At 57.7% G+C, this 57,671-nt stretch carries 43 protein-coding genes and 1 CRISPR repeat array (2 of these 44 cut by a window edge); of the genes, 22 read left to right on the forward strand and 21 right to left on the reverse strand.

Annotation, left to right across the window (positions count from 1 at the left end):
* On the forward strand, window positions 1–224 hold the end of the coding sequence (gene prpD / locus HY298_07685) for a 2-methylcitrate dehydratase (GenBank protein ID MBI3850155.1). 1,366 nt of this gene lie to the left of the window's left edge; only the last 224 of its 1,590 coding nucleotides appear in the window; the start codon falls outside the window, past its left edge; the stop codon is at window positions 222–224.
* Here prpD and HY298_07690 read toward each other — a convergent pair.
* Together HY298_07690 and HY298_07695 are read right to left on the reverse strand one after the other, a co-directional pair.
* Window positions 214–549, reverse strand: a complete 336-nt coding sequence (locus HY298_07690; protein MBI3850156.1) for a type II toxin-antitoxin system RelE/ParE family toxin — start codon at window positions 547–549, stop codon at window positions 214–216. The two genes, prpD and HY298_07690, sit on opposite strands and share 11 nt — an antisense overlap.
* The gene (locus tag HY298_07695; GenBank protein MBI3850157.1) at window positions 546–776 is read right to left on the reverse strand and encodes a hypothetical protein; all 231 of its coding nucleotides are present in this window, start codon (window positions 774–776) and stop codon (window positions 546–548) included. The genes HY298_07690 and HY298_07695 overlap by 4 nt, the downstream gene beginning before the upstream one ends.
* Window positions 777–972: 196 nt before the next feature.
* On the opposite strand from HY298_07695, the gene HY298_07700 reads away from it, so the two are divergent.
* Complete coding sequence (locus HY298_07700) at window positions 973–1,740, forward strand: SDR family oxidoreductase (GenBank protein MBI3850158.1); 768 nt, start codon at window positions 973–975, stop codon at window positions 1,738–1,740.
* Between the two features lie 229 nt (window positions 1,741–1,969).
* Here HY298_07700 and HY298_07705 read toward each other — a convergent pair whose 3' ends face one another.
* From HY298_07705 to HY298_07715, 3 genes are all read right to left on the reverse strand, one after another.
* Complete coding sequence (locus tag HY298_07705; protein ID MBI3850159.1) at window positions 1,970–3,736, reverse strand: hypothetical protein; 1,767 nt, start codon at window positions 3,734–3,736, stop codon at window positions 1,970–1,972.
* A complete protein-coding gene (locus tag HY298_07710) occupies window positions 3,733–4,908 on the reverse strand; it encodes a cobalamin B12-binding domain-containing protein (GenBank protein ID MBI3850160.1) in 1,176 nt (391 codons plus the stop codon). The genes HY298_07705 and HY298_07710 overlap by 4 nt, the downstream gene beginning before the upstream one ends.
* A 139-nt stretch (window positions 4,909–5,047) precedes the next feature.
* The gene (locus HY298_07715) at window positions 5,048–5,851 is read right to left on the reverse strand and encodes a DUF1559 domain-containing protein (GenBank protein MBI3850161.1); all 804 of its coding nucleotides are present in this window, start codon (window positions 5,849–5,851) and stop codon (window positions 5,048–5,050) included.
* A gap of 283 nt (window positions 5,852–6,134) precedes the next feature.
* Here HY298_07715 and HY298_07720 point away from each other — a divergent pair, with 283 nt between their 5' ends.
* Window positions 6,135–6,986: an SDR family NAD(P)-dependent oxidoreductase gene (locus HY298_07720; GenBank protein MBI3850162.1), complete on the forward strand. Its 852-nt coding sequence runs from the start codon at window positions 6,135–6,137 to the stop codon at window positions 6,984–6,986.
* Between the two features lie 95 nt (window positions 6,987–7,081).
* Here HY298_07720 and HY298_07725 read toward each other — a convergent pair whose 3' ends face one another.
* From HY298_07725 to cas12b, 7 genes are all read right to left on the reverse strand, one after another.
* Window positions 7,082–8,500 carry an amino acid permease gene (locus HY298_07725; GenBank protein MBI3850163.1) on the reverse strand — a complete coding sequence of 473 codons (1,419 nt, stop codon included), beginning with the start codon at window positions 8,498–8,500 and terminating at the stop codon, window positions 7,082–7,084.
* Between the two features lie 25 nt (window positions 8,501–8,525).
* Window positions 8,526–10,625: a right-handed parallel beta-helix repeat-containing protein gene (locus HY298_07730; protein ID MBI3850164.1), complete on the reverse strand. Its 2,100-nt coding sequence runs from the start codon at window positions 10,623–10,625 to the stop codon at window positions 8,526–8,528.
* 175 nt (window positions 10,626–10,800) lie between these two features.
* Window positions 10,801–11,313: a hypothetical protein gene (locus HY298_07735; GenBank protein ID MBI3850165.1), complete on the reverse strand. Its 513-nt coding sequence runs from the start codon at window positions 11,311–11,313 to the stop codon at window positions 10,801–10,803.
* A 224-nt stretch (window positions 11,314–11,537) separates the two neighbouring features.
* Window positions 11,538–11,852 carry a DUF3303 family protein gene (locus HY298_07740; GenBank protein MBI3850166.1) on the reverse strand — a complete coding sequence of 105 codons (315 nt, stop codon included), beginning with the start codon at window positions 11,850–11,852 and terminating at the stop codon, window positions 11,538–11,540.
* A gap of 263 nt (window positions 11,853–12,115) precedes the next feature.
* Window positions 12,116–12,431: direct repeats of the CRISPR family, unit length 37 nt; unit sequence CCGCCTCACGATTCCTGAAGTCGCGGTGACTGCGCGT.
* Window positions 12,432–12,739: 308 nt separating this feature from the next.
* On the reverse strand, window positions 12,740–13,030 hold the full coding sequence (gene cas2, locus HY298_07745) for a CRISPR-associated endonuclease Cas2 (GenBank protein ID MBI3850167.1): 291 nt from the start codon (window positions 13,028–13,030) through the stop codon (window positions 12,740–12,742).
* A 35-nt stretch (window positions 13,031–13,065) separates the two neighbouring features.
* On the reverse strand, window positions 13,066–14,868 hold the full coding sequence (gene cas1, locus HY298_07750; protein ID MBI3850168.1) for a CRISPR-associated endonuclease Cas1: 1,803 nt from the start codon (window positions 14,866–14,868) through the stop codon (window positions 13,066–13,068).
* A complete protein-coding gene (gene cas12b / locus HY298_07755; protein ID MBI3850169.1) occupies window positions 14,865–19,100 on the reverse strand; it encodes a type V CRISPR-associated protein Cas12b in 4,236 nt (1,411 codons plus the stop codon). Before cas12b ends, cas1 begins: the two co-directional genes overlap by 4 nt.
* A gap of 581 nt (window positions 19,101–19,681) precedes the next feature.
* Here cas12b and HY298_07760 point away from each other — a divergent pair.
* The 3 genes from HY298_07760 (at window position 19,682) to HY298_07770 (ending at window position 23,801) form a co-directional block, all read left to right on the forward strand.
* Window positions 19,682–21,382, forward strand: a complete 1,701-nt coding sequence (locus HY298_07760; protein MBI3850170.1) for a hypothetical protein — start codon at window positions 19,682–19,684, stop codon at window positions 21,380–21,382.
* 899 nt (window positions 21,383–22,281) lie between these two features.
* Window positions 22,282–23,094: a prepilin-type N-terminal cleavage/methylation domain-containing protein gene (locus tag HY298_07765; protein MBI3850171.1), complete on the forward strand. Its 813-nt coding sequence runs from the start codon at window positions 22,282–22,284 to the stop codon at window positions 23,092–23,094.
* Between the two features lie 56 nt (window positions 23,095–23,150).
* Window positions 23,151–23,801: a hypothetical protein gene (locus HY298_07770; GenBank protein MBI3850172.1), complete on the forward strand. Its 651-nt coding sequence runs from the start codon at window positions 23,151–23,153 to the stop codon at window positions 23,799–23,801.
* Between the two features lie 396 nt (window positions 23,802–24,197).
* Here HY298_07770 and HY298_07775 read toward each other — a convergent pair whose 3' ends face one another.
* Together HY298_07775 and HY298_07780 are read right to left on the reverse strand one after the other, a co-directional pair.
* Window positions 24,198–24,617 (reverse strand): VOC family protein, encoded by a 420-nt coding sequence (locus HY298_07775; protein ID MBI3850173.1) that lies wholly within the window; start codon window positions 24,615–24,617, stop codon window positions 24,198–24,200.
* A 166-nt stretch (window positions 24,618–24,783) separates the two neighbouring features.
* The gene (locus HY298_07780) at window positions 24,784–25,494 is read right to left on the reverse strand and encodes a class I SAM-dependent methyltransferase (GenBank protein ID MBI3850174.1); all 711 of its coding nucleotides are present in this window, start codon (window positions 25,492–25,494) and stop codon (window positions 24,784–24,786) included.
* Window positions 25,495–25,820: 326 nt separating this feature from the next.
* Here HY298_07780 and HY298_07785 point away from each other — a divergent pair, with 326 nt between their 5' ends.
* A complete protein-coding gene (locus HY298_07785) occupies window positions 25,821–27,497 on the forward strand; it encodes an AMP-binding protein (GenBank protein ID MBI3850175.1) in 1,677 nt (558 codons plus the stop codon).
* A 135-nt stretch (window positions 27,498–27,632) separates the two neighbouring features.
* Here the strand turns inward: HY298_07785 and HY298_07790 are convergent, their stop codons facing one another.
* The 3 genes from HY298_07790 to HY298_07800 form a co-directional block, all read right to left on the reverse strand.
* Window positions 27,633–28,574, reverse strand: coding sequence for a prepilin-type N-terminal cleavage/methylation domain-containing protein (locus HY298_07790; protein ID MBI3850176.1), 942 nt, complete (start codon window positions 28,572–28,574; stop codon window positions 27,633–27,635).
* A gap of 39 nt (window positions 28,575–28,613) precedes the next feature.
* Window positions 28,614–29,066: a D-tyrosyl-tRNA(Tyr) deacylase gene (locus HY298_07795; GenBank protein MBI3850177.1), complete on the reverse strand. Its 453-nt coding sequence runs from the start codon at window positions 29,064–29,066 to the stop codon at window positions 28,614–28,616.
* 225 nt (window positions 29,067–29,291) lie between these two features.
* Window positions 29,292–30,524, reverse strand: coding sequence for a hypothetical protein (locus HY298_07800; GenBank protein ID MBI3850178.1), 1,233 nt, complete (start codon window positions 30,522–30,524; stop codon window positions 29,292–29,294).
* A gap of 385 nt (window positions 30,525–30,909) precedes the next feature.
* Here HY298_07800 and HY298_07805 point away from each other — a divergent pair, with 385 nt between their 5' ends.
* From HY298_07805 to HY298_07840, 8 genes are all read left to right on the forward strand, one after another.
* Window positions 30,910–33,432 (forward strand): metallophosphoesterase, encoded by a 2,523-nt coding sequence (locus HY298_07805; protein MBI3850179.1) that lies wholly within the window; start codon window positions 30,910–30,912, stop codon window positions 33,430–33,432.
* A 160-nt stretch (window positions 33,433–33,592) separates the two neighbouring features.
* Window positions 33,593–35,209, forward strand: coding sequence for an acyl-CoA carboxylase subunit beta (locus tag HY298_07810; GenBank protein MBI3850180.1), 1,617 nt, complete (start codon window positions 33,593–33,595; stop codon window positions 35,207–35,209).
* A gap of 155 nt (window positions 35,210–35,364) precedes the next feature.
* Window positions 35,365–36,753, forward strand: coding sequence for a DUF1446 domain-containing protein (locus HY298_07815; GenBank protein ID MBI3850181.1), 1,389 nt, complete (start codon window positions 35,365–35,367; stop codon window positions 36,751–36,753).
* Between the two features lie 10 nt (window positions 36,754–36,763).
* Window positions 36,764–37,129, forward strand: a complete 366-nt coding sequence (locus HY298_07820; GenBank protein MBI3850182.1) for a hypothetical protein — start codon at window positions 36,764–36,766, stop codon at window positions 37,127–37,129.
* Window positions 37,130–37,140: 11 nt separating this feature from the next.
* Window positions 37,141–37,926, forward strand: a complete 786-nt coding sequence (locus tag HY298_07825) for an enoyl-CoA hydratase/isomerase family protein (protein ID MBI3850183.1) — start codon at window positions 37,141–37,143, stop codon at window positions 37,924–37,926.
* 48 nt (window positions 37,927–37,974) lie between these two features.
* Complete coding sequence (locus HY298_07830; protein ID MBI3850184.1) at window positions 37,975–38,979, forward strand: amidohydrolase family protein; 1,005 nt, start codon at window positions 37,975–37,977, stop codon at window positions 38,977–38,979.
* 325 nt (window positions 38,980–39,304) lie between these two features.
* On the forward strand, window positions 39,305–42,067 hold the full coding sequence (locus tag HY298_07835) for a hypothetical protein (GenBank protein ID MBI3850185.1): 2,763 nt from the start codon (window positions 39,305–39,307) through the stop codon (window positions 42,065–42,067).
* A 108-nt stretch (window positions 42,068–42,175) separates the two neighbouring features.
* Window positions 42,176–43,366 (forward strand): alpha/beta fold hydrolase, encoded by a 1,191-nt coding sequence (locus HY298_07840; GenBank protein ID MBI3850186.1) that lies wholly within the window; start codon window positions 42,176–42,178, stop codon window positions 43,364–43,366.
* A gap of 210 nt (window positions 43,367–43,576) precedes the next feature.
* Here the strand turns inward: HY298_07840 and HY298_07845 are convergent, their stop codons facing one another.
* Together HY298_07845 and HY298_07850 are read right to left on the reverse strand one after the other, a co-directional pair.
* A complete protein-coding gene (locus HY298_07845; protein MBI3850187.1) occupies window positions 43,577–44,821 on the reverse strand; it encodes an MFS transporter in 1,245 nt (414 codons plus the stop codon).
* Between the two features lie 59 nt (window positions 44,822–44,880).
* On the reverse strand, window positions 44,881–46,155 hold the full coding sequence (locus HY298_07850) for a DegT/DnrJ/EryC1/StrS family aminotransferase (GenBank protein MBI3850188.1): 1,275 nt from the start codon (window positions 46,153–46,155) through the stop codon (window positions 44,881–44,883).
* Window positions 46,156–46,451: 296 nt separating this feature from the next.
* On the opposite strand from HY298_07850, the gene HY298_07855 reads away from it, so the two are divergent.
* The 4 genes from HY298_07855 (at window position 46,452) to HY298_07870 (ending at window position 50,949) form a co-directional block, all read left to right on the forward strand.
* The gene (locus tag HY298_07855) at window positions 46,452–47,768 is read left to right on the forward strand and encodes a DUF3748 domain-containing protein (protein MBI3850189.1); all 1,317 of its coding nucleotides are present in this window, start codon (window positions 46,452–46,454) and stop codon (window positions 47,766–47,768) included.
* A gap of 124 nt (window positions 47,769–47,892) precedes the next feature.
* Window positions 47,893–48,579, forward strand: coding sequence for a DUF1080 domain-containing protein (locus tag HY298_07860; protein MBI3850190.1), 687 nt, complete (start codon window positions 47,893–47,895; stop codon window positions 48,577–48,579).
* A gap of 194 nt (window positions 48,580–48,773) precedes the next feature.
* Entirely contained in the window at window positions 48,774–49,856 is a 1,083-nt protein-coding gene (locus HY298_07865) for a Gfo/Idh/MocA family oxidoreductase (GenBank protein ID MBI3850191.1), read from the forward strand.
* Between the two features lie 181 nt (window positions 49,857–50,037).
* Entirely contained in the window at window positions 50,038–50,949 is a 912-nt protein-coding gene (locus tag HY298_07870) for an ROK family protein (GenBank protein MBI3850192.1), read from the forward strand.
* Window positions 50,950–51,193: 244 nt separating this feature from the next.
* On the opposite strand, the gene HY298_07875 is transcribed toward HY298_07870, so the two are convergent.
* A complete protein-coding gene (locus HY298_07875; GenBank protein MBI3850193.1) occupies window positions 51,194–51,376 on the reverse strand; it encodes a hypothetical protein in 183 nt (60 codons plus the stop codon).
* 45 nt (window positions 51,377–51,421) lie between these two features.
* On the opposite strand from HY298_07875, the gene HY298_07880 reads away from it, so the two are divergent.
* The 3 genes from HY298_07880 (at window position 51,422) to HY298_07890 (ending at window position 56,945) form a co-directional block, all read left to right on the forward strand.
* Window positions 51,422–54,820 (forward strand): serine/threonine protein kinase, encoded by a 3,399-nt coding sequence (locus HY298_07880; GenBank protein MBI3850194.1) that lies wholly within the window; start codon window positions 51,422–51,424, stop codon window positions 54,818–54,820.
* A gap of 106 nt (window positions 54,821–54,926) precedes the next feature.
* Complete coding sequence (locus HY298_07885) at window positions 54,927–55,676, forward strand: sigma-70 family RNA polymerase sigma factor (GenBank protein ID MBI3850195.1); 750 nt, start codon at window positions 54,927–54,929, stop codon at window positions 55,674–55,676.
* A 54-nt stretch (window positions 55,677–55,730) separates the two neighbouring features.
* Window positions 55,731–56,945, forward strand: coding sequence for a beta-lactamase family protein (locus HY298_07890; protein MBI3850196.1), 1,215 nt, complete (start codon window positions 55,731–55,733; stop codon window positions 56,943–56,945).
* A gap of 150 nt (window positions 56,946–57,095) precedes the next feature.
* Here HY298_07890 and HY298_07895 read toward each other — a convergent pair whose 3' ends face one another.
* Window positions 57,096–57,671 carry the 3' portion of an SMP-30/gluconolactonase/LRE family protein gene (locus HY298_07895; protein ID MBI3850197.1) on the reverse strand. Its footprint extends 318 nt past the window's final position, so 576 of the gene's 894 nt are visible here — the last part of the coding sequence; its start codon lies beyond the right edge, outside the window; it ends in the stop codon at window positions 57,096–57,098.

Here is a 57,671-nt window from a genome sequence, read left to right on the forward strand (position 1 = left end):
TCTTCCGCGACGGCAGCGCGAGTGAGAAGGTGGAAGTGGAATATCCCGTGGGCCACCGCCGCCGCCGCGCCGAAGGCATTCCGCTGCTCGTGAAAAAATTCCAAGCCAACGCGGAAACATGTTTCCCGCCTGAGCGCGTCAAACAAATCGTTGCGCTGTTTGAAGATGTGAAAGGGCTGGAACTGATGGCGGTGAATGAGTTCGCCGAGAACTTCATTCCGTAGCCGGTGGTTCGGCCAATCGCCTCGGCAAATCCCGCGCGCCGTGCATCAACCGCACTGCCTGCAAAACTTCGTCGCCCACGCGGTAAGATACGATCAGGCGATTGAAAGGCTTCTGAACTGGAAACGATCGCAAGCCTTGGAGTTTGGGATGCCGGAAACGGCGCTTCCGACCGAGTTCTGGTTGGATGCAGAGCAATCGAAGCGCGGAATCCACTGCCTCCTCATAGTGGCGAGCAACTTCGCCACCGGCCTCACGCACATACCATAAAGCCCGCAAGGCAAAGTCTATCTGGAAATCCGCCGCGCGCTCGAGCGCCAAGCTCATTTCCGTTCTTCCTCGCGGATGATGCGCTCGACGATAGATTGCATTTCCTCGCGAGAATACGGCGTGTACGGGCCGTCAATGGCCTTCAACAACTCCGCCTCCAGTTCCGGGCTGTCCACTTCTGGATCGAGCGGAGGATGGGGTTCCCGCAGCAACTGCTCCAGTTCCGCGCGTTCGGCGGGTGAAAGCGTGTCAATGGCAGCTTTGATTTCCTGCACCGTGCTCATGCCCGGAAATTAGCATTGCGGAGCGCCTCAAACAAGCCTATTTACCGCTCGTGAAACATCGCCGTCGCGCCGAAGGACATGGAAGCGTTCGTTGAACTTTTTGTTTGCTGAACGGTTTGTCTTTGCGGATAAGTGTCGCGTTCAAAACGCAAAACGCGCAAGGAACTGAAACAATTTTACCAAATCACAATAAACTATGAGCCCAAGCATCAGTCTGAAAGACAAAGTGGCCATCGTCACGGGTGGAGGACGCGGCATCGGCAAAGCCATCACGCGCCGTTTCGCCGAGGCGGGCGCAAACGTCGTCATCGCCAGTCGCACATTGGAAAATCTGGAAGCGACGGCGAAGGAGTTCGCGTCGCTGCCGGGCAAGGTCGTACCCATTGCCTGTCACGTCGGGCGCAGCGAACAGATCGAAAACCTAGTCAAGGAAACCGAGCAGCGATTTGGTCCGGTGGACATTCTGGTGAACAACAGCGCAACCAACATCGGCCAAGGCCCTGCGCTCAAGGTTGATGACGCGATGCTCGACAAAATGGTGGAGATCAACATCAAGTCGGCGCTGCGGCTGATCCGGTTGATTGTTCCCAAGATGATCGAGCGCAAAAGCGGCGGGTCGATCATCAACATCGCGTCGGTCGCCGGCTTGCGACCGCAACCGGGCGGGTTGCTCTACAGTTTCACCAAGGCCGGGCTGATCATGATGACCCGCTCTTGGGCGCAGGAGTTTGGCCAGCACAACATCCGCGTCAATGCCATCGCGCCTGGACTGATTCAAACTGATTTCAGCGCGTTCTTCTGGAAGGACGAATCGCGCCGCCATCAATACGAATCGTCGCAACCGATCCATCGTATCGGACAACCCGAGGAAATTGGCGGCATGGCGTTGTATCTTGCGTCCGATGAAGCATCATTCGTCACGGGACAAGTGATGGTGGTCGATGGCGGCATGACGGCGGTGTGAGGAAGCGGCGCGACAGGGGTTGAGCCGCGATGCAAAATAAATCGCAGTTATTGCTGCCCATCACCCGTCCTCTGCCCATGAATCTCTCTCCGGCCCACCCACCCCCTGACCCCTCCCAGGAGGGGAACAAACCACCGTGCGCGGCTCCCCTCCTGGGAGGGGCAAGGGGTGGGTTCGGTGGGCTCCATGCGCGCACTCTGCTTCCTGGTTTTTTTAAACTTACATGTTGCTACACCATCGGACGGAAACGGCCGACACAACCTTGCAGCGCAGTGGTGATCTGGCCAAGGGAACAAACCTCGACGGCGTTCAATAATTCGGCAAAAACATTTCCGCCGCTTCGGCAAACATTTTCCAACCGTTGCAAAGCAACCGCAGCTTTCTTGGCGTGTTTCTTTTTGAAGGCGTGCAACCGGGCAACCTGCGCTTTCTGTTTCACTGGCAGTGTGCGTTCAAGTTTCGGCGACGGCATTGTTTCTTCGCTGGCGTATTTATTCAGGCCGATGACGGGACGATGGCCGGAGTTGATTTGTTTTTCGTAAGTGTGCGCGGCTTGTTGGATCTGGCTGCGTTGATACCGTTGCTCCATTGCCGGCAGCACGCCGCCAAGTTGTTCGATCTCCGTGAACACATCGAGAATCTGCTGTTCCACCTGTCGCTCCAGGATTTGCAAACCGGGCGAGCCGCCAAACACATTCATCATCTGTTTGAAAAGTCCCGTCTCTTCCAAAATGATTGATTGCGCGTGCGACGCGAGCCGGACGTATTCCTCGGTGGGCGTGGTGAATGGTTCGTCGGCGCTGTTGCTGTGGCAGGAGTTAGTGGAATTGATGTAAGCCATCATCAACTCGACCGCCGTGCGGGTGAGATTATTTTTGAACTCAGCAGCAATCAACGAACGCCCGCTGGTTTGCGTGTGCAGCTTCAGCAGTTGCGCGCGCGGGTCGGCCTTGAAAACGTCGCGCATCCCGATGGCCCAGATGCGCCGGCACACGCGGCCGAGGACGAGATATTCGATGTCCAATCCGCTATCGAGGAAGAACGAAAGTCGCGGGCCGAACTGGTTCACGTCCATGCCGCGCGTCTTGAACATGTCCACGTAGGCAAAGCCGTTGGACAGCGTGAAGGCGGCTTGCTGGACGGGTGTCGCGCCCGCTTCGGCGATGTGATAGCCGCTGATGCTGATCGGATACCAGCGCGGCATGTGCTGCGTCGTGTATTCCGCCATGTCGGTGAGAAATCGCAGCGCGGCTTCAACCGGGAAGATCATTTCGTTTTGCGCCTGCACTTCCTTGAGGATGTCCGCCTGAATCGTGCCGCGCAGTTGTTCGACGACACGCGGCCCAAAGCGTCGTTTGGCGGCGGCGACATACATAGCCAGAATTGCAGGCGCGGGAGCATTGATGGTCATTGAGACGCTGGAATTCTTGTCCGTCAAATCGAACCCTGCATACAACCGCTCCATGTCCTCGACCGTGTCCACGGCCACGCCGCCTTCGCCCACTTTACCGAGGACGCCTTCGTAATCGCTGTCGAGGCCGTAAAGCGTAGGCCCGTCGAACGCGGTGCTCAACCGAACGCTTTTCTGATGTTTCGAGAGATAATGAAACCGCGCATTCGTGTCCTCCGCCAGGCCGAGTCCGGCGAACAACCGTGTTGGTTCCTCGATTTCGGATTTCGGATTTCGAATTTCAGATTTGTCCGAGGATAGATACATCTCGCGATAGGCGGCGTTGGCAAAAGGAAACTCGCCGGGCAACCCCTCGCCAAAAAGATACCGCGCCACTTCGCCCGGCTCGTCGGTTTGCGGCAATGCCAGCCGCGGCAAAGCGGTGCCAGTGGGCGATTCAGTGGTTTCAATTTGGGCTTTGATCTTGTGCCAGCGCTGGACGAGTGACCGGGCGAATTTCCTTTGGGTCCGCGCCCGCGTCATCTGCTGGCTCACAAACCGATTGTAGTTCCCGACTGATTCAACGACTTGACTGAGACTGCTCATTGTCGGTTTGCCTTTTCTTCAATCGCGGCGTAAAGCGCATCCACGCCGGGATCACCGTGTCGCGCGGCGATGGTGCCAAACAGTTTCTGCCCGCGCTGGTTTGCCTCAAGGCGCTCCGCGATTTCCGCCTTTGCGGTTTTTGCCGCGGGTTGATCGCATTTATTTATCGCCACAAAATCAGCGCCGTTCAACAGCCCGATTTTCTGCAGTTGAATCCGCCCGCCATAATAAGGCGACATCACCAGCAGGCTGGCGTCCACCAGTCGGCGACGCCGGCCGAACAACTGAAACGGGTCGCTCTCCTGGCCAATACCGACGGACTCAACAAAGATAAAATCAACCTCGCCGCTGGATTTCAGAATCTCAAGCGCTGCTCGTGTTGCTGACGAAAGCCCGCTCAAATGCCCACGCGTGGCCAGCGAACGCATGAACACCCGGTCGTGTTGTGCGTAGATCATGCTCGCGCGGTCGCCGAGAATCGCGCCGCCGGAGTCGGGATGCGATGGGTCATTGGCCAGGACGGCCACGCGCCCTTGCGGATGTTGTTGGAGGTAGCGACGCACCAACTCATCGATCAAAGTGCTCTTGCCCGCGCCGCCCGGCCCGGTGACGCCCGCCACGAAGGATTTACGATTTACGATTTGTAATTTGCGATTTGGAGCCTGTTTCGGACTTCGGAGTTCGGATTTCGAGCTTTCAGCTACCGTGATAGCACGCGCCATTTTTCGGTCGCCGTGCAAGCCTCGTTGGCGGTTTAGCGGACGGCTGTAATGTTTGATGACTGTGCTGACAATTTCCTGAAGCGGCGTACCGGCGAAAAAAATGCGGTCCACCCCGCGACGCTTCATCACTGCTTCATCCTGCGGTGTGATTGTGCCGCCGCCGCCACCGAACAATGGGATGCGTTGACCGCCGTATTTGTGCAGACATCCGACAACCTCGTCGAAGAACGCAATGTGCCCTCCGTTGTAGGAACTGATGCCGATGGCGTGAACATCCTCTTGCACGGCGGCGCGCGCAATGGCACTGGCCGGGCAATTGTAGCCGAGATAAATCACCTCGACGCCATGCCGCGCGAGTTCGAGGTTGATTGTGATGATGGGACTGTCGTGACCGTCGCAGATTGGCACGGCGGTCAGAATCCGAAGCGGAGGTTTTCGTCGAGCGTTCATCGTCCTGTCGTGAAGAATGCTGAACGTTCTCGGGCCGGAGCGCAAGTCACCGGTTAAATCCATCAACGCGAAGGACGAAGTTGTGCACGCGCCATGCGACTGGGCGGCGAACCACTTCCAACCGCCGCAGCCGCTTCGTTTACTTATCGATGGTGGTCCGTTCCTGCAACCAAGCCAGATCACGAGCGATGGGCGGCGGGCCGTTATGCCGGACTTTGTTCGAGTCGTACGTCCCGGTTTCCACCCAGCGATGCGCTTCGACGTGGCTGTCCGCAAATGCCAGGACGCCACCACGACTGTGATGGCTCGCCGGGTAGTGATAAAAAGGACCGCTGTTGCGATAAATTATAAACGCCGGCGTGCAAAGAGTGACCGGATTCACATCCACAAAAGTATAGAGTTTGGCGGGTGAAGGTGGCGACATATCCGGACCCTTCAGGAATTTCTTATACTTCGGATTGGCCGGCGTGGCGAATCCCATGTATTCGTTCAACGAGTAACTCCGAATCTTCGGAACGGTTTTCGCGCCGTTTCGAATCGTGCTCAGGTCGGAAGGGCATTTGTACAGGCGCGGAGTCTTGAGATACGAACCAAAAAGAGCATAACGCGGATCGACGAGCAGATTCTCATCAATGAAGCCCTGAAGGTAATTGTGAAAATCTCCGGAAATCCAAAGTTGTCGGCCCACGCCGTAACCATTCGGCACGAGGACATCGCGATTGTCATCGGCGTACATCTGCCAGGTCAGCGCCAACTGTTTCAAGTTGTTGACACATTGGATGCGCCGCGCGTGTGCCTTCGCCGCGGCGAGCGCGGGCAGCAACAGTCCGGCGAGGATCGCGATGATCGCAATGACCACCAGCAGTTCAATCAAAGTGAAGCCAGCCCGCGGCAACCGCCGATGCGCCAAGTCGCCGGCACCTTTCGATTTCAAGTTCGGCATACATTTGTCCTCTGAGTAGGGCAGACTTTCTCCGGGGCTGGGAGATCTATAGACCAGAAAGCTGGGCTGCGCAACGTCCAAGTTTGGAAAGTTGAATGAACGAATTGCCTGGTTGGTCGCACGCCCCATCTCCAACCGGAATCGTGAGATACAAATTGACAGTCCCGATACCCCCGCCAAAATCCTGCCGTGCACTTTCCAAACCTGATGCCAACAGCCGGGGGGCGCGACGGCAATGGAAAATGCTGTCAGTGGGAAACAAAACTAAACAGAGGATGAAATCATGGGTTGTATGAATGGAAAAGTGGCGGTGATCACGGGCGCGGGCAACGGCATCGGACGGGAGCACGCCCGTTTATTTGCCAAGGAAGGCGCCAAAGTAGTGGTCAATGACCTCGGCTGCAATCGCGACGGCACGGGGCAAAGCAATGCGGCGGAACTCGTCGTCAAAGAAATCAAGGCGATGGGTGGCGAGGCGGTTGCCAACGGCGAAGCCGTTGGAACGATGGAAGCGGGCGAGCGGATCATCAAGTCCGCGCTCGATGCATTTGGGCGAATCGATGTGCTGGTGAACAACGCCGGCATCCTGCGCGACCGCACCATCCTCAACATGACCGAAGCCGAGTGGGACAGCGTGATCCAGGTGCATCTGAAGGGAACGTTTGCCTGCTTGAAAGCGGCAGCAGCGGCGATGAAGAACCAGGGCACGGGCGGTCGCATCATCAACACTTCATCCACCACGGGCCTGCTGGGTAATTTTGGCCAGGCCAACTACGGAGCGGCCAAGGTGGGCATTCATGCGTTGACTCGCATTGCGGCGCTGGAACTGGCGAAACACAAGATCACCGTCAATGCCATTGCCCCGATGGCACTGACGCGCATGATGGCAGATTTGCCGCAAGTCAAGGCGACTTACACCGTCGAAACCATGGGGCCGCAATTCATCTCGCCGCTCGTGGTCTGGCTGGCTTCCGATGCGGCGGCACAAGTGACCGGACAGACGTTTGGTGTCGAAGGCAGCCATATCTTCGCCTACCGAATGATGACCAGTCACGGCGCGACGAAGGTGGGAACAACCGAGCCGTGGAAAGTGGAGGAGATCGGTCCGGCGATGCAGCAGATTTTGAATTGGTGATCCGTCGATTCGCGAATCCTGATGGCGCTTGAAAACTCGCGAAGCGTTTGGAGTGCGCCCGATTTATCGGCGCTGTTTCATTGGTCGCTCCAAGCTCAAGTTTCAGCGGAGCTTTCCTCCGTCGTCTCATCCTTGAACGGCCAGCGACGCGTCCATTTTGACCAGATCAGAAAAAAGATTACTCCCAACAGCAAAGTTCCCAGCCCGAACAGAATCACTTTCCAATCTGCTGTTCCGAACACAAACAGCCAGCCGACCAGCGCCACGAAGCAGGGCAGGGGATAGAGCCAGATGCGATACGGACGCTCCATCGCCGGTGCGCGACGACGCAACAACATTACCGCAACAATCTGTCCCATGAACTGAACGATGATCCGCGTGATGAGCAGCGCGTCGATCACCGTCATCAGCGGCAGGAAACTGCACACGATGGAAACCAGCCCGATTACCAGCAGCGAGACGTGTGGAAAATCTTTCTTCGGGTGCAACCGGCCAAAGACCTTGAAGAAGTCGCCGTTCTGCGCCGCCGCATACGGAATGCGCGAGTAACCGAGCATCAACGCAAACACCGAGCCGACCGCCGTCCAAAGCACCATGACGGTGAAGACGGCGGCGACCTTCGAACCATAGAGCTTTTCCATGAACATCGAGGCGACGGCATCCGGCGGATCTTTCGCGGGCACGAACTCGCGCCACGGCACCACGCCGATGAGCGAGAGATTGATGGCGAAATAAATCAACGCCACCACCACCAAGCTGATCATGATCGAGCGCGGGATGACGCGCCCCGGCGACTTCACTTCTTCGCCGATGTAGCAAACGTCGTAGTAACCGAGGTAATCGTAGATGCCGACCCTTGAGGCAGCGCCCAAGCCCAGCAAAAAACCCCACGAGAACTTGAAAGCGCCCGGAGGAAAATCGAAGGCGATCTTGTGATCGAAGTTCAGCGCACCGCTGACGATGACCGCGCCAACCGTCAGCATGGTACCGATCCACAAGCTGACCGTGATCTTGCCGATGGTCGTGATCCGACGGTAGAGCAGCACGACCGTCAATGCCGCGACGCCCGCCGCAACGAGTTGGGCTAGGCGGACGTTCTCCGGTTTATTGAGCGCAGGGAATAGATACGCCATGTATTGCGCGAAGCCGATGCAGCCCGACGCGATTTCTAACGGCCCACTCAAAATGAACTGCCAGATGAACAGGAACGCCATCATGCGTCCCACCGTGGCGCGCCCGAACGCCTCGCGCAGATAAAGATACGAGCCGCCGGAACCGGGCATCGCCGCGCCGAGTTCGCTCCAGACCATTCCGTCCGGCACGGCGATGATCAGCGCGACGAACCAACCCAACATCGATTGCGGCCCGCCGAGAGCCGACATCAACGCCGGTATGGTGATGAACGGCCCGATGCCGATCATGTTCGACATGTTCAACGCCGTCGCTTGCAGCAAACCGAAACGGCGGAGCAGGTGCGGCGGTTGCGCTGGTTCGGCGGCGGTTTCGGAATTCATGACGTTCCCGCAATAATTCGACGTTTTACTTTTCCCGAAGTTGATTCACGACCGGCCAAGAAGCGCGCTCGTCATTCTTGTAAACACCAATTGACTGAATGGGGATCGGTTTGAAACCCAGCTTCCACGCCGGCGAATCCTTTCGTAATTGGAAGTTCAAACGCGCGGCATCGACAAAACGCGGGTCGTCATTGACCAGGTTATCTTCAAATCTGACCAGCGGCTCAGCGGCTTTCTCGATCTCCAGCCACTTGCCGCCCACCGAAACATTGCGCGCCACGGTGTTGCCCTTCGGTGCGCCGGGTTCATCGTTCAGAATGTTCGGCAGTTGCGGATAACGCGCGCGCCACAACGCGTCCTGGTACGGCACGTCCTTCAATCGTTGCGGCATGACGCCGTTGCCTTCGACGGTGTCGCGCATCCAGTTCAAGCCGCGCGCATCCACATGCACCGACGGCTGGCATTCGACAAAAATGTTGTTCTCAACAAGGTTGTCGCGCCCGCCGCCGATGAAGGCCGCCCGGCCCGCGCGATAAAAAACGTTCCCATAAACGGTAATGCCGCTCGTGGCGTCGTCGAGATAGACCGCCATCGCGCCGTACAAACCCGGCCCGCGGATGTCGTGAAAATAATTATTTCGAATCACCGTGCCGCGCATCGTCCAGTCGCGCCCCATGTAAAACGCGCCTACGTCGCCCGTCTCGTAGCAGACGCTGTGGATTTCGTTGAACTCGATGAAATGATCGTTGCCGCTCAATTGGATGGCTTCATGCGGGGCGTCGTGCATCAGGTTGTGGACGACACGATTCCCGACCCCGCTGATGTTCACAGCAGGGCGATAGGTCCGATAAATCCGGCCAAAGTTGTGAATGTGATTGTTCTCTGCGCTGTGGCCTGCTGGCGTCAGCGTTTTCCGATCTCCGCCGTCCAGTGAAATACCGCTCCCAGCCGTCTGATAAATGTCGCAACCCACCACGCTGTTCGATGTGCCGCCCGCGATTGATACGGCATCACCGCCCGTGTTGCGGATGGTGCAACCGACGATGCGATTCTCCGTTCCGCCAGAAATCGTCACCGCCGTTCCGCGCGTCGCTTCGAGCGTCAGCCCACGAAACGTCACCCACGATGCGTCCTTGAGCGTGAGCAACGTCGGCGTGACCGAAACGACGGCGCGACTCTTTTCCAACGGCGACGGCGGCCAGAAGTAAAGAATTCCCGTCTGCCGGTCCAGATACCATTCGCCGGGCGCGTCCAGCTCGGCCAGGAGATTCAACGCGTAATATCGCTGGCCTTTGCGATAGCCGTAACCGTGGTAAGGCGGCGTGAGGTTGAAGGTGCGCTTGTCGGCGTCGATGGACTCGACCTTCTCATAACTGTCCGACCAATCCCAAAACCAATAGCCATGAAGCCAGAAGTCTTTCTCCGCCGCCCACCGTTTGGGGCGATCTCCGTCGTAAGTGAACTTGCCGATCTTGTCGCCCACGATGCCGTGACTGGTGTACGGCTCTCCCCCAACGACACCAACGATGCGGACAAAGCCGTCGTTCGGCCAACGCGCCAGGGTCATCGGCTGATCGGCGAAGAACAGTTCCAACCGCTTACCATCGGTCACCGCTTCGCCAAGATCGCTGATGCCAATGGCCTTCAGGTCCGCCTGGAGAACTTTACCGCGTGCTGATTCTTCCAGCCGATTGAGAACGACTGTATCGGTGACGGGCTTGAAGCCGGTGATTACTTTGCCACCGACCAACCTGACTTCCTCGCGGCGATAAGCGCGATACACCACGGGAGATTTTTCCGTCCCCGAATCTTCCTGGCTCAGAGCGAACGATTTTTCGAGCGGGTAGAAACCACTGCGCAGATGAACGGTGACGGCGACTTTGAGTTTGCCGGCGACTTTGAGTTTTCGCAGTTCATCGCGCGCGCGTTCGAGAGTGGCAAACGGCCCATCCGTCTTTCTTCCGTTGGGCGCTGCGAGTGTTCCTGACCAGGTATCGTTGCCATTGGTGGCGACGTAAAAATCCACTGCTGGCGATGGGAATGGATTTGCCGCAAGACAGCAGACGAACGCGAGCAGCAGCGAAAGTCGCTGCAACCGGATTTTGGACGGCAGGAAATTCGTCATTGAATTGACTGAGGGCTACCATGACTGATTCCTTTTCTCAAACTTTTTTAACGGTGGTGCGCAACTGATTTCCTTCAGGTTTACGTAATGGCACTTGGACCCAAACTCAGCGACCCGGCCCGCGGGACGCGTGGAGTGCAACCGGAACGCGATGGCCTGGGGTGTTGCAGCGTGGTCAGGCTGCAGGACGCCTCCACGTGGATGTGACCGACACGAGAAAGAAAAGCACGAGGGTCAGACTCTCAAAGCCATTGAAAAGCGCCGCACCAAGCGGTGCGGGAACCCGATCCGCCACAGGTGCCAGCAGCAAAAGAAGACCGAAATTCGCCAGCGCCGTCCACCGTGGATAGGAACTCTTGCCCGATAGAACGAGTATCAGAAGGAGGATCGCTCCCAGGTAAGCCGGTCCCTTCGCTAGATCGTAGGTAAGACCGTAGTAGTTATGCAGCGCTTCTATTAAGTCCTGCGCAGTCCCGCCGTGAGCCGCCGAATACCTGATGGCCAGAGCCAGGGGAACCACCAGTGCATGAACCACGCTCACAGCGACCATCGCTGCACCCAACGCGAAGAACACAACACGCCCAAGGAACGGACTGCGATCTACAAGGTTTTGCCGCACATGCCAGAATCCCAGCAGACACAGACAACCGGCGATTGGCCCCAGCAAGCCCCCCATGAAGAGGCGCATCTGAGAACTTTCTTGCAGCATCCTGCGCGTTCCCTCGCGGGCGGTGCCTCCGGCCCCCCAATGGCCGGTCAAGAGCATATCACCAATGAAGAACAAGAGCGCTCCAGCGAGTCCAGCCACTCCCGCCCAGCGCGTATATCTGAGTTCATTTTGCATGGTAAGAGTAGCTGCGGCCTGACGACCCAATATGGTTTATCCGAAGCTATTCGTGGCTGGCGAGGACGTCACTTGCGTTTGAGTCCATCGCGCCAGGCAATCGTTTCCAGTTCGACGCGGACGGCGTCCGCGACGGGAATCACGGGGCGCGCCTCGAATACAAAAGCCGGCCAGGTCGAGCAGACCTTGTGAACGGTCGCCGGATCGTCGCAGTCCACCAGCATGTGGCCGCCCCACTCGCCTACGCGCACGACAAACACCTCGATCTTGAAATTGGCGGGCGCCTGCCACTGGGTGAAAACCTCCAGTATCCGCTTCTGGGCATTCTCGTATTCCATGGGCGAACCTTGCGGACGTTCGAACCAACTGATCATGTATTTCATATTCTCCTTTATTGGGTTGAGGTCATCGGAACGGTGACCGGTTAAACGGGAATTTCGTCATTGAATTGGCTGAGGACTACCACGACGGATTCGTTTTCTCAATCTCTTTTGAATGGCTTCTAACAGTCATCATTGAGCGGAATTTGAGATCTTCAAGAATCGGAGAAGTTTTAACCTGCGGCGGCAACCGCTGGCCGCTTGCCGAGAAGTCTAAGCGATTCAGAGCGCGCAGAAAGGCCAGCGGTTGCCGCCGCAGGTTAGTTCCGCCTCACGATTCCTGAAGTCGCGGTGACTGCGCGTTGATCCGCGCCTCGGCTTCAGTAGCGTCGTCTTCCGCCTCACGATTCCTGAAGTCGCGGTGACTGCGCGTTTCCTTCGGTGGACGGATACCAGAATCCCCCAGCCGCCTCACGATTCCTGAAGTCGCGGTGACTGCGCGTCAGAATCACCAATGAAATCAAGCCAATGATGACCGCCTCACGATTCCTGAAGTCGCGGTGACTGCGCGTCATCGGCGTCGCGGCGGCGCTGTTGCTCGGGCTCCGCCTCACGATTCCTGAAGTCGCGGTGACTGCGCGCCGTTCGTTTTAACTTCCTCTGCCGCATCGGTCGGCTCGCGTGTTTACGAGCGCGGTCGTTTTTGGGGAAGCAGTCTTCGGTAATTTCAATTCGGAGTGCACATTCCCTTTCAAAGTCAGCGCAATTCTTATTGCGAGCGCTGTTGCGGCCGAGCGCCAGCACTGCCGCGCTCGCGCCGCGCCGCCGCGTTCAGGCGCAGTCATTCGCGATTTCAAGGATCATGTCAACCCAATGGCGGAAGGTTGATGGTCGGTGGCCATGGCCGGAATTCATTCAATGCTTTCGAGCGCGACTTGCAAGCCCGAAAATCAAATAATCGTCACGCGCGTCCGGACGGTATAGGGCAGTCCCATCGCTTCAATGATCAAGCTGGCGTCGTTGGCACTCGGACCAAGCGAGACGAACAACACCTGATCTTCGTCATGTTTCACAATGGGTTGAAGCGCGGCCTTGAGCATGGCCATTCGCATATCGTCGAGCGGGCACTCGAAGACCGAATACTGCAGCCGCACGCCGAAGCCTTCGAGCGCGCGTGCCACACGCCGAAGCCGCTTTGGCTCGCAAATATCGTAGCTGACGAGGTAGCGGATTCGAGACACAGGAGGTTGATGGTTGATGGTTGAAAGTTGAGTGTTCAGCGGGTTGTAAAACCGTGATACGCCGCCGCCTCGCCGCGCACAAACCGCCACAACTGTCGCGCCTGGACTTCCAGCATTCGGCGATACGCCATCTTGTATTCAAACTCCGGATGGCTGACTTCCGTGTCGCAGCGGCGAAACCACGCTTCCCAAAACGCCTTTCGCCCGCGGTCACTTAGAAACGTGCCGTTCGCGCCCCGCATGAAATCCTCCGGGCCAAGCTCGCCACGATTCACGAGCGAGATGGCGACGCTGTCCGCAACGAGTGGGCGAAACTCCTCCATCAAATCCAGCGCGAGGGCAGGGCGGCCATAGCGCGGTTGGTGCATGAAGCCGAGAAACGGATCCAGCCCGACTGCGTGGCAAACTCCGGTGAGTTCCTTCGCCAGCATCGAGTAGCCGAGCGACAGCAGCGCGTTCACCGGATCGCGCGGCGGACGCCGATTGCGCCCGCGCCAGTCGAACTTCCAATCCTCCCGCTGCTTGAGCATGGATTCGAATTGCTCGAAATAAATCGCTGCCGCGTTGCCTTCGATGCCGAGCAGTTCCGTCATCTCGCGCGCGGATTCGGTGGCGTCGCGGAAATTCACCATCAACTTCAACACGCGCTCCGGCACGTCGCCGTTGCGCATGAGCATCACGCGCTGGTTGTGAATTTTGGCGCGGATGACTTCTCTCGCAAGTTGCAGCCGCACGCCGGGCAATTCAAACAGCCGGTATTGCCCGCGCCGCGCGTCCACGCCGCTGGCCGGCAGCGCCCGCAGCAAACCGAGAAACCGCCCCGCCGGACTGAAGTAGGAAACATCAATACCCAGGTCCAAACACGTCTCCACCGCCTGCGCCGTGATTTGCACCGCGCCGTAGCAATAGATCGCGCGCACCTGCTGGCCGGGAATCTTCCGCACGTCCTCGCCCTTCACGCTCACAAGCAACTGGTCGCCGCGCTGCCCGATCTGCGCGCCGGGCGTTTGCACCACCAGCACCTCACCGTCGTCGTGCTCCGGGCGTGGTGGTTCGAGCGTCGGTGGTCCTTTGCCCGACTCGGCGGCAAAATCCAACGCTTCGAGAATCCGGTCGCGGACGGCATCTTCGGTTTGGCCGATGAAACCGAATTGAGTTTGCCCGTCCGTTTCCGCTGGTTTACGTCGCTTCGACCACCACAGCGTTTCGTTGGGCAGACAAATCGGATACGCGGAGCAGTAGAGACACCGCGCATCGTTCTTCAACGGTGGCGGGCAGCGACCGCTCGCGGCCACGCCCCGCGCCTCCTCAATCGTGCGGCGGACTTTGGCAAACAACTCCTCGCTCAACTCCACCGGCACGCGACGTTTGTCCGCCGCGTAATAAATCGCGCCGCGAACCGCGTTGACGCCATGCTCGCGCAACAACAGCGCGTGCGCGGCCACCTGCATGGCGTCCGGCTCTTTCGCCACGCGCTCGCCCTCCGCGTTGCGCCGGGCCGAGCCTTTCTTGTAATCAATGATCTCCGCGCCGTCCGGCCCGCCCTCGACGATGTCCACCACGCCGATGAGGCCGAGCGCTTCGCTTTCCAGCCGCAGACTGCGAATCTTCGCGCCCTCCGGCAGGCCGAGTTCCTTGGCATCCTCCAGTTTGGACGGCGCGTCCACGTTGCGATGGACATGGCTGCCGGCCACCGTATCCGCGTTCTCCTGAAAAATGTTCTCGACCCACTGGAAATAAAACAGCCGCGGGCAATAGATGAAGTTGTGCAGCCGACGCACCGGCATCGGCGGCTGCGCCTCAAGTCCGGCCTGGGTCTGAACCGGGGCGTCGCTCATGTGTACTGCATCGGAACATCGTCCTCTTGGTCCGGAGTTGCGACTACCTGCGGCGTGTGATCCCCGGGTTGAAATCCCCATTGCCGCATCCGCTCACTATTGATCTCGCGGCAGCGGGTCCATTCCCGGTCCCGAACTGATTTCCATAGGCCGCGCCCGCTGGCTAAGGGAAGCGGTAAGTCCCCAATGGCCGCTTTGTCAAACATCGCCAACTTCCCAAGATCCACAAAGAAATTTGGCTTTCCACCCTCGCGAGCCAGGGCCGCTTGTTGCGTTTCATTGACCATCTTGATGTCGGGCGGTTTGCTTCCCCAGCGTGCCTTCTCGCGTTTGCTTTCCGCACGAACCTGGAACTTCCCGTCTGTCGTTTCTGAGCGAATGCGGACGTGTACCGCGTGCGCGTCCGGCGCGGCGATGGCGCGCAGGCCAAGATTGATGGCGGCATTGATGTCCGCTTGCATGACGGGGAGCTTTGAAGCGGCCGGCACGAAGAGAGGACCGAGCGGCATGGGCACGAGCAATGTCCGCGGAACCTTGTTCGCCCGGCCTTCGTTTGCTTTTGCCAGCCAGTCAAACAACTCGCGGGTGGATTCATCGCCATCAGCCAAACGCTTCTTCCACGGGAATGTATTACGGTCTTCGTTCCGAATCTCCCGTGCGCGAAAGCCCGCCACGCCCGTCCGCGAGCAGAACTTGGAGGAGTAGGCGGCGGGAGTTTCCAGCACGGGGATACCGAACGCCTGACAAAGTTCCTTCACCTTGTCCGTTACCTGGCGGTGGCACCACTTCATCAATCGCAGGTTTTCCTTTCGCTCGCGTGTCTGTGAACTCAGGTAAGCCGACAGATCTTCGAGGACGACGAAGTCCACAGGCTTACGCCCCGGGATCGGCTCATACTCGCCATGCAAATCCTTCGCTGCTCGCTCCTCCACAGAAGCCTGATGCGGACGCAAGCGCACCCCGAGCGCCTGCGCGACAATCATGTGTGCTGTCTGGTTCACGCGCTGCTCCTTGGTGCGGTCGAGCTTGTCCAAAATATCCGGGCAGCAATCCGGCAGCGGATCGTTGCGCATCTCGCGCCCGCTCTTGGGCGCGGTTCCTGGTTCGCGTTGGAGCGCGCGATTGAGCGATTGAAAGCGGCGGCGCAATTCCTCCAGTTGTTCGATACGTTCAAGCGAAAGTCCGCGTTGCCCCGCAATCAGCGGTTTGTGATCGGCGGCTTCCACCATTTCCACCAGATGGCAGCCCTTCTTCCCGAATTCCTGGTCCGGATGGTTGTTCCACGCCCATTTGCGTCCGCGTAGGGGCACGCAGCGATTGGCGATGCGAACGAGTTGTTCGGGCAGGAATGAGTTAAGTCGTTCGATCTCCGCTTTGATGAGCGTTAGGAGCGGGCCAACCTCCTTGGCTTCCGCACGCGGTCGCAAATCGGTTCGTCGTTCCTGTTCCAGCAATTCCGCGAGAGCACGGTCGCGTTTACTTTCATCACCCAGCATCCAGAGCCAGCGATGGCAGCGTGCCAGCCAGCCTTGCGCCCGCCCAAACACGCGGAGCAACTTGCCGTTCAACTCGGGGAACGACCATGTCTTGGGGTCGTCGCCTATCCAAGACGTGACAACTTCCTCTGCGTTCAGCTTTCCCTCCTTTGCATCGGCTACGAAATCGGCAAGCCGGCGAATAAGGTCTCGCGTCTCTTTCCATTCGTCATCCGTCGCAAGGCGTCCCTTTTCTCCGGAAAGTTCCTCCTGCCATTTGCCATCGCGCCACACCCGCGCATCTTCGCCCGGCAGGCGCAAGACTCCGGCGGCGGCGAGGCCGGCGCTCCAAGTCTTGCCATTCGTGTTGCCCAATTCTCGCGCCGGTTTCTTGCCCCAGCCCGCATTTGCTCGGACATCCAGCAACGCATAGGCGCCCGCGTCTCGTTGTCCGAGGTCAACCGGCAAACAAGTAAAGGCATCCAACGCCTCCCACCACGGACCCGCCTTGCGCAACGCGGGTGTTTCCTCTTGCGGCCAGCGCAGGAAAAACTTTTGTTCGTCGTCACCTTTGCCGAAAGCGACGAACTGGCTAACCCACCGTGCTTGTGAGCCGACAGCTTTGTGCAAGGCACTCGGGTCGAGCGACACCGGAAAGTTGAGCAAATGCCGGAACTCCTCGCCCTGCCGGTTGGGCATCAGAGAAACCGCGCATTTGGAAAAATCTTGCGATGTGGGTTCGGGAAGATTCAAGGCCGCCATCATCGGTTGCAACCACGCCGCACGTTCGAGGTCTTCGCCACTCGCTTTGCGCAGTCCATCTCGGCTCAAACGCGGCGCGGAGTAATGCAACCGCACCCGCGTTTCTTTCCAGATGCCATTGGTGTTCACGGCCAACGATACATCCACGCCAAACCCGTGAGGTGTTGCGTTCGGCACATGCTCCGACTTCGCTCGGCCCATGAGGTCAGAAAACATGAACAGCCGGCGCGAGTGTTCCGCGTCTGCCGGTGTAAACCTGATGGGTTCCTTGAGGCGCGCAATGTCCGTCTGCAATTCCAGGTAGTGCTGGTAATCCTCGACGATGCGCTCTGAGAACCCGGCCTTTTGCTGCGCAGCGGCTGTCGCTTCGTCCGGCGTCGCCCACAAGCACCAGTAATCTTTTTCGAGCAGCTTCTTGAACAATGTCACGCTGCCGATGCGCTCCTTGTTCTCCGCCTGGAACTCGTCGGTAGCAGCAATCAGTTTTCCATAAACTTCGTCCGAGAACGGTTGGCCTGGCTTCACCTTCTTGTTCCACAGCGCGACGAGGTCGCGATAGCAGCGCAGCGTGCGGGGGTGCAGCCCATACGCCACGCTCTCACCCTCAGCCAGATAATGTTCCTCTGCCAGTTCCACTTCGATCAGATGCTTCACTTTCTCAAAACGAGGGTCGCCCTTGAGGACGGCTGGCAGCTCTTCCTCGACGTGCTCCGCGCGCTTGAGCTTGGTGGCCTTGCCATCCATCCAATCCAGTTCTGCCTGTAACCCGGCGGCTTTCTGCAAACGTTCCTGCGTTTTCAGACGAAACTGGTTTGCTGTCTTCAACGCCTCCTTGAAGGCGGCGATGTCGAACTCGCTCCACAGCAGATCGACCGGGCCTTTGCCACCCCAACAGGGCAGGCTGGTAAAAGCAGGAAACACATAACCGCGATTGCCGCGCGCAAGTTTGATCGGGTCGTCACCCATGCTAACAAGTCGGTCCGCTGTGCCCGCTGCGACTTTGGCTGTCTGCCGAGCCGGAGACTTCGGAGCAGGGAATGAGTCGCGAAGGACTTCAAACGTAACGAGTGAGCGTTCGACGTACGCGAACAAGAGGTAGGCGAAAAACCGGCGCTTCAGCGCTTCCTTGTTGATACTGCCGCCGGCATACGCCGGGTACGCAGCCGAGTCTGGCAGCGCTCCGATCTTCTTCTCAAGATGTTCCGCAATTGCAGTCAGTCGGGAATCCTTCCCTTTTAGCCAAGCCAGCGCCTCCAACAATTTGTCTCGTGCTTCCTTCCCTGACACTGGATTCGCGTTCGGAATCGGGTTGGCGAAGAAGCCGAATTTCAGTTTGGCGGCAATGGCATCAGGATTTCGTGCGGATTCAGGATCATGCAGCAGCGCCGGCAAAGTGGTCTTGGCTTCAGCCTTCTGCAAGGATGCGGCTCCGCGTGGGAACTGTCCGTTGTAGCCGGGCCAGCAGAGCCGGGGCAGATAACCGCGCCCTTCTTGTTGAATCGCCGAATCTCCACCCAGGTCTTCGACCAACGCATCGACCGCCAGTTGCAACAATTCCTTGCTTGATGAATTCCCATCGAGGGTAGCGGCGAAAGCGTCTTCGATGGTTGCTTGGGTTTTGCCGGGCAACACGTACGGCATAATCACGGCGCACAGTCCTCTGAAGCGTCTGCTCTTGCGGATGAAGGGTTGCCACACATCCGCAAGCTGCTTCCGCAATTTCCCCATCGGGGTAGTTTCATCACTGGCCAGCGCAGCAAGGCAGAACAGATAATAATTCACCGCGTCCTGAAAGAGTTGGTGGTGCTGCCAGAGGGCGGCTTGCCATTTGGCTTTCGCCTGCTTGGGGTCGTCAGCGAACGGCAGCCACGGATTCTGATTTCGACACCTCACCTCGGTCCTCTCCCCGGTCGAGGCGGAGAGGATGCGCGGCGCGTGCTGGTCCGGGTTGGCGATTTCGACGTTGGTGACCTTGCCTTGGTAGATGCGGTTCATTCGCTGCTCGGTTGAGAGTTGAGTGGTTCTTTGCGCGCTTTTGCGGTCAACGTTTCCAGACTTTCTTTGCCGATTCTCGCCGACGGTAGCGAAGAACTGGACTGGTTGAAAGTTGAGGGGTTGTTTGAAGGTTGAGGGTTGAGGGTTGAGGGGTTGTTTGAAGGTTGAGAGTTGAGGGTTGAGGGTTGAGAGTTCAGACGGACGAAGAAGCGAATCGACACCTCACCCTTGATCCCTCTCCCAGATCGATGCGGAGAGGGCGCGGTACGCTCTGTGTGTTCTTTTGCGGCCAATTCAGTTCGCGTATTCATCGTGTTTCGCGGTTGATGGGAATCGACAAGACAGGAAGTTGGGAGTTGAGGGTTGAACTTGGAGGGTTGAGAGTTGAGTGGGTTGATACCTGTTTTCCCGGTCGTGGACAATCTCAATTGTCTGATCTTTATGCGCGTGTCTGCGCCCAGACCGGTCGCCGAAAAGGCGCAAGGCAATGGGGTTGACAACCATTTCGGGCGGGGCGGATGATGCGCCATAACCAAACTGCCCAGCGTCATAATGCAAATGTCGATCGTAAATCCACTACCATGAAAGCTTCGTTGTTAAACCTGTTCATCATGGCATCTCCCATTCTCTTGAGCGCACGGAGTCACAGCGAACCCATCGCCGTCGTTCCGCTCTTCGTCCTTCAGAATGATACCAACCTCGCCATTTCCTGGCCGTACCCGTCCACCGGGTTCGGTCTCGAATTCTCGACGAACCTGAACACGACGAGCTGGCAGCCTGTCGCCGGAACTGCAGTTTCCAACAATGGCCGCTGGGAGGTCACGACACCGGTCAACCGGCTGGGCGGCTTCTTTCGCTTGAAGAATCACCTCGAACATTTCGGATTCTGGGCGGGATCATTGGCTCCGGGAGGATCCATCGCCGAGCAGCGCGGCTCGCTCAATTTCACGTATCTGCAAGCGGGATTTAGCGACACTTTATCCGATCAGGCCATTTCCGCGGGCATGAGATTGCTCGTGCCTTCTCCAGACTTTAGTGACACCAACGCGGTCAATGCGATCAAGCCTTATACCAACAACATCCTTGCTTTCTTCATGATGGATGAACCCGACTGCGTCGCGGGAGGGGACACGAATTACTTAAATACACTTTTAACTTCCATTGAGACAGAAATCGTCAAAGTGAAAGCCAATTTCCCGGGCGCCAAGACCATGTTCACGGTCGGTTGCCCTTTTTGGAGCTATAGCAATTTCCGCATTCCTGCCGGCATGGATTATATCGCAATTGAAAGTTACGGCAGCACAGGCGTTCCCGCCACGACGAAGACCGAATGGTTGGACAAGATCGCTTATCTAAAATCCTATATGAATGGCGACCAAAGAATCTTCCTGATGCCGGGGGCGACGGAAAACTATGGGACGGAATCCCAGCTTATCCAGAAGGCAAACGATATTTACAATTACGCGCAGACCGACCCGTTGGTCATTGGTGTGTTTCCGTTCGACTGGTACAGCGATAATTATGATTGCGCGAGCGTCGGAGTATTCTGCGGGAACGGCGTGCCGGCCACCAATTACGCCATCCCTGTCATTGGCAACCGAAGCGTGCGCGATCTGCCCAACTTGCGGGCGCGCTATATTCAGATCGGGCAAGCCATCATGAACGGCCCTTTTCTGGACTTCGGCACGGGTGGGCCTGCGATCGAATTCCTCGGTGGCGCCAGCCTGCCCGGTTCGCCTTGGATTGCATCAGGAGGAGCAACGGCCGTCGTGAATTTTTTTGACCCGGAACTCGGCGCCACGAATCAGGCCTTGCGAATCAGCTCCGGTTCGAGTTTGAACGAGTGGTACGTTGCGCTGGGTGGCGTGGATGAACTGGCGGTCGGCGCGCGATTTCGCCTTGTGGCCTTCAGTCCCACGGGCAAAGAAAACCTTTTGTGTTTGACGACCCATTCCACGCCGATGTCGCCGGCGCCCTCCATCACGCTCGTCAATGGCCGTTACAAACTCTGGAGTTATGTTGATCCCGATACGTTCGGACAGCCAGGGTTGGAGATAGCCGATATCGGCCCGGTGGTCACCAACGCCTGGCACATCGCGTATCTCTACGCCCGGAACGACGGCAAGGTGAAGTTGTGGTGGGATGGGAATCTGGTTTTCGACGGCACGGCGCCGCCGGCCAATCCGTACGATTGCTATGTCGAATGGGGCAGCGGCGCGTGGCAGTACGACGCGACCACCACGGTGGACTTTGATTGGGTGGCTTACGGCAATAACTTTTGATGGCGCGGCTGCGCTGACCGGTTTGTGCGATGGGTTTGTTGGACGCTTCAGTGCGAGACTGGAAATGAAGCACGCGAGTTCCTTCTCCTGGGGGAGAAGGCTAGGATGAGGGCGAGTTAAGAAAACCAACTGATCTTTTTGTCCAACGCCCGCCCTCACCCCGGCCCTCTCCCCCAAGGAGAGGGAGGATCGCTTCCCGTCTGACGGAAGTGCGCGCGGATGGACTTGCCGGAAGAGCAACGGCGCGTGACGGAAGTGCTGAAGGAACTTACTGCTCCGCCGGGCTGGCTTGTCTGAAACGGCGCTGGTTAATCAAATGAAGAAAAACAGAGCCAGGAACAGCGCCAACAAACTATAAATCACCACTTCCACAACCAGCTCGACGGTCTCGCGCTTGACGGAATGACTTTTCATGACGTTCATGTCATTTGATTGGTTCAAAGCAAAAATTCTCCACGAATTGATGCAAGTCAAGCGGTTTGCATGGTTGTGATTTCGATTCGGAAAACCGCGAGTGCGAACAGCAGAGAAAAACCGTTGCAACCCGATTCTGGCCGGAAGGGAAATCTCTCCGCGAACTCCGTAGCAGCGGATGTAAGTCCGCTCCATCTGAATTAGATGAAAGTCAGAGCCGACTCACGTCGGCGGCTACGGTTCGGGCGATCCAATGCGCGGAATTTTCTTTTAGGCGAATTCTCTCCCCAAGGATAGGGGGAATCGCTTCCAGTCTAAAGGATGTGTGCGCGACTGGGCTTGGCGAACAGTTGGCCGAAAAATGCAAGTGCGCTTGCCGGCGGCAAGCGCGCCGCAAGAGAGCTTGCTAAATCCTGCTGGTCGGCGTATCAATAGCTCGAACATTGAAACCCAGAGGGTTGAGCCATCAACAGACCAGTCTTTGAATGGAAATTATGAAACAATTGGAACCTTCAACCGTCACGAAGCAATCGCAGGGCTTCACCTTGATCGAACTGCTGGTGGTCATCGCCATCATTGCCATTCTGGCGGGACTGCTTTTGCCGGCGCTGGCCAAGGCCAAGGAGAAAGGGCGGGCCATAAGTTGCCTGAGCAACATCAAACAGTTGGGTTTGGGTTACAAAATGTATTCGGACGACAACTCTGATGACATGGTGGCTTTGTATCTGTTCAACGCCCCTCCTCCAGGTGCCTTTATTCCCAGCGATGGGGTCATGTGGTGGGTGGATTGCCTCCGGCCATATATCCAAACAACCAACGTCTGCAAATGCGCGAGCGTGAAAAGCGATTTCGGGATCGCGGGGAGCCATCCCGAACTTACGTGGTGGGCATCGGACCCTAAGGGCCACCCGCCAACCAAACTGGCTAGAATCAAACGGCCGGTTGAATCCATTCCATTTGCCGATTTCGGCGTGGTTGCCAATCCGGCTGAAAAAGATCCTGATAAGTGGGTGGTGGTGCCCAACCCAACGCCAATTCCACCCTATTGGCCTCGCCCCTTTTGGCGTACGCCAGCCAATCAAGGTTATTTCGATAGTGACCCCCAACGTCCGGTGAATCGGCACAGTGGCAAGGGCAACACCGGCTACGTCGACGGCCACGCGGAGGCGATTAAAGTCAGCCGCATTGGCCTGCAGTATTATCCCGGTAAGAATGAGGCAGGGCAGAGCGCAACCGGCGTGCAATGGCTGGGTGGCAACGGGAAATACGACCCACGCTGGATGTGGGACCTGGAATGAGGTCCTCGCAAAAAAATAACCACCGGCTCCTCCTGCGGCAAATTCCCTAAGTCGGCATGATAAAAAAGACGATTGGTCCGCTAATCTTGATTCTAGTGATTGCCGCCGCGGCGGTGTGGATTTATCGCAGCATGTCCGACCGCTCCACGAACTTCAATTTGAATCCTTATTATGCACTCGGCGCGGGAGTGGCGGAGGAAACCGGCAAGCTGCTCGGCAATAAAGGCCAGGTGCTGATCATCGCGCCTGACACCAGCCAGTTCAAGAATCCGGCAGTGGATGGACAACTGAAGTCCTTCCAGGACGCAATGCACAAAAACAAGTCCATATCGGTAGCCGCCACGGTGAGATTCAAATTGACGCCGATGGAGCAAATGGCGGCGGGTGGGTCGGTGCCGCGCGATTTCTTTCTTAACGCCTTGCAAAGTCATCCCAACGTTGGCGCCGTGGTTTTGTTCTGCGGCTTTCCGCCGTTAGGGTTGCCAGACTACGACACGTTGAAACAAAGCGGTGCCAAAGTGGTCGTGGCGTCTGGTTATCTGCCGTCTTACCGGAAACTGCTGGAGGGGCAGTTGATTCACCTCGCCATCGTTCCGCGATTCGACCGCACTGACGCGCCCGCCAAAGAACCAAAGACGCTGCGTGAATGGTTCGATAGGGATTTCGTCGTGATCACGCCCGACAACACGGCGACGTTGCCGTACTGACGAAGACCAGTAGCCGCCGACGTGAGAAGGGGGAATCCTCCGAGCATCTTGTCGATCTCATCCGCCTCATTACTTCTGCGGCTATTGCAGTTGCCAGGAGGACTTTCCGGATCGACCGGCGTGCGAAGGTAGGGCGCAACCTCCGGGCGCGCCGCAAACTCCCGCGAACCTACGACGGCGCGCCCGGAGGTCGCGTCCTGCCACGCTTCGTTTTCGGGTATTGGGCTATGCACTTAATTCCCCTTGGCCCATCGGACACGCTAAAGCGTGAACTCCAACGCCGTGCGAGGGCCATTTCCGTTGGAGTTCAACCTTTACGTTGTCCCCCATTTGCCTGAAGGGGAATCAAGTGCGTAGCCCTATTCGGATATTATTTTCGGCAATCACTCCACCTTTTCAACGGGTGGGCAACTCGCTTTCGTCAATGCCCCAGATTCTGGGCGACGCCAGTTCGAGGCTGTTGCCCGCGGGATCGCGGAAATAAATTGAACGGCCGCCGTTCGGCCAGTTGATTTCGCGCTCGATCGCCACGCCGTTGCGTTCCAGATGGGAGCGCCAGGTTGGAAGTTCATCCTCCGTTACTGCAAAGGCGGCGTGGCCCGGTCCGTCCGCGCCGTGGGGCGGAAGACCGGTGCCCAGTTCGCGCGTCTTTGCCGGATTGAAAATTAAAAAGACGCGACGACCACAGCGGAAGAAAACGTGACGGCCCGCCAGCCGGGCGGTGACCTCCAGCCCAAGAACGGTGGAGTAAAACTTCTCAGCCGCATCCAAGTCGCCGACATAAAGACAGGTTTCCAGGATTTCGCTGACTCGCATGAATGAATCTATCTACACGTCGGCAAGAATTGCGAGGCAGGAATGGAGAAACACTGAACCCACCCCCTTGTCCCTCCCAGGAGGGGAGCAGCGCATGCTGGATTCTTCCCCTCCTGGGCGGGGTCAGGGGCTGTTAGAAAATAAATTATTACACTCGTTCCAACATTCAGTCTTTGCGGCGCGACTTTGACCGCAACACCAGGATTTGATTCCAACCCTGCACAAATTCGAAATCGCTGCGGATGACTTCGCTCGCGATGCCGTGGGTTTCGAGTTCCTTGCGCAATTGATCCAGTTGCGGATACGGCTTGCGGTTCATGCCGGCGGGCGGAAAGAGGCGCACCTCACCTGCGCTCACCCGCGCCAGTTCCCGGGCCGCCGCGACGTGGAACGGATAATCAAACCGGTCGTCGTAGATGAACAGGAAGTGGGCCGAGAGGACGAGATCGAATTGCCCGTCGGCAAACGGCAGGTTCGGCAGGAACGCGGGAACGTAACTGGCTTTGCGGCGCTGAAAATCCGCACAAAACAAATCCAGTGTCCGTCGCCGCGCGGCGCGCATTTCCTCCATCGAGTGATAATAGCGCGACAGGTACGCGTGCTGGACTTTTTCCACCTCGTCCATGACGTGATCGATGTCCACCTCGCCAATGGCGCGCAGTTTTTCGACGGAGTTTTCAAACAACGGATCGATGGCGGTCACGTTGATTCCCAGTTCAGCCGCCTCCGCTGCGAAGGAGGCCGCGCCCGAGGGACAATCGAGCACGGATTTTCCTTCGAGGGCTGGCAGGTCGAGGTTGAAGAACAGTTTGTATTCAGCCAGTGAACGTCCGTAAAAAACGACGCGTTCCAAGTGTAGTTGATCGGCTTGTTGCATAAGCATTCCAATCTGGATACTCCAGAGCGGCCATTTTCCTGAAAACCGGATTCAAGTCCAGCCCGATGAATGGGTTTGGGTGAGCGGCCAGGATGGATCCAAGATTGGAGCGCGGACAGCCTTGTCCGCGTGTTGGAGTTCAAGCTTCAGCTTGTCCCGAGGCACGCTAAAGCGTGAACTCCAACTTTTGCGCGGACAAGGCTGTCCGCGCTCCTACGAGGTTCATTTCTTCGATCCACTCAGCCGAGCGACGGCAACTCCGGCAGTTTGCCTTTGCCGCCTCTGGAATATCCGCTACACTTTTCAAAACCAATGCGCGTCAAGTTATGCAACTGAGTTACACCCATGGCGTTTCCACCGTGCCGCTGATCGGCCAGACCATCGGCGACATGCTGGATGAGATCGCTGCGGAGCACGGCTCGAACGAAGCCGTGGTTTCAGTTTTTGAAAACAAACGGCTCACGTATTGGGCATTCCTCGATGAAGTGAACCGCTGCGCCCGCGCACTGATGGCGATGGGAATCCAAAAGGGAGATCGCGTCGGGGTTTGGTCCACCAATTGTGTGGCGTGGACTGTGGCGCAATTTGCGACTGCCAAGATCGGCGCCGTTCAGGTCAACATCAACCCGGCCTACCGCCTCCACGAACTGGAGTACGCCCTCAAACAATCCGAGTGCAACGCGCTGATCTGCGGCGAGGGGTTCAAGGACGCCGATTACGCCCGAATGTTGCACGAGTTGATTCCCGAGTTGAAAGGAGCCGATCCGTGTGGCGAGTTTTCCGCGCAGAAATTTCCGCATTTGCGGCGCGTCATCTATCTCGGCGCGAAACCGGCGGCCGGCCTGCTCCGCTGGAGTGAATTGATGTCAATGCACGAGCGCGTGGCTCCACAAGCGCTCGCCGAGCGGCAGGCTTCACTGGACTTCGATGACGTAATCAACATCCAGTACACCTCAGGCACCACGGGGTTTCCCAAGGGCGCGATGCTGACGCATCACAACATTCTGAACAACGGCTATTGGGTCGGCGTCCTGATGAACTTCACGCCCAACGATCGCCTGTGCATTCCGGTGCCGTTCTACCATTGCTTCGGCATGGTGCTGGGCAATCTGACCTGTATGACGCACGGCGCGACGATGGTGCTGCCCGCACCCCATTTCAGTCCGCTCTCGGTGCTGCAAGCGGTCGCCCTGGAGCGATGCACGGCGGTGCATGGCGTTCCGACGATGTTCATTGCCGAACTGGAACATCCGCAATTCCGCGAGTTCGATTTGTCCTCCCTGCGAACCGGTGTGATGGCGGGCGCGCCGTGTCCGATCGAAGTGATGAAACGCGTCATCGGCGAGATGCATTGTGAACAGATCACCATCGGCTGCGGGATGACGGAAACCTCCCCGATCTGCAACATGACCAGGCCGAATGATCCGCTGGAGTTGCGTGTGAGCACCGTCGGCCGGGTGATTCCGCACCAGGAACAAAAGATCTTGAACCCGGAGACCGGGCAGATTCTGCCGCGGGGACAACAAGGAGAGCTGTGTTATCGCGGGTATCACATCATGCGCGGCTACTATAACAACCTGGAAGGCACGAAGAGCGCCATCGATTCATCGGGTTGGATGCACAGCGGCGATCTGGCGGTCATGGACGAACAGGGTTACGTCAAAATCACCGGACGGCTCAAGGACATGATTATTCGCGGTGGCGAGAACATCTATCCGCGTGAGGTGGAGGAATTTCTTTTCACCCATCCAAAGATTGCGGAGGCCGCCGTCTTCGGCGTGCCCGATCACCATTATGGCGAGCAGGTCATGGCGTGGATCAAATTGAAGGACAGCGCGCCGCTGAACGAACAGGAAGTCCGGGAATTCTGCAAAGGGAAAATCATGGACTACAAAATCCCATATCGCGTCAAATTCGTCACCGAGTTTCCCACCACCGTGACTGGCAAGATTCAAAAATTTCGCATGAGAGAGATTACCATTGAGGAATTAAAACTGGGTTAACCGCATGCGTTCCCAAAAATTCCACAGCAAAGACTGCATTCCGCTCATCTTATCGACGTCCCACCCCTTCCGACGGTAAACTTGGTTGTCTGCTGAGAGACGCAGAGCCTTGCGATTCGAACAGCCTTCTTTTTCTCACGGTTGAATCTCACCAAACTCAGGCGCTATCTTGGTCGCGCGCACCCACATATAACGCCAATCAGGACTATTGTAAAAGTTCCCGGGAACTCCTCCCCATGCTCCCCATTGGTAAACGCCTCGGACTGGCTGCAACGTGCGCCGATCTTTCCAGCGATGAATCTCCACGTGGCCGTCGGTAAAGGACAAACCGCCGCTGTTCGAGTGCCGAGAAGCCGGGAGTTCCACGAAAACTCCGCGGTCTTTGCCTATTCCTATTGTGAAGTCGCACCGGTCTATTGAATCTTCATGTTCATCAATAAACACGAACAGTTCAGGACGATGAACTTTAGACAAATCACTTCGCTTTTCAAAAAGCGCTGCTGGCGATGCGAGGAGGTTAGCCCCATCATTTCCCATGTAGGCATTCATCGAGTAGCTCCGTGTTCTTGGGTAAGCGTTGTTGTCGGTCAGGACTGTCAGAGACTTGTCTGCCGGGCATTTGAAGACAGCAGGTGTTTTCACATAATCGCCGAGCGAGCCTTCACGACTGCCGATGAGGAAATCCACATTCGTGCCGTCGGGGTTGCTGTATCTGAGGAAGCCCCAGGACCAAGACGGTCGGTGTTGGACTCCTTGAGGGGTGCTGACAAAGGCACCGTAGAAGTAGTTTGGGACCAACCGATCATTATTGTCATCCGTGTACATGGTCCAGCCGAGTGTGAGCTGCTTGAGGTTGTTCATGCAGGCGATGGCTTGCGCTTTTGCCTTTGCGCGTGTCAGTGCGGGTAATAGCAACGCGGCCAGAATGGCAATGATGGCAATCACCACCAGCAACTCGATTAGCGTGAAGGCCCGCTTGGACGCGAATCCTTCAGGGCCGGCAAACTGCCGGCCCTCCCATTCACAGGGAATGAAGCGGTGCCAGCGTCCCCGATTATTTGTTTGCCTTCTGCCCATACAGTTTTTGGAGCCTTTGTAACGACTTGATAGTTTATCCTACTCCCGATGTTTCGTGTCGATGATAATTGTGACGGGGCCATCGTTGATTAAGGTCACTTTCATGTCCGCTCCAAACTCACCGGTTTGAACAGCCCGGCCCAGTTCCTCAGTGAGTTTGCGCACAAATAATTCGTAAATCGGAATGGCTACTTCCGGTCGGGCGGCTTGACTGTATGAAGGCCGGTTTCCTTTTTTGGTGCTGGCGAACAGAGTGAACTGGCTGATGACAAGGATGTCGCCTTGAATTTCCTGAACTGAGCGATTCATCACGCGCTGATCATCATTGAAAATCCGCAGTCGCACCAGCTTCCCGCTCAACCAGTCGATGTCTTCTGCCGTATCCGCTTCTTCAACGGCTAGCAGGATCACCAAACCTGTTTTGATGGCGGCTTTCTTTTGCACGTCGATAACGACAGACGCTTCAGAGACCCGTTGAATGACTGCTCGCATGTTACATGATCACCGTCGTTTTAATAATTCGGAGGTTCTCCCGAACTCCGAAATAGAAAAGGGAGCGCGCCCGCCTCGGGCGCAGTTTTCTGCGCCCTCGCGGAAAACATGGCGCGCAGGAAATTGTCCTGACCACCAGCTTGCCGCGCCGCCCAAGGCTGGACGCGAGGGCGCGTCCAGCAACGCCCGGGGCGGGCGTGATCCCCGCAACTTCGGAGTTCGGGTTCAACCTCCCCAGATCATCACCACACTCGTCGTGACGCTGCCGCCCATGTTAAACGTAAGAAACCGTTTCGCGCCGGGAATCTGGCGTTCGCCGGCGCGGTCGGTCAGTTGCAACCACGCTTCAGCCACTTGCCGCACACCGGTCGCGCCGACAGGATGTCCGTCGCCAATCAATCCACCGCCCGCATTAACCGGCAGCGAGAATGGCGGCGAGATGGTTGCCAAGTCAGCACGCGCCGATGGAAGAGCGGTCGCGCCAGTTTCAAGAAGATCTGCGCCCTTACCACTCTCAGCAAACCCAAGAATTTCGTAGGCGATGATTTCTGAGATGGAGAAACAATCATGGATTTCCGCGCCGTGAAGCTCTGCCGGTTTGACGCCGGACATCGAATAGGCTCCTGCGGCGGCCTGTCGCGCGATGGAAAATTCCGGGACATCCTTTTTCTCCAGCGGCAAGTAATCGGTGGTGTGGCCGTAACCAAGCAGGCGAATGGCCCGCCGGCCGGCTGCCAGCGTTTTAACAAATCGTTCGGAGCACAGAATCAACGCTGCCGCGCCGTCGGTGATCTGGGAACAGTCGGTGGTTTTGAGCGGCGGAGCAAAACGCGGGTTTTGGTCCGAAGCGATCGCGGCTTGTTCGACGGTCAACGTTGCATCCCGCATCTGCGCCAAAGGATTGCTGCGTGCGTGCGCAAAGTTCTTGACGGCGACTTTCGCCAGTTGTTTTTCCGTGACGCCATACTTGTCCATATAGACCTGTGCGATGCGGGCGAACAATTTGGGAAACATGAAGTCGCCATAAATTGCCTTCTCCACCTGGTAATCGCCGGCGGCGCCCAGAACGTCCGCCCCCTCCGCTGGCGGCATGGTTTTCTGCTGCTCCGCGCCGACGATCAGAACGACGTCGTGCAGCCCGCCCATGATTTGTTGCGCGCCGGTAAGGACGGCCACCGAGCCGGAGGCGCACGCGGCTTCGACGTGCAGCGTTGGAATACCGCGACACTTCGTGTCGATCTCGGTGAGGAACGCGCCCAGATGAAGTTGCCGGGTGAACAGTCCGCTGGCGAAACTCGCGACCACGCCCGATTGAATGTCGCCGGGATCAATCTGCGCATCGTCGATGGCCGTTCGCGCCGACTCAAGAACGATGTGGCGAAGGGTTTTGCCTTCCTTCTTCAAGTTGCGCTTGAAATCCGTTCGCCCCGCGCCAATCACATAAACTGCTTCAGCCATGTGGGGAGCTTAGATTGAAATGTGAATGGAAGCAACGCGGCGTGTATTTCCCTACCCATGATCCGCAAGGTAGGGCGCGTCACTCCGTGCGCGCCGTTCGGATCGTATGTCCAAACCAGCGGCGCGCACGGAGTGACACGCGCCCTGCCAACGCGCCCGGTTCATCACTTGATAAATCGCCGCTTCCTAATCCAATCGTAATTTCCTGGCTACAACAGCCCCAGCCTGCCCAACGCTCAATTAGTTGTTGATACGTTTAACCGACTTCTCGGAAAGCTGCGTCGGCAATTTCCCGTTTGGGGATGAGGAATTGACGGATGCGCCAAATCATGAGATAGGTTTCGCGTCCCATCGGGATTCCCAGAAAGGCCTGATCGGGCGTTGCATGAAAAAATCCACCGCTGCGTTGGTCCTGATCGCCACTTTCCTTTCTGCTTCACCGCTTTTTGGCGCCATCGCGCAGTATGATTTCAACGGCAACCTCAACTCGTCCACAAGCGGTGTCGTTTTGACGACCGGTTTCGCCGCGCCCGCTACGAACGCGGTTGTGGTCTTCACCAACATGACGATTAACGGCAACACGGCGCAGGTTGCTTCATTTACGCGGGGCACTTACTTCACGATGAGCCACGGTCTAGGGGCGAATGGCGGCGGCAGCAAACTGAATCAATACACGCTCATCTTGGATGTGATGTTTCCAAGCCGGCCGAGCGGTTGGGCCGTGCTCTACCAGACCACTCCTCAAAATACCAACGACGGCGAGTGGTTCATCAATCCAAGTCAGGGCCTTGGTATCTCCAGCGTTTACGGTGGCACGGTTGCGGACGGAACGTGGCACCGGCTGGCGGTAGTGGTGGACAGTGCCGCCGGCACCCTCACAAGCTTCATCAATGGCACTCCGGTTCAGCAGGTTGGTGGTCCTACGGTGGATGGCCGATGGGCGATGGGGCCGACCGTGTTGCTCTTCGCAGATGATGATTTGGAAAATGCCGCCGGTTTCGTGAACAGCGTCCAACTCCGGGCCGAGGCAATGACAACCAACGAGATCGCGGCGCTGGGCGGAGCGACCGCCACAGGCATTCCGATGCCGGGCGCGACCAATCCACTCTTCGGTCAGGTGCTGCAAACCAACGGCGGCTTTGAGACGTTGTTCGCCAACTGGCAAACCATCGCCGGCAGTCCGCTTGCGCTGACGAGCGCCGGGAGCAAAGGTTCGCCTCACGGCGGCGCCTACTTCTTCCACGGCGGCATCAACACACCCGCCAGCAATACCGTCGTCCGTCAAGACATTGACCTCCTCGCCGCCGGTTTTACGACCAACGACCTGGACACCGGCGCCGCGCTCGACTCCCTGGCCTGGTTGCGGAATTTTTACGGCGTGAACACGTTCGACGACCAGGTGTTTTATCGCGTCGGCTATCTTGACGCCGCCGACCAGGAATTGTCCGCCGTGCGTTGTATCGTCGCCGGCAACAGTGTCTGGTTGCAACGCAACCTCTACGGTCTGTTGCCGGCGGGCACCCGCAAACTGCGCGTTGAAATCATCGGCCAGCATCGTCGCGACGCCGACAACGACAGCATGGCGGACGACCTCATCGTGAAATTGCAGCAGCCATTCCCGCTGCCCACACCGAACATCAGCAAGTTGCCGATGCTGCAGGACGTGCGCCCCAACGCCATGACGTTGATCTGGGAAACCGACGGCAACCTCGCGCGACATTATGTGGACTGGGGCCGCAGCAACATCACCGAGCACACGCTTGGTCGGATCGAGACGTTACAAATCGACGCCACTCACTTTGTCCATCGCGCGACCATTCCGGGTTTGGAAACCGAGACGAGTTACGTTTATCGCGTCCGCAGCGGCACGAACGCCACGGCCACTTACACTTTCTTTACTGCGCCCAAACGCTCCAGTCTGTTCATCACCGCGTGGTGGGGCGATAATCACGGCGGTACGGTCACGCTTGCGACGCATGTGACCAATCTTTTGTCCCACGCACCCAACCTGATTTGCGTGGCCGGCGACACGGTGAACAGCGGCAACTCGCTTTCCGAATGGCACAACTTCTGGTTCAAACCGCTGGAAACTCTCAACGCCGCGCAGACCACGCCGGTAATCTTCGCTCGCGGCAATCACGACGGCGAACACGCTCTCGCTTACGCCTACAGCGCGTTGCCCGGCAACGAGGCTTGGTTCGCCTTCGACTATGGCAACAGCCGGTTCATTTTTCTCGACAGCGAAATCAACACCAGCGGTTCACCCGAACAATACAATTGGCTGCAAGCCGAGCTGAGCCGACCGGAAACCCAGACCGCGGCCTTCCGTATTGTTTGCTTTCATAAGCCACCTTACGCCGACCTCTGGAACGGCGGCGGGTACACTGGCGAAACCTTTGTGCGCAACGACTGGGTGCCGCTCTTCACGCAGAAAAACGTGGACATCGTTATTTGCGGCCACATGCACGCCTACCAACGCGGCGCCACCAACGGGGTCATGTACATCGTCAGTGGGGGCGGAGGCGGCGCGCTTGACACCGAGCGCGTTGCGTTCTGGCCGTTCGTGCAAGTCGAATACAGCCAGTACCATTTTGACATAATGGAAGTCAATGGACAGACGCTCTCGTGGGAAACCTTCAACAACAGCAATCAACTGCTCGACATGTTCACGCTCCAAAGCCGCGTGCCGGTTGTCGCCTGGCAGAATGCGGCGGGGGCGGCTGGCCAATTACAGTTGACCGTTTCGGGCAAGCCCGGAATTAGTTATGTGCTGGAAAGCTCAAGCAACCTGTTGCACTGGGCCGCCTTTGCCACCAACACCATTGCCGCCAGTGGCCCGCCGATGTTCACCAATTCGATTGGGGTCGATGTCTTCCCTCGCTTCATCCGCGCGCGGACGAGCCAGTAGGGCAAAGTCAAGCGACCCTTCTGGACGACAAACGCCGCGAGTAAACCCTGGAGCCATGCCGGGCAATGAAATTCGCCATTGACCACTGGTTTACGGCGTAGAATATCGGCGTGAGTTCAAACCGCGATGACAACCAGGCGGCAGGGACAAATATTTTTCCATGACTGAAAAAGGGCAGAGCAAACCGAAGGCGCTGCGAAGTTTGTGCGACGAAATCCTCGCGCAGGAGGCCACGTTGCGCGAGGGTGGCGGGCTTTCCGGACAGGAACGGCAGCGCAAGCTGGGCCGTTTACCGGTGCGTGAACGATTGACACGTCTCTTGGATGACAAGTCGCCGTTTCTCGAACTGAGTCTGTGGGCGGGCCATCGAATGTATCCGGATTGGGGCGAGATTCCAGCGGCTGGAGTGGTGACGGGCATTGGTCGCGTCTGCAAGCGGCCGTGCATGATCATCGCCAATGATGCCACCGTGAAGGCGGGCGCTTTTTTTCCGGCGACAGCCAAGAAAGTTCTGCGCGCCCAACGCATCGCTTTGGAAAATTCGTTGCCGGTGATTTATCTGGTCGATTCCGCCGGCGTGTTTCTGCCGTTGCAGGATGAAGTGTTTCCCGATGAAGACGATTTCGGTCGAATCTTCCGCAACAACGCTGTGTTGAGCGCGCGCGGCGTTCCGCAGTTGGCGGCCATCATGGGAAATTGTATCGCAGGCGGCGCGTATCTGCCGGTGTTGTGCGACAAAATTCTCATGACCAAGGGGAGCGGGCTTTATCTGGCAGGACCGGCGCTGGTCAAGGCGGCGATCGGCCAGGAAGTCGATGCCGAACACTTGGGCGGTTCGGAAATGCACGCGGAAATCAGCGGGACGATTGACTTTCAAGAAGCGGATGACGAGGCGTGCCTTACGCGACTGCGTTCGCTCATCGACCTCTTGCCGGCAGAACCGGAACGCAAAGTTGACGAAACTGGCACGGAACGGAATCCCGAGTCGGTTTATGATCTGGTGAGCATTGATGGCCGCGCGGAATACGATCTTCGGGATTTGCTGGCGTGCGTGGTGGATCGCGGGTCGATGCAGGAATACAAGGCGGAGTACGGGCAGACGCTCGTCACGGTGTACGCGAAGATTGGCGGGCAAGCCGTCGGCATCGTGGGCAATCAACGCAAGCGTTGCCACTCGAAGACCAAGGGAATCCAGATCGGCGGCGTCATCTACTCGGACAGCGCCGACAAGGCGGCGCGGTTCATCATGGACTGCAATCAAACCGGGTTGCCGATTGTTTTTTTTCAGGATGTGCAGGGTTTTATGGTGGGCCGCGATGCGGAACAATCGGGCATCATCCGCAGCGGCGCGAAGCTGGTGAATGTCGTGAGCAATTCCGTGGTGCCGAAAATCACGGTCATCACGGGCGGTTCGTTCGGCGCGGGCAACTACGCGCTCTGCGGCAAGGCGTTTGATCCGCGATTTATCTTTGCCTGGCCGAACGCGCGATACGCCGTGATGGGCGGCGAACAAGCGTCGGACACCTTGTTCACCATTCTCCAGCGCAACATGCAGTCGAAAGAAAACACACTGACGCCGGAGGAGTTGAATCAACTGCGCGAGACGGTCAAGAATAATTACAAGCAGCAGACTGACATTCGTTATGGCGCGGCGCGGGGCTGGGTGGATGCAATCATTCCGCCGCGCGCGACACGGGAAGTTCTGTTGACCACGCTGGCTTTGGTGACGCGCAAACCAGTTCAAAACAATTTCAAGACCGGCGTGTTGCAGGTTTGAGGAGTGTGAATGGAGAACCTGGAGGAAGATGCCGGAATGTCCGCCTTGATCGCAACCATGCAATGGGTAGGGCGCGTCACTCCGTGCGCGCCGTCTCGGCAGACATCGAACCCCGGCGCGCACGGAGTGACGCGCCCTACCTCTGATCCCTCACCGTGAAATCGAAACCCATTCTAATCGGCAACGCGCAGGGCTTCTGGGGTGACAGCGTCGATGCGCCCGCGCGCTTGGTGTCGCAACAGCCGGACCTCCACTATCTGACGCTTGATTATCTGGCGGAGGTTTCGATGTCGATCCTCGCCCTCCAGAAGGAACGCGACCCGACCGCCGGCTACGCGCGCGATTTTGTCGAGGTGGTTCGTTCGCTGATTCCGTTGTGGAAGAAAGGGTCGAAGGTGCGGGTAATCACCAACGCCGGTGGTCTGAATCCGCTGGGTTGCGCGCAGGCGTGCGCCGAAGTCTTGCGTCAAGCCGGAAACCGACCGATGAAACTCGGCGTCGTGACCGGCGATGACGTTTTGCCAGTTGTTCGAGCGGCAGACGCGAAAGGCGCGAAGTCGAAGTTGTTCGCCAATCTTGAAACCGGCGAATCCATCGCGAAGGTTTTTGATTCATTGATCACCGCGAGTGCTTATCTCGGCGCGCAGCCGGTGGCGGAGGCGTTGGCCGCGGGCACGGACATTGTGATTACCGGTCGCGTGGCCGATCCGAGTCTGACCGTGGCGCCTTGCATGGCCGAGTTTGGCTGGTCGCCAAACGATCACGATCGAATTGCCGGCGCGACCATCGCCGGGCATTTGATTGAATGCGGCACCCAAGTGACCGGCGGCATTTCGACGGACTGGCTGGCGATTCCTGATCCGGCGAACATCGGTTTCCCGGTGGTCGAGGTGAGTGCAGACGGAACCTGCGTCGTCACGAAACCAAAGCGAACCGGCGGGGTTGTGAATGAGCGAACCGTCAAGGAGCAGTTGCTGTATGAAATCGGAGATCCTGACAATTACCTCAGCCCTGACGTGACGGTTTCATTTCTTTCGTTGCAAGTTCGTCAGGAAGGCAAAGACCGCGTGCGGGTCAGCGGCGCGAAAGGTCGTCCCGCCACTTCCAGTTACAAGGTGAGCGCTTCGTATCGCGACGGTTTTTGGGCGCAGGGAGCGCTGACGATTTTTGGTCGCGACGCGGTGGCCAAGGCGCGTCGTTGTGGCGAAATCATTTTGCAACGAGTGCGTGCCGCAGGGTATGAACTCCAGCGCTCCCAAGTGGAGTGTCTGGGTGCCGGCGCTTGTTTGCCGGGGAGCTTGGATAAATCTATCGAGGCAGAACTCTTGGAAACCGTGTTGCGAGTGACGGTGGCTGATCCGCGCCGCGAGGCCGTGGAGCGGTTTGCGAAGGAGATGTCGCCGCTGATCACGAGCGGGCCACAGGGTGTCACCGGTTATGCGGCTGGGCGACCGCGCGTGCATCCGGTCTTTGGCTATTGGCCCTGCTTGATTGAAAAGAAGCTGGTGAAACCGCAAGTGACAATTCTGAACACGAATCAATGATCTGCGCCGCATGAAAAAATCCCGCACCGCACAGAAGATCAGACTGGGAGAAATCGCCTATGCCCGCAGCGGCGATAAAGGGTCGAGCGCCAATGTAGGTGTAATCGCGCGCAAGCCCGAAGGTTTTGTTTTTTTGCATGGATTTTTGACGGCAGCGCGCGTGGAAAAATACTTCAAGCCGTTGGGGATTGGCAAAGTGGTCCGTTATGAATTGCCGAACCTTGGCGCTTTCAATTTCATACTGCCGGGCGTGCTGGCCGGCGGTGCGAGTCGTTCGTTGCGGATTGATGCCCAAGGCAAAACACTGGGGCAGGCGCTTCTGGAAATGAAACTGAAACTGTCAGAAAAAGATTTAACCCGCTGTCAATCTTCATGAGGAAAAACACCATGAGTTCATCATTAATTTCAACGCAGCAACCGGAAGCGGGCATCACGATTGTGACATTGAATCGTCCGACCAAACGCAACGCGCTGAACTGCGCCCTGATGGAAGCCTGCTCATCGGCGTTTGAATCCCTCGCCCAAGACGCGTCTCAGCGCGTGCTCATATTGCGCGGCGAAGGGCCGGTGTTCTGCGCGGGACTCGACCTTGAGGAAGCGTTCGCGCCGGACAATGCCGAACGAACCGCCGGCTTGGTAGCGCGTTTGCTCCGTGCGGTTTATCAAGTGCCGCAGGTCACCATCGCCGCCGTGCATGGAGCGGCGATCGCCGGCGGCGCCGGTTTGATGTCTGCGTGCGACCTCGTCGTGGCGACCTCGGAGACGCGCATTGGCTACACGGAAGTCCGGCGCGGACTGGTGGCGGCCTTGGTGATGACGCTTCTACATCGGCAGGTCCGCGAACGCGACGCGCGCGAGTTGCTTTTGCTGGGCGACCTGATCTCCGCCGAGCGGGCGAGAGAGATGGGATTAGTGAGTCGCGTCGTGGCGAAGGAGCAATTGATGAACGAGGCTCTCACGTTGGCGCGGATGGCGTTGCAAGGCGCTCCCCAGGCGATCGGACACACGAAGAAGGTCCTCGATGAACTTTGGCCTTCCTCTTTCAACCACGAACTGGATGAGACGTTGCTGCACCATTTGTCCGCCCGCGCTTCGCCGGAAGTGCGGGAAGGCGTGGCGGCATTTCTCGAGAAGCGCAATCCGAGTTGGTGTCCGAAGTCCACAGTCAAATAGTGTTTGAGCAAAACGGAAATGGATTTTCAGTCGCTAAAGATACGTCGGATGTCGGAGCTGGACCGGCTGCCGTGGTTTGAAACCAATCCGTTCGGACAATTACAGTTGAAAAGCGGTGCCGGAGTGCCCCCGGTGCTGGACATCCATTCGCATGTGGGCTGGAGCTATGGCTTCGCCCGGCCAGTGGATTATCGCGCGCGCAACGAGTTGATCTATTTCTACGATTACGAGGTTGACCAGGACGTGCTAGGTGAGGATCGACATCCGTCTCCCATCGAACAGCCGCAACTGGCCAGGGAGTTTAATTCGTCACTTTACAACTTATCGTCGCGTTCGGCCACGCATACGGCCGCGAATTTCGCGGCGGAGATGGATCGGTTCAATGTGAAACACGCCTGCCTGCTGCCGATCGAAGGGCCAATCATGTCACGCCACGCCGAGGATACAATGCAGGCATCGGCTTTGGACGCGCGGTTCATCCCGTTTGCCGCAGTTTTTCCCTGGCCGTGGGGACGCAGGAAGATCGAGCGGTTGAAGAATCTGCTGTCGCGCGGCGCCAAGGCGGTGAAGGTGCATCCGGAATTTCAGTTCATCGCTGCCGACCATCCGCATCAGTTGAAGCTGTTCGAGTGGTGCGCGGAGAATGCGGTGCCGGTGCTGGCGCATTGCGGTTACACGAGCGCGGAACCAGCGTGGATGCGCGCAAAAGCCGAGCCGGAACGTTTTCGAGTCGCACTACGAAGCTTTCCGAAGTTGCAATTGCTCCTCGCCCACACGGGCCTCTCAAAGCGTGTGGAGACACTGGCCGTGGCGCGAGATTTTCCGAAGCAAGTGTGGCTGGACATTTCTGGTCAATCCGTGCCGGACTTGAAGATGATTCTGGATGGGTTCGACCGCGACCGGATTTGCTTTGGTTCCGATTGGCCGTTTTACCCGCTGGTCGTGGCGCTGGCTCGAACACTCGTCGCCACGGAGGATTGTCCAGGTTACTGGACCGATTTGCTGTTCAATAACGGCGCGCGATTTCTGCGGCTTAACAACGAAGTAGAATAGAACAAGTGTTGCAAATTCTCCCTGAGTGAGCGATGGCCTTGAAGCCTTATCTATCACCGTGAGGTAATCGGTGCATCGATCAGAAACTGTCGCGAAAACTTGATGAATGCGGCGGGTTTAATCAGTGGCCTTGATTCGCGGTGGAAAGGTAGGCGACCGCCCAATTTTTTTGATTAATAATTCTGTTGACTAAATCTATTTAAGTTTCAGAATTTTCTTTGAACACAGGAACCCAGAAGGCCGGCGAAGTCTGACCCAGACCCACCGTCTAGCGCTTTGAGCGGCTGACTGTCCCTGCCAATAAAGCAACAAACCAACTAAGACAATGAAAACCTCTACAATCCGCCCTACACATCTGATGTTATTAGCGCTTCCGCTGTTCATAAATCAACTGGCAGGCGCCGACTATCCATCCTCGGTCCTCAGCGACAACCCGGTGACCTATCATCGATTTAATGATGACACGAGCAGGTCGAATATCAATAAAAACTCCGGCAGCCTCGGTGCCGCTGGCGACCTAACCAACACTTTCAATGTCAAAGCGATTCCAGGCGCTCTTGCAGGGAGCGGGAATCGGGCGCAGTTCTTTCTTGATGGCAATAGTTACGGCATGATTCCCTTCAACGCGGCCGTAAACCCCGACAATACCAAACCCTTTACTATTGAGGTTTGGTTTTATCCAGCCAGCGACCAGATCAACGGCGGGGAGTGCCCCATCAACAACCGCGTTTCTTCGGGCTTCCCCGACAGAACAGGATGGGTTTTCTTCCAGCGCGCGCAAAATCTCGATTATTCTGGCCACGGCGGCTATGAAGGTGTGGGATGGAACTGCCGAATGTATCGCGGCATTGGGGGCGCCAGTGGTCTGGACGTCGTGAGTCAGGTTCCGATGAGCATTGGCACGTGGCAGCATGTGGTCGTCGTTTACGATCCGATTGATCCGGTTACCAATGCAAGCTTGACGATTTACATCAACGGCGTGGCGGCAAATACGAATATTTGGACCGGCGGCGGCAGTGGAACGGATCCGGGTTATACAGCCAACCCGCCTGTTACCGAAGCAGCGCTGTCGCTGGGCGCCTACAATAACACCAGCGGCGCTGGGGCTAATCCTTATTTTGGAGGCATCGACGAATTTGCGTTTTACTCGAACAAACTAAGCCCCGCGCAAATTCTGGCGCACTATCAGAATGGAACAAACGCGAATCGTGCCACACCGTACGAGGCGTTGATCCAATCAGCCAATCCGGTGGTCTATTTGCGGCTCGATGAACTTCCCCCGGGTCCGGACGTCGCGATCAACATGGGCGATGTGCGGAATTCCGGCATTGCGACCCACACCGCTGAAGTCAGGCACCCTGCAGCCAGTGCGCTGGCCGGCAGAACTGACGATGGTGCGGCTGCTTATCACAATCGAAATGGCAGATCAACCACGACCATTCCTTATCTTGATGCAAACAACCCGAACGCAGGCATTCCGTTTACGTTTGAAACCTGGATCAGGCCGATGCGCGACCAACAAGGAGGTCAATGTCCCGTGAACAATCGTTTCGTCGGCGGCACCGGTCGGACAGGCTGGGTCATTTTCCAACGCTTTCCGAACGCTTCCTATGCCAGCGTGCCCGGTATCAACAACGAAGGTCATGGATGGAATTTCCGCATGTATGGCGGCGTGGGGGGTAGCGGTGGCTCTGAGGATCTTAAGACTGAGGCTGACTATACCATAGGCAAGTGGCAGCATTTGGTATTTACGTGGGAGCCTCAAACTGACAATGGCGATCCGGGCGGCAATGGGAATAATCAATGGCAGGGCATTTTAACAGCTTATGTTGATGGGATACCTGTAAAAACAAACACGCCCATCTATGCCGCGAACGTAAATCCTCCTGAGGACGCCAGTGTTCCGGCAGATTTAGGCATCGGTTCCTACAACGCCAAGTCGGGACTGGGCGACAACCCATTCGAAGGAGACATCGACGAGCTTGTAATCTATACAAACTACGTTTTGACGGCTGACCAAGTATTGGCTCACTACCAAGCTGGCACTAATACTCATCCAGCGACGAATTATGAGACGCTGGTACTTACGGCGCCTTACCTGGGAGCGGGCGACCAACGACAAGGACCGCCGACGTACCTCCGCTTCAATGACCCGGCCCGTTTCCCGGCCGCCAACAGCGGCCCGCTCGGTTATTTGGGCGACGGGAATCTTGACTTGACCACCAACATCGCAGCCGGGCCGCAATCGCCGACGTACGCGGGATTCGAGGCATCAAACACAGCTTTGCCGCTTGATGGGATCAAGCAGTGGAGCAGTTTAAACAACCCGTCGGGCCTCAATTTCTCCGGCCAGGTCAGTCTGGAGGCTTGGATTAATCCCACCGCCACCAAAGGAGCCACGGCACGAATCATTTCGCACGGGCCGCCGACGATAACTGATTATCTCACCACGCCGCCCGACGCTCCGGCTGATGGTTCCGTGACCAACAGTTCTCAAGTTTTTCTGCGGATCGATACCGATACGGTCGCCTTAACAACGAACTACGTGGTCGGTTACACTACCATTACTTATACAAACAACACTGACATTAGCAGTAACTTCTATGGCACGAGTTTCGCCGTCCCTGCCGGTGATTTGGGAGGGGCAAACGGGTGGATCCACTTGGTGGGGACTTATGACGGCGCCAATTGGAAACTCTTCCGCAATGGCGTACAAGTCGCCAGCGCCGCAGGAGCGGTAGGTGCGCTGCCGATAAGCAACGGTGACTGGGCCATTGGATCAACAGGCAATGGGTGGGCGGATAACTTCGCCGGTGGCATTGATGAAGTGGCCATTTACGATCCGCCACTCACGCTTGCGAGAATTTGGGCACACTACTACCTAGCGATACACGGCCGCGCAGCCTTCAACCCGAGTATCACGCGTCCTGGCGGCGTTACGACAGTCAGTTGGCCAGCCGGAACGCTTCAGCACGCCGATAACGTCACTGGACCGTGGACGGACCTGGTTGGCGCCCTACCGCCAGGCCCGACGACGTACAATCCCCCGGCTGGACCGACCCAAAAGTTCTATCGCGTGAAGCTTTAGCGCGAAGATGCCGGAGAGCGCAGAGCGGTTTTACATCAGGGTTACATAGGCCGGGAAAATCTTCCCGGCCTCTTTTTTTCGTTGAACTCTGCAATGACTATTAACTGAATGAAGAGGTTCGCAACATTCTTATTTTCACTTCTCGTGGTCGGCTGTGCCACTAGCCGTGCACCGCAGCGGTTCACCGGCCCATGGGACATGAGAGAGTTGCAAACGGTGCCGCCGGCGACGTGGGGACAGCAAACCAATCTCACTCAAGAAGTCTATTACGAAGGCGAACCCTTTCACGGTAAACCAACGCGCATTTTTGCATTTTATGGTCGGCCGGCAACCGGCCCCGGCCCCTTCCCCGCGCTGTTGCTGGTACACGGTGGTGGTGGCAAGGCGTTCCGCGAATGGGCGGAGCATTGGGCGCAACGTGGCTACGTGGCGCTGGCGATGGATTTGGCGGGCCACGGGCCGGACGGCCGACTGCCAGATGGAGGTCCTGATCAGGACGATAAAAACAAGTTCCCGGAATTCACTGACGCCGACGCAAATCAGGTTTGGAGTTACCACGCCGTGGCGGCAGTGATTCGTGGCCATTCGTTTCTGGCAGCGCAACAGGAAGTGGACCGAAACCGCATTGGCATCACCGGCATCAGTTGGGGCGGTTACCTGACCAGCATTGTCGCCGGACTGGATGATCGGTTGAAGGTGGCGGTGCCGGTTTACGGCTGCGGTTTCTTGGACGAGAACAGCGCCTGGCTCGACAGGTTCGCCCAGATGAGTGAGGCGCAAAAGAGAAGGTGGGTGGACAATTTTGATCCTTCCAGATACTTGAGCGGCGTTCGTTGTCCGATTCTTTTCCTGAACGGCTCGAACGATTTTGCCTACCCGCTGGACAGTTATCAAAAATCATATCGGGAGGTGAACGGGCCGATGACTTTGTCCGTAAGAGTTCGTTTGCCGCACGGGCACATCTGGACGTTCAACGAAGTGGATTATTTCGTGGACAGTGTTCTCAAGGACGGCGAGTCGCTGCCACAATTGAAACCAATGAAAATCGCCGATGGAATGGTGAGGACGAGCTTCGTGTCCAAAGTCCCAGTTGTGAAAGCAGAATTGAACTACACGACTGATGTAGGCGAGTGGCAGAAGCGCTTATGGAAAAGTGTGGCCGCTGACATGGCGGATGGGAAGGTAAGAGCGAAACTTCCGTCGGAACGTCCGTTGGTTTGTTACCTCGCGGTCACCGACCAGCGCGATGTCACCGTCAGCACGCCGCATCTCGAGCTTCCAGTCGAACCTGTCAAGTGAGTTATCCGAAGGTGGGGGATCACGCCCGCCCCGGGCGTCGCTGGACGCGCCCTCGCGTCCAGCATGCGGCACTTGATCGCCTATCGAGATGTTGGAAAACTCCGTGCGCCAGGTGTTTTCCGCGAGGGCGCGGAAAACAGCACCCGGGGCGGGCGCGCTCCCTGTTCTGTTTCGGAGGTCGGGTTAATGGCTAAATCACGTTGAGCATCTTCAGAAATTCAGAAGCACACCGTCGGGATCGGGCTTCTTGCTTGCTCTGACCATTGAAACGAAAAGTATCGTCGCCATGCAGGGAAGAATGGAAGCGACAATCACCACCGGCTGGAAGGAAAACCGGTCGCTGACGTACCCGATGAGATAGGTCGTAATCAGCGTCCCGATTCCCGCTGCCGTCCCGCCCAAGCCGCTGACCGAGCCGACGGCCCGCGTATGGAAAACATCGGCGGGCAGCGAGAGAAACATGGTTGAACAGGCCGAGTAGGCAAACGTCGCGTAAGAAAACAACGCCAGCAACACCGCGTAATTGGAACTAAACGCCGCTGGGATCAACAGCAACATGCTCGGCCCAAAGATGAGCAACACGACTCGACGCGCGCGTCCCACCGGCCAGCCGCGCCGGATAAAATAACTCGATAATCCGCCGCCAAAAAAGTTCCCGATGTCCGACGCGAGAAACGGCGCCCAGATGCCGACCATGCTCGCCTCCAGACTGAAGCCCTTGCTTTTCAGATAAACCGCGAACCAATCGCCGACGAAAAACCAGTACGGATCGATCAGGAAACGGCCGAAGACAATGCCCCACGTTTGCCGATAGAAAAGCAGCTTGTGCCATCTCACTTTTGGAAGCGCCGATTCTGCTTTTTCAATCGTGGTTTGCCCGCGCTGGATCCATGCCAGTTCTTCGGGAGCAATACGCGGGTGCTCCTCCGGCTTGTGATAGAGCCAACGCCAGATCACCAGCCACACGAATCCCAGGCTGCCCGTCACCAAAAATGTCAGCCGCCAGTTGCCGAAGGTGTGATAGAAATACAATACTATGAACGGCGCCACCGCGCCGCCGACCGACGAGCCGGCGTCGAACATCGCCACCGCCCACGCGCGTTCCTTCGCCGGAAACCATTCGGAAACTGCCTTGGTGCAGCCCGGATTGTTCGCCGCTTCACCCGCGCCGAGCAGAAAGCGGAAAACGCGAAACCCAACCAAGCCCTGTACCATCGTCATCAAAACCTGCACCGTGGAGTAAAACGCCACGCTCAGAGACAACCCGAGCCGCGTGCCGAGCAGGTCCAACAACCGGCCATTGACGCTTTGCATGAAGGCATAGGCAAATCGAAAGGCGATCAGGACCGTGGCAAAGACCTCGTTGTTCCAGCCGTATTCGTCTTTCAAAATTGGTCCCAACGCATTCACCGTCTGACGGTCGATGTAATTGATCACCGCCATGAAAAACAACATGCCAGCGATCCACCAGCGGAGATATCGGATCGGCTTTGGGCGGGTGAGCGCGTCCAAACTCACAACGTCCTTTCGGTCGTGAGTTTCTTTTGGGAAGTGGGCGGCGCGGCAAAGTAATGCGCCACCTTGCCGATGCCAAAGGCGATTTCTTCGATGTCGCGGTCGGTGTAGTGCTCGTAAAAATTCATCGTGATCCACTGGTCGAACGCTTCCTCCGCCACCGGACAAATGCCCTTGGGATAAGTTCTTTCGCCCAACGGATAAGTGCTGCCGGGGAACGCCGAGCGCTTTTGAAAAACATCATAGAGGTACGTCGGGCATCCGCCTGTGATTTGATGCGCCTCATTCGGCACGCCCTCTGCCGCCAGCGCCGATGCGAATTCCCGCGCTGTGCAATGCAACTTGTCGAAATCGAGTTTGAAGAGGTACAGAAAATAGCTGTGCTGGCAATCGGGCGGGACGGTTTGGGGCGACACTCCCGGAATCTTTTCCAATAGCCGCGTCAGCTTGCGGCCGAGTCGATTCCGGCTGTCCACGATTTCAACCACTCGCTCCAGTTGCGCCAGCGCCACGGCACCCTGCAACTCGGTCATTTGATAATTCGGCGCGAGGAAGAAAGGGTTGCGAATCTTTTCTTCGCGCTGATAGCACTTGTCCAGGAACAGCGACGCCAGATAACGCAGCCGGTCGTCATCGGTCAGCACCATACCGCCCGAGCCGCAGGTGATGTGCTTGAAATGATTCAACGAAAAGGCGCTGATGTCGCCCATCGTGCCGGCGAGGCGTCCTTTGTATTTGCAGCCATACGCTTGGGCGCAATCCTCGACGATCGGCAGGTTGAACTCACGGCCGATATCAAGAATGCCATCCATGTCCGCCGCCAGGCCGCTGTGATGAACGACGAGGATCGCGCGGGTTTTCTTCGTCAAACAACGGCGGACGGCGACCGGGTCCATGTTCAACGTGTCCGGCGACACATCGGCAAAAACGGGGACGAGCCCCTGGTAGAGCAGCCCGGTCAAGCTTCCCATGTCCGTGATGGCGGACGTGATGACTTCGCTGTCGGGCGGCAGTTGCAGCGTGCCCAGGGCGATGTGCACCGCGGCCGTTCCGCTCGAACAGGCGATGCAATGTTTCCTGCCGTACATTTCCGCAAACCGTTTTTGAAATTCATAAACTTTTGTCCCGGAAAAAAAGAAGAGCGTGTCGGAGTCGATGACCTCGGCGAGATAGCGTTTTTCCAGTTCACCGTGTCGTTTGCGTTTGGGAAAAGGGGTGCGCTTGGCCTGCGGACCGCCGTGCAGCGCCAGCTTTTCAGAAAAATCGAAGTTCATGGTTCTATTTCGGCGTTGGCAACCTGCCCAAACCGTAGCCGCCGACGCGAGGAGGCAAACAACAGGCTGCGCTTTTCTGGAAATTCCGCCTCCTGACGTCGTCGGCTACATCGCGGTCTCCGCGGCGTGTGGACAATTCGAGCTTGGACAGGATGAGAATCACCGTAGAATGATGACCACGATCATCGACTTTGAAAATGAAAATTCCGCACAGTTCCTCGTTCAAATGGTTCCATTCCGGTTGGCTGTTGGTCGGAATTGTTTTTGTCGCGGCGGGTTTTTTTATAGGAGGATGCATGAATACTTCAACTGCTACAAAAGAACGACAACTCACCTCTTCGCTGAAGAACCACGAATTGGACAACAACGACAACTTTTCCGCCGACTTGAAGTTTCTTTGTTACGACACGCGTGAAGTTTTCGGGCCGGGCATCGACCGCTCTCGCAGCATCGAGATGGTGGAGATTGCGACCGGCAAGGAAACCGTTCTCTACGCGCCACCTTTCAGCACGAGCGATCAGGCTGCGCCCGGCATCGCCGCAGCTTCATTCAGTCCGGTCGCAAATAAAGTCGCCTTCATTCACGGCCCGCCGTTGGAAACGTTGGCCAAGCGCGGCCCGTACGCCAAAACCAATCGCAACGGCGCGGAAGTCGCCGGCGATGGCTCTGGCAAGCTGACCTGGCTCGATGAGCGCGACGTCGAAACCGGTCGTGACACGACACCGGGCGCGCATCGCGGTGGAACTCATCGGCACGAATACAGTCGCGACGGCAAACGAATCGGCTTCACTTACGATGATGCGCTCCTTCCGCAATACGATCGCACCATCGGTTACATGGAAAAAAATCCGCGCGCACCTGGCCAGGCGACGCATTACTTCGCGTTGCTCGTGTCCGTCGTGCCCAAGGGAACGTCCAAGCCGGGTGAAATCGAATCAGCGTTGGGAGATTCGTGGGTGGACCGCGAAGGCACCATGCGCGCGTTTATCGGCAAGGTCCGCCAGCCCGACGGATTCGCTTACGAACAATCTCTGTTCGTCGTCGATGTTCCGGTGGACGTTGACATCACGACGGCGGATTCCGGTTCTGCTACGCGGTTTCCCCGGCCGCCGAAAGGAGTTCGCGTTCGTCGTCTGACCCATAGCTTTGCTGCGGGAATTGTGCGAGGCAGCTACGATGGCAAGCGCATCGCCTACTTCGGCCACGACAAAAATGGCGTTTCGCAAATCTTCATCATTTCATCGCACGGCTCTGATCAAGACGCCGATCCCAAGATGCGCCCGGTACAGGCGACGTTTTTTCCGCGCGGCACAACCAACGGTGTGCGCTGGCACGCGTCCGGAAACTACGTGGCCTCCATCAGCGACGGCGCGGTGGCGGTCACCTGTGTGAAACCGGGAAAGCAGTTTGGCAAATCGATTTTTCTGACGCCACAGGATGATGGCCCGCAGCGCAAGGACTTGGTCTGGTCGCCTGACGGCAAGTGGCTGGCTTATGACCGGCCCACGCCGACGTTCGATGACAAGGGACAGCTCTTGAAAACTTACAGTGGTCTGGATTTCAGCCAGATTTTCTTGATCGAGACGTCCGATCTCAACCGGCTCTTCAAGTGACAAAGACCGGAAGGAAGCAAACAAGGACTTTCCTTTCCGGCCCGCTTTGGTATATCGACGGCGAGCCGAAGTGCCGACAATGTTCCGCCAATAAGCAACTGTCCGTGTACATCTCAAATTAAAAATGAAAACTCTTTTGAAGTTTTGTCTGGTGGCCTCTGCTGCGTTGTTCTTTGTCGCCGGTTCCCAATCCGCTCTCGGCGGAGAAAAATCCGGCTGGACGGTTCTGTTTGACGGCACCTCCACCGCTGCCTTCCGCGGTTTCAAACAGGATTCGGTTTCGCCGAATAGCTGGGTCATCGACAATGGAACATTGAAGTCGCTGCCCGCGAAGCAAGTTGACCTGATAACCCGCGAGAAATACGAGAACTTCGAACTGGAGCTTGAATGGAAAGTAGCGAAGGAGGCCAACAGCGGCATCATGTTCCACGTCTCCGAAGATGAGCCGGAGACTTACCGCACCGGCCCGGAGATGCAGATTGTCGATGACGCCAACACTTCTGACGGGAAGAACCCAAAGACTTCCACCGGCTCGCTCTACGCCTTGATCGCGCCGACGAACAAGAAATGCAATCCCGCCGGCGAATGGAATAACGTGCGGTTGATCGTGCAAGGCAACCACGTCGAGCATTGGATGAACGGCGCGAAGATTTTGGAATATGAACTCGGCAGCGACACATTGAAAGCGTTGATCGCCAATTCCAAATTCAAAGCCTGGCCGAAGTTTGCCCAGGAAAAGACCGGCCACATCGCGCTGCAAAATCATGGCGGGAGCGTCTGGTTTCGCAACGTTCGCGTGCGCCGGCTCTAATTCGGGCGCAGAGTTCTGAGGTAAACAAATCCAAGCGAAATTCTTTATGCGATTTAAGGAAAAGATTTTGTCACGTGGCAGGGTTCCCCTTCACCCGGTCTTCGACCACCCTCTCCGCATCGGATGGGGAGAGGGAAGTGGTGAGGGGCCGCTTGATCGCATTCACGAATTATCAAAGGCCATTGATATCACTTATGAATAGACGTGTTCGTGTCGGTTTGGTCGGTTCACAATTCATCACCTCGATCCATGCCGAGTCTTTGCATCGATGCGCAGACGCAGAATTGTTTGCCGTGGCCTCGCCCACCAAAGGCAACGCCAAATCCTTCGCGAAGAAGTTCGGCATCCCGCATCATTTCACCGACTACCGGAAAATGCTGGCGATGGACGAGCTGGACATGATCGTCATCGGCGCGCCGAACTTTCTGCATTGCGAAATTACGGAGGCCGCCGCTGGCGCGGGCAAACACGTCGTCTGCGAGAAACCGCTCTGCATGAACCTCGCCGAAGCCGACCGCATGATCGCCGCCTGCAACAAGGCGAAGGTCAAATTGATGTATGCCGAGGAACTTTGTTTCGCCCCGAAATATGTCCGCTTAAAACAACTGCTCGACGACGGCGCGCTGGGCAAGCCGGTGCTGCTCAAGCAATCCGAGAAGCACGATGGTCCGCACGCGCCGCATTTCTGGGACGTGAACCGCTCTGGCGGCGGCGTGACGATGGACATGGGTTGCCACGCGATTGAATTCTTCCGCTGGATCCTCGGCCGTCCCAGAATCAAATCGGCTTACGCCCAGATGGGAACGTATGTGCATGGCGACAAAACGAAAGGCGATGACAATTCCATCTTGATTTTCGAGTTCGAGAACGGGGTCATGGCCATGGCCGAGGAAAGCTGGACGAAACTCGGCGGCATGGACGACCGCGCCGAAGTTCTCGGTTCTAAGGGTGTCGCTTATGCTGATCTACTGCACGGCAACTCGATCGAGACCTACAGTTCCGTCGGCTACGGCTACGCGGTGGAGAAGGCCGGTTCGACCGTCGGCTGGTCGTTCACGATTTACGAAGAGGCGTGGAACTACGGTTTCCCGCAGGAGATGGCGCACTTCGTTGATTGCGTGAAGAACGATAAACAGCCCGGCGTGACCGGCGAAGATGGCCGCGCCGTGCTCGAAGCTATTTTCGCCTGCTACGAATCCGCGCGCACCGGCCGCAAAGTGGAACTGCCGTTCAAGACCACCGCCGCCAAACCGCACGATCTTTGGGGAAAAGATTGAGACGTTACAGCGTGATTGAATGGGGAGCGCAGCCGCCTCGGCTGCTGTTCGGCGCGCCCTCGCGCCGAACTCTCGGTGCTGGCGCAAACTCCAAGCTTTCACTCCGGAAACGCGAAGCCAACGACGAGGGCGTCGTTGGCTGCGCCCGAGGCGGGCGCGCTCCCCGAATTAAATGAAAGTTGTGAACCAAGCCATCGGCATCGACATCGGCGGAACGAAAATCGCCGTGGGCGCAGTCGATGACAAAGGAGCAGTCCTTGCCCGTGCAGAATTTGCGACGGAATCCGCTGCCGGTTTCGACCACGCAAAAAAACGCATCGTCTCGGCAATCGATCAGATCGCAACTCAAGCGGGATGGCGTCGGGAAGAACTTTGCGGCATCGGCATCGGCTGCACAGGGCCGGTCAATCCGAAACGTGGAACAATCCACAATCCCTACACGCTGCCGGGATGGGATGGTTGCGACATCGTCACGCCGTTGAACAAAGTGTTCGGCGTTCCAGTTTATTTGGAGAACGACGCCGACGCGGCGGTATTGGGCGAGGCGTTCGCCGGCGCAGCGCGAGATTGCGCCGATTTGGTGATGCTCACCTTCGGCACGGGCATCGGCACGGGAATCCTCGTGGACGGTCGCATCTATCGCGGCGTGCAGGATGAACATCCGGAAATGGGCCACATTCCCGTTGAGTCGGGTGGCGCGGAATGTTATTGCGGACGCAAAGGCTGTTTTGAATCCGTTGCTTCCGGCAGCGCGATCGCGGAGGCCGGTCGCGCGAACAATTTTCGCGACAGCCAGCATGTCTTTGCGGCGGCAGGGCAGGGGAATGCCGCGGCGCAAAAACTTGTGGATCACGCGGTGCGGGCAACAGGTACAGCGGCGTGGACGATTCTTCACACCTTCCTGCCGCAACGAATCCTTCTCGGCGGCGGAATCATCGACGACCACTATGAACTTTTTGCTTCACCGATTCGTGAAGCCATCGCTGCGGCGACGATGGTGCCGCGACAGCACATTACCGTTGCGAAGGCGCAACTGGGCAATGTTGCCGGCCTCGTTGGTGCCGCCAGCCTCGCGCTCCGGGCAACGCGCTGAAACGTAGCCGCTGAGGTAACGCGGCGGACGACTTTATGCAATGGATCTGGGGAGCGTAGGCCGCTGCCCTGCCGTGTTCGGCGGCCCGCCGAACACTTGGTGCGACAACGACGAGCTGCCGATTGACTCGATCTGAACTCGAACTCTGGATTAAAACAGGGAGCGCGCCCGCCCCGGGCGTAGTTTTCTGCGCCCTCGCGGAAAGCAACTGGCGCACGGTATGATCCAAAACCTCGACAAGCGATCACGCGGCGGATGCTGGACGCGAGGGCGCGTCCAGCGACGCCCGGGGCGGGCGTGATCCCCAACCTCCGTGTTCGGGCTGGACGGGCAGCTTGGACTTCGCCGCCAGGCCGGCGAGGACGGCCCGCGAGCCGCGGGCGCTTCCCAATCCGTGAAGTCGTTCCGCTTCATGAATTCGAGGCACAAAATTCCTGTAACGTTTGCTCGGATTTGCTTCTGAGGTGGGTGTATGAATGAAGCCGTACCGAATCAGCCCATGCCTGACAGCCGGAAATGCCCTCAATGTGGCACGCCGCTCCCTGCGGGAGCGCTCGCGGGACTTTGTCCCGCCTGCCTGCTCAAACAGGGCGCTGCTGCCGATACCGCAACAGCCGGACAGAATCCGCCTTTCAACCCGCCGCCCATCGGCGAGCTCGCCGCGCTGTTCCCTCAACTCGAGATTCTCGAACTCGTCGGCAAGGGCGGCATGGGCGCCGTTTACAAGGCGCGCCAGAAGCAACTGGACCGGGTCGTCGCGCTGAAAATTCTGCCGCCCGGCACCGGTGACACCCCCGCCTTCGCGGAACGTTTCGCGCGCGAGGCGAAAGCCTTGGCCAAGTTGAACCATCCCGGCATCGTGACGCTCTACGAGTTTGGACAGATTCAATTACCTGGTAGCAGCGGACGTGAGTTCGCTCCATCTTCACCCCAGGAAAGTCAGGGCCGACTTACGTCGGCTGCTACCGGGCAGGGAGGTCTTTACTTTTTTCTGATGGAGTTCGTGGACGGCGTGAACTTGCGGCAACTTCTGCAAAGCGGTCGCGTGTCGCCGCGCGAAGCGTTGGCCATCGTGCCGCAAATTTGCGACGCGCTCCAATTCGCGCACGACCAGGGCATCGTCCATCGCGACATCAAACCGGAAAACATTTTGCTGGACCGCCGTGGCCGCGTGAAGGTGGCCGATTTTGGTCTGGCGAAAATTGTCGGAGGAAGCGAACCCCTCACCCCGGCCCTCTCCCCGTCGGACGGGGAGAGGGTGGCCGTCAGGCCGGGTGAGGGGACGCCCGCGCTCACCGACGCAGGCAAGGTCATGGGCACGCCGAGTTACATGGCGCCCGAGCAAGTCTCGCATCCCGCCGACGTGGATCATCGCGCCGACATTTACGCGCTGGGCGTGGTGTTCTATCAGATGCTCACTGGCGAACTGCCCGGCAAACGCCTCGAACCGCCGTCCAGTAAAGTGCAGATTGACGCGCGGTTGGATGAAGTGGTGCTGCGCGCTTTGGAGAAGAAACCGGAACTGCGCTATCAACAGGCCAGTGTTCTAAAAACTCAAGTCGAAACCATTGCAACCACTGCGCAAGCTGGTGGTTCACTTGCAGCCAGTGCGCCGTGGATGTATCGCGGAGTGGATTACCGTTCCAAGATGACGCTCTTCGGCCTCCCGCTGGTGCACGTGGCTTCAGGCATTGACCCCGCAACCGGCAGGCAACGAGTCGCCAAGGGAATCATCGCCATCGGTGGAATGGCGAAAGGAGTTGTCGCGTTTGGTGGTGTAGCGATGGGCGGAGTTACGTTCGGTGGGTTGTCGCTGGGCGTTGTCGCGTTCGGCGGTTGCGCCCTGGGATTGGTGGCCTTTGGCGGACTGGCGATTGCTTTGGTCGTCGCGCTTGGTGGCGGAGCCATTGCGCCCATTGCGATCGGTGGTGGAGCGGTCGGATATTTCGCCTATGGCGGTGGGGCGATTGGAGTGCATGTGCTCGATGCCGTAACGAAAGACCCAGCGGCCGAACATTTCTTCCGGCCTTGGGCAAATGTCCTCCTGACAAACATACAATGGATCAACACCGTCTTCATTGTGATGATAATCGCCGTCGGTGTCGGTGTGCCGCTCTGGCTTCAAATGAGAACCGGCCGCAAGTCATCTGGGGATTCAACACCCGGTGGCAGCCGACCCGCGGACCCTCAATCTGAACTCGATGACAGTCAGCGCCGACTCATGTCGGCACGCACGACGCGACGTCACGGGTGGTTGGCCCTCAGCCTTTTTCTCGCCGGCACGCTCGGTACGTTGTTGTTGATGACGATTTCGCATCGAGACGAACCGGCGCTGATCTTCGGAGGAGTGGCCCTTGTGCTGGCATTTATCTTTGGGGTGATAAGCTGGCGCGAGCCCTTGGGGAAAGCTGTTGTTGTCGGGACACTCGTCTTGTTTACCGGCCTGGGAATCACCGTTGCAATACTCACCGAAGTGTGGGTGGTGCCGACAAGGAAGGCGGAAGCGGCGGCACGTCAGCGAGAAGCAATGGAGCGCCTCAAAGCCCTAAGCGCGCAAGAAATGGAAAAACAAAGGGGAAGCTTCGCCTTCAGCCCGGTCCTTGCTGTGGTTCTCACAAATCTTTCGGCAATGGAAATTGCAGACTTCGACGAGCTTGGCCGCCTTACGACCTTGCGTCCAATAATCGCGATGCCGGAGTCGGTGACGAATTCGAACCGTGTTGGCGAAATCGAGGATCGCGTGTTCGGTTTCATGGAGCGCATTGGAGCGGATTTCTCCAATCCGGGCGATGGTTGGATTTATGGCCTCACGCTCAACATGGTCACCTTCCCGCAGGATGAATGGGATAAATGCAGCCCGGAGCGGCTGGCAGAATCACTGCGCGGCAGCAGCGCTGAATCACGGGTGAAGTTTGGCAAAGACAGCCCAACGAGTTACACCTTCGGCTTCAAGAGAAGGAATGGCGGGCTTGGCCTCCTGCAAATCACCGGGTTCACCGAGAACCCGCGCGGCGTGAAGATTCGCTACAAGCTGGTACAAACCAAATCAGCCGCTTCCACAGTTAGCCGTAAACCTGAACCCTCTCAGCGCAAATTTGTCCGTTTGGTGGTGGACAAAGCTGCGATGACATTCGAAGGCCAGCCGACGACTTGGGACGACGTTGCCGCGCTGCTGGAAAAGGTGCCGGAGCGGAAGAACACGGTGTTGGAATGTGCAGTCACTTCGGATCAGATCACCGTTCAGCAACAGAACGAATGGTTTGGGAAATGCAGTGCTTTGGCACACAGCCTCGGCTTTGAATACGCGAGCTTCATCGGCATTCACCCGCTTGGGTCGAAGGGGACATCTCCGCGCGACAATTTCCCCATCAAAGCGTCCACGCCGACTACTTTCGGGCCGGTTATCGAGAGAACAATCAACGATCTCGATGAGCAGCAGGGCAACGAAGCCCTCGGTCTGTTGACCGGCAAGCTGCTGTCGTTGCCCGCTGAGATGGGCAAGTGGCCTCAGCAATCCCGCATGGACTGGCTGCGCACCAATCAGGTTGATCTGCTGGTGGATTATGCGAAGCAGCGCTGGGCCTTAATTGGCTTTGGATGGAAAGTAGGCGATCTGTCGGATGACGGCTGGGAGCGAATTGTGCCCGGCGGTCTTGAGGCAGCACTGGCTGCAGGAACCCGACTGTTGGAGCCGCGAACAAATCCGAGCGGCTCATTCCACCTGCTCCCCACGAATGCCCCCACACCGCTGACCTTGGCGTTTCAAACTCCCACGGGCGATCGAGGCGTTTTACAAATCATCGGCTTCACCGACAACCCGCGCGGCGTGAAGATTCGTTACAAGCTGGTGCAGAACGCGGAGAAGAAGTAAATCCCAGATGGATACCGATGAGCGCAGATCACTGAGATCACGGGATCCGTACTCTTTCCATCTGCGTTAATCTGTGTTCATCTGCGGTTAGACTTTTGGATCTGGAATGACCTCCGAACATACGAACCAGTCCACGACCGCGACGGGCGACATCTTTGCCACGACGCATTGGACGGTCGTACTCGCAGCGGGGCGCAAGCGCACGCCACAAGCAGACGTCGCCTTGGAGGAGCTTTGCCGCACCTACTGGTTTCCGCTCTACGCCTACGTCCGGCGGCGCGGTCACTCGAAGGAGGACGCCGAAGACCTCACGCAAGCCTTCTTCGCGCGCTTCCTGGAAAAGAATTATCTGGAAGGACTCCGCAGCGAGAAGGGGAAGTTCCGGGCTTTCCTGCTCACGGCGTTGAAACACTTTCTGGCCAACGCGTCGGACCGTGCCCATCGCCAGAAGCGCGGCGGCAGTTTGACTCCGCTCTCGCTTGACTGGCAGGACGCCGACACGCGCTATCAGCTCGATCCCGCCGACGAACTCAGCCCGGACAAACTCTACGACCGCGCCTGGGCCGTGGCATTGCTCGAACGGGTCATCGTCCGTCTGCGCGACGAGAGCGTCGCTGAAGGCAAGTCGCAACTATTCGAGCAGTTGAAACCCTTTTTGATGATCGGTAAAAGCGCCATCCCGTATCCGCAAGCGGCCGTACAACTCAACCTGACCGAAGGCGCGGTGCGCGTGGCTGTCCATCGTTTGCGCAAGAGGTATCGCGAGTTGCTGCGCGACGAGATCGCGCAAACGCTTTCCGACCCGGCGCAGGTGGACGAGGAGATGCGGGCGTTGTTTAGCGCGTTCAACAGATGAGGGGACGTAATTCGGGGTTGAGTCTCTGGGTTTGCCGCCTAGCATGGCACGCGGATGAAGATCGATACCAAATCCTTCGGTTGCGGTCTGGCCGTGGGTGCATTGGTAATGCTCGTTTTCTGTGTCGCGCTGCTGTTGGTGGCTGTGATGGTAAAGCAGCAGCGCGAAGCCAAGGTCAGCACTGCGAAAAGCTATCCAGCTTCGGCCTTTTGCCCGCTCGTGGGCGACGAAGCGGTGACGAGTGCGCTGAAGCCCATTCGCCAAAGGTTTGGCGTGCCGGCGATGGCGGCGGCGGTGGTAACGAGCGAGGGCATCCAGTTCGTCGGCGCGGTCGGCATCCGTAAACGCGACACGGATATCCCCGTCACGCTCACCGACCAATGGCATCTCGGCTCGGACACCAAAGCCATGACCGCGACGCTGATTGCGCGCCTGGTCGAGCGGGGCCAGTTGAAGTGGTCCGCAACCCTCGCCGAGGTGTTCCCCGACCTCGCACCGCAGATGCATCCCGATTTCAAAACCGTCACGCTGCTGCACTTGCTCTCCCACCGGGCGGGTCTGCCGGCGAATCTGGACCTCGCCCAATATCCCGGCGACGACGTGGTGGCGCTACGCTCGCGCGCCGTGCGGGAGGAACTCGCGAAGAAACCGCGGCACGCGCCCGGCAGCGTCTGCGAATACTCGAACCTCGGTTACATCATCGCCGGGGCCGTGGTGGCGAAAACCACCGGCCAATCATGGGAACGCGCCGTGAGCACCGAGTTATTTGAGCCGCTGCAAATGAAAGCTGTTGGCTTCGGCGGCACGGGCACACGTGGCCAAATTGATCAACCGTGGCCGCATCATGGCGACGGCAAACCGATGCCTGAAAATGGCCCGGCGGTGGACAACCCGCCTGTGATGGGTCCGGCGGGGCGCGTGCACTGCACGATTCAGGATTGGGCGAAGTTCATACAGGATCAGTTGCGCGGCGACCGGGGCGACCAGGCGTTGCTGAAGCCCGAGACGTATCAGAAGCTGCACACGCCGCCGTTCGGTGGCGATTACGCTTTGGGATGGATCGTGGTGCAACGCGAATGGGGCGGCGGCACCGTGTTCAATCACGCCGGCGACAACGGGATGAATTTCGCCAACGTCTGGATCGCCCCGCAACGCGATTTTGCGATCCTCGTCTGCGTGAATCAGGGTGGCGACACGGCCTTCAAGGCCACCGACGAAGCCGTGGGCGCACTGATGAAATTGCACGACGAAAAGCCACCAGCCAAGTAACCCGCCGTGCGCGTGGCCGTGCATCGGCTAAGGAAGTGTGACCGTCAAATGCTCCACGACAAATTCGCGCAAACGCTCCCCTACCCGGCGCAAGTGGACGAGGAGATGCGCGCTTTGTTCACCGCGTTCGGGAGTTGACCGGCATCGAACTCAATCCACCAAGACCGGCAGCCCCGGAATCTTTGTCCGAATCCGATAGACCGACTTTGAAGCAGTAATAAACAGGCTGCGGAAATCGGCATCTCCCCATGCGAAATTGGCCGTGTACTCCGGCACGCGGATGACTCCCAGACAAACCGCGTCGGGCGTAAACACGTTAATGCCGCCCGGGCCGCAACAATACAAGTTGCCCATCGAATCGATTTTCATTCCGTCCGGCGCACCCGCACCTTCGCCTTTTGTCTCCGCCCACACTTTGCCGGCGCGCAGAGATCCATTCGGATTGAGGTCGAAGACACGAATATGCTGTCGGGCGGTGTCGTTGATGAAGAGCCGGCGACGGTCGAGGGAAAAGCAAAGCCCGTTGGGACGGTCAAAGTCATCCACCAGCAGCGTTGGACATTTCGGATCAGCGCCGACCCGATAGACGCCTTGAAACGGGAGTTCCTGTTCGCGCGGGACGCCGAAGAATTTCACGCGACCATAAGGCGGGTCGGTGAAATAAATACCACCATCCGGTGCGCACACGATGTCGTTGGGACTGTTGAGTTGCCTGCCTTGATAGTG

Source organism: Verrucomicrobiota bacterium (genome assembly GCA_016200005.1).
Classification (GTDB): domain Bacteria; phylum Verrucomicrobiota; class Verrucomicrobiia; order Limisphaerales; family PALSA-1396; genus PALSA-1396.

Excerpts from the sequence above, each read along its gene's own strand:
- HY298_07690 (MBI3850156.1), bottom strand. The coding sequence starts at position 549 with ATGAGCTTGGCGCTCGAGCGCGCGGCGGATTTCCAGATAGACTTTGCC.
- HY298_07695 (MBI3850157.1), bottom strand. The coding sequence starts at position 776 with ATGAGCACGGTGCAGGAAATCAAAGCTGCCATTGACACGCTTTCACCC.
- HY298_07700 (MBI3850158.1), top strand. The coding sequence starts at position 973 with ATGAGCCCAAGCATCAGTCTGAAAGACAAAGTGGCCATCGTCACGGGT.
- HY298_07705 (MBI3850159.1), bottom strand. The coding sequence starts at position 3,736 with ATGAGCAGTCTCAGTCAAGTCGTTGAATCAGTCGGGAACTACAATCGG.
- HY298_07710 (MBI3850160.1), bottom strand. The coding sequence starts at position 4,908 with ATGAACGCTCGACGAAAACCTCCGCTTCGGATTCTGACCGCCGTGCCA.
- HY298_07715 (MBI3850161.1), bottom strand. The coding sequence starts at position 5,851 with ATGCCGAACTTGAAATCGAAAGGTGCCGGCGACTTGGCGCATCGGCGG.
- HY298_07720 (MBI3850162.1), top strand. The coding sequence starts at position 6,135 with ATGGGTTGTATGAATGGAAAAGTGGCGGTGATCACGGGCGCGGGCAAC.
- HY298_07725 (MBI3850163.1), bottom strand. The coding sequence starts at position 8,500 with ATGAATTCCGAAACCGCCGCCGAACCAGCGCAACCGCCGCACCTGCTC.
- HY298_07730 (MBI3850164.1), bottom strand. The coding sequence starts at position 10,625 with ATGACGAATTTCCTGCCGTCCAAAATCCGGTTGCAGCGACTTTCGCTG.
- HY298_07735 (MBI3850165.1), bottom strand. The coding sequence starts at position 11,313 with ATGCGCCTCTTCATGGGGGGCTTGCTGGGGCCAATCGCCGGTTGTCTG.
- HY298_07740 (MBI3850166.1), bottom strand. The coding sequence starts at position 11,852 with ATGAAATACATGATCAGTTGGTTCGAACGTCCGCAAGGTTCGCCCATG.
- cas1 (MBI3850168.1), bottom strand. The coding sequence starts at position 14,868 with ATGAGCGACGCCCCGGTTCAGACCCAGGCCGGACTTGAGGCGCAGCCG.
- cas12b (MBI3850169.1), bottom strand. The coding sequence starts at position 19,100 with ATGAACCGCATCTACCAAGGCAAGGTCACCAACGTCGAAATCGCCAAC.
- HY298_07760 (MBI3850170.1), top strand. The coding sequence starts at position 19,682 with ATGAAAGCTTCGTTGTTAAACCTGTTCATCATGGCATCTCCCATTCTC.
- HY298_07765 (MBI3850171.1), top strand. The coding sequence starts at position 22,282 with ATGGAAATTATGAAACAATTGGAACCTTCAACCGTCACGAAGCAATCG.
- HY298_07770 (MBI3850172.1), top strand. The coding sequence starts at position 23,151 with ATGATAAAAAAGACGATTGGTCCGCTAATCTTGATTCTAGTGATTGCC.
- HY298_07775 (MBI3850173.1), bottom strand. The coding sequence starts at position 24,617 with ATGCGAGTCAGCGAAATCCTGGAAACCTGTCTTTATGTCGGCGACTTG.
- HY298_07780 (MBI3850174.1), bottom strand. The coding sequence starts at position 25,494 with ATGCAACAAGCCGATCAACTACACTTGGAACGCGTCGTTTTTTACGGA.
- HY298_07785 (MBI3850175.1), top strand. The coding sequence starts at position 25,821 with ATGCAACTGAGTTACACCCATGGCGTTTCCACCGTGCCGCTGATCGGC.
- HY298_07790 (MBI3850176.1), bottom strand. The coding sequence starts at position 28,574 with ATGGGCAGAAGGCAAACAAATAATCGGGGACGCTGGCACCGCTTCATT.
- HY298_07795 (MBI3850177.1), bottom strand. The coding sequence starts at position 29,066 with ATGCGAGCAGTCATTCAACGGGTCTCTGAAGCGTCTGTCGTTATCGAC.
- HY298_07800 (MBI3850178.1), bottom strand. The coding sequence starts at position 30,524 with ATGGCTGAAGCAGTTTATGTGATTGGCGCGGGGCGAACGGATTTCAAG.
- HY298_07805 (MBI3850179.1), top strand. The coding sequence starts at position 30,910 with ATGAAAAAATCCACCGCTGCGTTGGTCCTGATCGCCACTTTCCTTTCT.
- HY298_07810 (MBI3850180.1), top strand. The coding sequence starts at position 33,593 with ATGACTGAAAAAGGGCAGAGCAAACCGAAGGCGCTGCGAAGTTTGTGC.
- HY298_07820 (MBI3850182.1), top strand. The coding sequence starts at position 36,764 with ATGAAAAAATCCCGCACCGCACAGAAGATCAGACTGGGAGAAATCGCC.
- HY298_07825 (MBI3850183.1), top strand. The coding sequence starts at position 37,141 with ATGAGTTCATCATTAATTTCAACGCAGCAACCGGAAGCGGGCATCACG.
- HY298_07830 (MBI3850184.1), top strand. The coding sequence starts at position 37,975 with ATGTCGGAGCTGGACCGGCTGCCGTGGTTTGAAACCAATCCGTTCGGA.
- HY298_07835 (MBI3850185.1), top strand. The coding sequence starts at position 39,305 with ATGAAAACCTCTACAATCCGCCCTACACATCTGATGTTATTAGCGCTT.
- HY298_07840 (MBI3850186.1), top strand. The coding sequence starts at position 42,176 with ATGAAGAGGTTCGCAACATTCTTATTTTCACTTCTCGTGGTCGGCTGT.
- HY298_07845 (MBI3850187.1), bottom strand. The coding sequence starts at position 44,821 with ATGTTGTTTTTCATGGCGGTGATCAATTACATCGACCGTCAGACGGTG.
- HY298_07850 (MBI3850188.1), bottom strand. The coding sequence starts at position 46,155 with ATGAACTTCGATTTTTCTGAAAAGCTGGCGCTGCACGGCGGTCCGCAG.
- HY298_07855 (MBI3850189.1), top strand. The coding sequence starts at position 46,452 with ATGAATACTTCAACTGCTACAAAAGAACGACAACTCACCTCTTCGCTG.
- HY298_07860 (MBI3850190.1), top strand. The coding sequence starts at position 47,893 with ATGAAAACTCTTTTGAAGTTTTGTCTGGTGGCCTCTGCTGCGTTGTTC.
- HY298_07865 (MBI3850191.1), top strand. The coding sequence starts at position 48,774 with ATGAATAGACGTGTTCGTGTCGGTTTGGTCGGTTCACAATTCATCACC.
- HY298_07880 (MBI3850194.1), top strand. The coding sequence starts at position 51,422 with ATGAATGAAGCCGTACCGAATCAGCCCATGCCTGACAGCCGGAAATGC.
- HY298_07885 (MBI3850195.1), top strand. The coding sequence starts at position 54,927 with ATGACCTCCGAACATACGAACCAGTCCACGACCGCGACGGGCGACATC.
- HY298_07890 (MBI3850196.1), top strand. The coding sequence starts at position 55,731 with ATGAAGATCGATACCAAATCCTTCGGTTGCGGTCTGGCCGTGGGTGCA.